Here is a 55,677-nt window from a genome sequence, read left to right as displayed (position 1 = left end):
TGGCGTTCCGCCGAGACCCGGGCGGTCGCCGAGGTGTGATAGCTCATGGCATCCGCCCCGAGACCGACTCTCAGCGCTTCGCGCGTGCCGAGAGTCCGGCAAGAAGTACCGGCACCGCGAGAATGAGCGCCCATGCAACTCGGCGCAAACGCTGCTCGCCGCAGACTGCGACCTCGAAGGTCGATTCCGCCTCGCTTCGCGTCAGTCGGGCCTTCTGCTCGGCACCGACAGCGACATCCGAGGGGTCGGTTCTGTGCTCCTCCCATATATTCACCGGGTAGCCGGTCGTCGGTCCGACGGCGGGGAAGCAGATGAAATGCTCACCTCCGTAACTGCTGCCGTCGGCGCCGAGACTGCCAAGAGTGGGCAGGACAAGCAGGAGCGGGTCATCCGACGGGTCCTCTTCGGATTCAGACATGGTCACAGTGTGTTCAGCACCTCACCACGATGTCCATGCACGAACGGCCATCACCGTCCGTGCCCGCGAAATCACAGCCGACCCTCCCGTTCGCGGGCATCCGGCTGAGGATCGTCCGGAGCTTGTCTCTGCGGCACCGAGCGCCAGACACTGGATCCACCAGGAGCGGGGACGAAGGGACAGAGCAGTCGATGACACCTCAGGCCATTTCCTCTGAGATCTCCACCGATCTCGACAGGCGCAGGCGCCAGATCACGGCGGGTTTCGCCGGCTTCTACTCCCCGCTGGCCGTACTGACCTTCGTACTCACCTTCTTCCCCTACTACAAGTCGGATCCAGAGGAGTCGACGCAGTACGGCAGCCTATGGCAGGAGGCAACCCGAACCGGGCACAGCTACGACATCATGGCCGTGATCATCTTCCTCGCCATCGTTGCGCTGCTCACCCTCGCCGCCGTCGAGATGCTCGGCGTCGTCGGGCTCATCGCGACAGCGGTCCTTACCCTGTCGATCGGCACTCTTCTCTGGACGGCTCCGGGTTTCTCCGATCCGCCGGAGCACTCCCATGCGGGCATCCTCGACATCACCATCTGCCTCATCGGCACGGTGATCCTGCTGAGCAATGCAGCCTGTCTGCTCGTCCTCGCCCGGGGTCAAAAGCGCCGGACCGCCTCGGCGACGGCAGCGGATTCCTCGACGCGGTGACCTGCGCGAACGATACCGGCGGCGGGGACCACGCCTCGCCCTGCGCTGCTCGGGCTCGCGCCACCGCTCTCATCGTCGACGCGACCGTCATGTCCTCGTGCGACCGTCATGTCCTCGTGCGATACAGGCGCATCGTGATCGGGGCCAGCACCGCTGTCAGGATCGCCGAGACGATGAGCACCCAGGTGATGTCACCGAGCGTGGCGGTGCCGTACATCAGCTCCCTCACCCCGGTGACCAGATACGAGACGGGGTTGATGCTCTGAGCCCAGGTCTGGAGGCCCGACGGCATGGTTTCGGGATCGACGAAGATGTTGGATGCGAAGGTCAAGGGCATCAAGAGCAGCATGGAGACTCCCATGACAGCGTTCGGGGTCCGCATCAGCAGACCGAGGATCGTGAAGATCCAGCTCAGGGAGAAGGCGAAGATGAGCAGGAGCACGATGGCCAGAACGACTCCGAGCACACCGCCTTCGGGCCGGAATCCGAGGAGCAGTCCGAGGCCGATGGTGATGATCGAGGCCACCGTATAACGCACGCTGTCGCCGAGCAGGGCTCCGACGATCGGGGCCGGTCGCCAGATCGGCAGGGACCGGAACCGGTCGAACACGCCCTTCGTGATGTCGGTGTTGATCGTGAACCCGGTGTAGACGGTGATCAGGAGCACTGACTGCACGAGGATGCCCGGCAGCAGGAACTGCACATAGGTCTGCGGGTCGCCGGCGATGGCGCCGCCGAAGAGATAGACGAACATCAGGGTGAAGATCACCGGTGTGAGGGTGACGTCCATCAGCTGCTCGGGCACATGTTTGATCTTCAGCAGCGCCCGATGGGTGAATGTCAGCGTCACCGCCGGCGCCGAGGGCCGTTTGGGCCGCCGATCGACTCGGATGACCTTGCGCAGTCGATCGTCGTCACCGATGTTCGGCGTCGTCATCGGCCACCTCCTCGGTCTGCTGCTCAACCGGCCGTTTACCGTCACTGCCGGCCATGGTGCCGGTGAGTGCGAGGAAGACCTCGTCGAGGCTGGGCTGTCCCAGTGAGAACTCCGGCACGGAGATTCCGGCCTCATTCATCTGCGGCAGCAGTCGCGCCGCCCGGTCCTCCATCCCCTGCGGGATGCGGGCCGAGAGCGCGTACGGGTCGGTGGGACGGGTGATCTCATCACCGACGATCCGGTCGATGACTCCTGCCGCCGCCTCCCGCTGCCCGGCGTCGGCGAGCCGGAGGTGAACGCTTCCGGCGCCGACGGAGGTCTTCAGCTGCGGGGCCGTGCCCTCGGCGATCAGCTTGCCCTGGTCGATCACCGCGATGCGGTCGGCCAGCTGATCGGCCTCCTCGAGGTATTGGGTCGTCAGCAGCACCGTGGCCCCCTCGGACACGAGCAGACGGACGATGTCCCAGACCTGGTTGCGACTGCGGGGGTCGAGCCCGGTGGTCGGCTCGTCGAGGAAGAGCACCTTCGGGCTCATCACGAGGCTTGCCGCCAGGTCGATGCGCCGACGCATCCCTCCGGAGTAGGACTTGACCGGCTTGTGCGCCGCCTCGCGCAGCTCAAAGGCCTCCAGCAGACCCGAGGCACGTTCGCGTGCCTCACCTCCGGTGAACCCGTACATGCGAGCCAGCAGTCTGATGTTCTCGGACCCGGTGAGGTCCTCGTCCACCGAGGCGAACTGTCCGGTCAGCCCGACGTTGAATCTGACATCATCGGCGTCGGCGACGATGTCATAACCGAGCACCCGCGCGGTGCCGGCGTCCGGTCTCAGCAGCGTTGCCAGCATCCGCACCACTGTGGTCTTGCCCGCACCGTTGGGCCCGAGGACACCGTAGACCGAGCCCGCGGGCACGCGCAGATCCACACCGTCGACGGCCCTGACGTCTTTGAAGTGCTTGACGAGACCGGTGGCCTCGACGGCCAACTCCGCGCTCACGGCCGTCTCCGGGGTCATGGCTACCTCCCGCTCGAGTGTTCGACAGCAGACGGACGCCACATCGGTGTCGGTGAGACACTCAGTGGCCCAGCTCACATTCTACCTGTGCCGCAGAACCCCGACCAAGCACATCGTGCGCCCCGACCTCGGCCCCACTCACACCGACCGGCCCACGAGTCCCCGCGCACACGGCCGGCGCACGAACCCCCGCGGACTGAGCGGATTCGGGAACTCATCACCATAGATCCCTAGTACATTAGTGGACTAATGGACTATGATGGCACCATGTTCAGCAGCGACGGTCCGATCTTCCAGCGGTTGGCGGCTCAGATCGCTGACGACATCGCCGCAGGCGTCTACCCGGAAGAGGCAGCAGTGCCATCAGCCACCGACCTCGCGCTCTTTTTGCAGGTGAATCCGGCGACGGCGAGCAAAGGCGTGAACCTCCTCGTCGATCTCGGAGTCCTCTACAAGAAGCGCGGACTCGGGATGTTCGTCGCCGCCGGTGCTCGACAGCTGCTTCGCGAACGTCGCCGCGAAGACTTCCGCACCCGGTATCTGCAACCGCTGCTGGCCGAGGCGCACATGCTCGACATCGATTCCCACGAGCTGCATCGGATGATCGACCAAGAGCTCACCGCGCAGCCACAGAAGGATCGGTCGCCGACGGACCGGCCACCGACAGAACAGTCACAGACGGAGGATCCGCCATGACCACTGCCATCGAATTTCAGGACATGAATCGCACATTCGGGCGCACGGCCGCACTCGACTCGGTCGACCTGTCCATCCCGGAGGACTCCATCTGCGGGCTCCTCGGCCGCAACGGCTCGGGCAAGACCACTCTGATGTCGATCATCGCCGGCCAGGACCACCCCAGCACCGGCACTGTCACGGTCTTCGGCCAGCGCCCCTTCGAAAACGAGACGACGCTGTCGAAGATCATGTTCGTCCGTGACAATCAGGCCTACCCGGACGGCTACCGGCTCCGTCATGTGCTGCGCATCGCCGGCGACTTCGCTCCGAACTGGAATCCTCAGATCGCGGCCGAGCTGGTCGACAGGCTGCGCATCCCGGAGAGGACGCCGATCAGGAAGTTCTCGCGCGGGCAGTTCTCCTCCGTCGCAATCGTCCTGGGGCTCGCATCCCGGGCACCCGTCACGCTGCTCGACGAGCCCTACCTCGGTCTCGACGTCACCGCACGCTCCGTGTTCCATGAGGTGCTGCTCCGCGACTACACCCACCACCCCCGAACCATCGTCCTCTCGACCCACCTCATCGAGGAATCGGAGGGGCTCTTCGATCGGGTCGTCATCGTCGATCGCGGACGCGTGAGAGTCGACCGGGAACGCGATGGCATCGCGGACCTCGCATTCACCATGAGCGGACCCGTCGATGTCGTCGATCGATTCTCGACCGAGCGCACGATCCTGCACACCCACAGCGTCTCCGGGCTCAAGTCCGTGACCGTCGAAGGCGCCAGTGACGAGGGCACGGCTGCCGCGGCCGAGGCAGCCGGCGTCCGCATCGCACCCGTGACCCTGCCCCAACTCGTCGCCGCCTACGGTGCCGAGCGCTGATCCGCAGCAGACCAGCCGACATCGATCACGAAGGGACGATGATCATGAATGCGATCACCTCGACCGTCAAGCTCCACCTGAATCAGCGATTCAACACCTTCATCACACCACTGCTCATCGCCGGGACCGTCGCCCTCATCTCGGTCGGCATCTCACTCGTGTTCTGGCGTGCCGGCAGTCTTCCCGGAACGCCGGGATGGATCCAGGGATCGCAGGCCAATCCCGGCATCGTGTATGCGCTCGTCGGGTTCCTCGTGTACTTCGGAGTCGCTTCCGTGGCCACGACGTTCCCGTTCGCCCTGACGTTGGGCACGACCAGGCGAGCCTTCGTCACCGGCACCCTCGCCTGGTATGCCCTGACGGCGGCCTATATCGCGGTGATCTTCGCCGTGCTCAATGCCCTCGAGCAGGTCACCGACCACTGGTTCGTCGGCTTCTACATCTTCGATGTCCACGTGCTCGGGGCCGGCGACACGACCCGGCTGCTCCTCACCGTCTTCCTCGGCGTCCTCACCGCACTCACGATCGGCGGGGTCTTCGGCGCCTCTTGGGTGCGGTTCGGCGCGCGGGGCCCGCAGTTCATCGCCGTCGGACTCCTGCTCGTCGTCGGCATCGCACTGCTCGTCGTCATCGCCGATCTCGCTGAGCTCATCGCGGCCTTCGAACTCTGGTGGCTCGTCGTCGCCGCCGGTGCCGTGATCGTCGCCTCCGCTGTCGGCAGCTGGCTGCTGCTGCGACCCGCAATCGTCCGATGAGCTCCCGGCCCGCCCTCAGAATCTCCCCGGGCAGACCCCGTCGACGACCGACGCCCTGCCGACTGATCAGCCCTGGGTATGATGCGCGTCGGTTCGCCTTCGCACTAGCATGAGCCCCATGAACGACCGACTCTCCGCCGCCCGCGGCCAGCAGGCCGCACCCCCGTCGGACCCTGACAGTCGTCTCCACCGCGCACGCAGGCTGCTCGCCGCGCACCCCTGGGTGGCCGATGCGCTGATCTGGGTGCTCCCGCTGGCCTACATCGCCGTCACGACGATTCTGGCAGGTGCCGAGACGCCCACGTTCACGGCACTGCCGACCTTCTTCCAAGTCGCCATCGTCCTGCTCCAGACGCTCCCATTGGCCCTGCGGCGCACAGCACCGCTGTTCAGTTCGATGCTCATCGCCCTCGCCTGTCTGCTCAGCATACTCACGATGCTCGGTCCCACGATCGGCATCATCGCCGTGCCGTTGACGATCTACTCGACGACCGCCTGGGGCACGCGCCGCCACGGCCAGATCGTGCTCGGTCTCGGACTGGTGGGGGCGTGCCTGCTCGGCCTGTGGTTCTACCTCGTCTCTCTGCAGTCGACGGTCGGACCGGATGCGCGGCCTGTGGACTTCGGTGAGTATTTGGTCATGTTCACCGTCGTCGCCCTCTGCGCTTCGATCGTGCTCACCGCCTGGCTGCTCGGCGGAGTCGGCTACCGACGGCGCCGTGAGATCGAAGGGATCCGGGAACGCAACCGCCTACTCGAACATGAACGCGAATCCGAGACGCGTCTGGCCACCGATGCCGAACGGATGCGCATCGCTCGGGAGATGCACGACGTCATCGCCCACTCTCTCTCCGTCGTCATCGCTCAGGCCGACGGCGGACGCTACGCGGCGTCAGCGAACCCGCAGGCGGCGGTCGGGGCGCTCGAGACGATCTCCCGCACGGGCAGGGAAGCACTCGAGCAGACCCGATCGCTGCTGGGCTTCCTCCGCGCCGACGACGAGGACAACCGCCGTGCCGCGCCGCTGCCCGGCGTCGCCGACATCAGACGCCTCATCAACGACATCCGTTCCGCCGGTCTGCCCGTGTCCATCGGCGGCATCGACGAGGTCGACGACACCTCGCTGCCCGACGGTGCCGGCCTGGCGGTGTACCGCATCGTCCAAGAGGCGTTGACCAATGTGCTCAAACACGCCGGCAGCATCGCTCGTGCCCATGTGTCGCTGCACCTCGAAACGCGGGAATTCGTCGCCAGGATCAGCGATGACGGAGCCGGGCAGACCCCCGACGCCGAAACCTCTGACTCCGCGCAGCTGCGCTCCCGCGGCAACGGCATCACCGGAATGAAGGAGCGGGCCGCTCTCTACGGCGGCACCCTCACTGCGCGGCCCATCCGCTCCACGGGACTGCCCGATGCGAATCGGCCGCGTGCCGGACGTGACGCCGGCCTGTCCTCGGAAAGCGTCACCGGAAGCACGTTCGGCACTGCCACCGGCTTCGTCGTCGAGGCTCGCTTCCCCCTGCGTGAGGGCTCCCAGGCGGACGATTCGAACCACACAACAACGGGGACGAACGACATCACAGCCGATAGCCGTGCCCCGACAGCCGACACCGCAGACACCGACTCACAGACAGCCCGATGACCCCGCCCGAGACCCAGACGCAGACGAATCCGGGCGCCGCTCTGCGGATCGTGCTCATCGACGACCAGGCCCTCGTGCGCACGGGATTCGCCATGGTCATCGACTCCCAACCCGACATGAGCGTCGCCGGACAGGCCGCCGACGGCGACGACGGAGTGACCACAGTTCGAACCGTGGAACCCGACGTCGTGCTCATGGATGTGCGCATGCCGCGCGTGGACGGCATCGCCGCCACCGAGCAGATCCTCGCCCTGGCCGATGCCGGGCAGATCCGAACTCCCAAGATCGTCGTGCTGACGACATTCGATGAGGACGAATACGCCTTGCGGGCGCTGCGCCGCGGCGCTTCCGGGTTCCTCCTCAAGGACACCATGCCTGAGATCCTCCTCGAATCGATCCGCACCGTCATCGACGGCGGAGCGGTCATCGCTCCGAGCACGACCCGCAGACTGCTCGACAGACAGCTGCTCGCCCACCTCGGCGATGGCGATCTTTGCGACCGGGCCACACAGTCGGCACCACAGCCGGCAGAGAGCCCGTCCGCGGCCGGTCTGCTCGACGAGGCCGCAGCACAGCGCCTGGAGTCACTGACGCCGCGGGAGCGCGAGGTTCTCACCCTCATCGCCTCCGGGCTGAGCAACACCGAGATCGGCGATGAGCTCTGTCTGGCCAAACCGACCGTGAAGACCCATGTCGGACGCATCCTCATGAAACTCGAGGCCCGCGACCGGGTCCAGGCCGTCATCCTCGCCTACGAAGCCGGCCTCGTCCATGCACACGGCTGACTCCCTGCGCCGATGTCATCCCCTGGTATGACCTGCCCGTCCCGCGGTCGGTCCGCGGCAGGGCAAAGACCATCCTCCGGTCCGATGTGCCAGGTCTCGACAGCGACGAAGCTGGAGGCATGAACTCATCACCGACTCCGGCAGAGCCCACCATCCCGCCGACCGCCGATTCCGGCGATCATCGCGATCCGCCGCACCGGCACCCCTCACCGAGGCCGGCCATCCGAGCGATCGACCTGCGCAAGAGCTATGGCGCAGGCGACGCGCAGGTGCTGCCTCTGGACGGCCTCAGCCTCGACATCGAGGCCGGACGCTTCACCGCGATCATGGGCCCCTCGGGATCGGGGAAGTCGACACTGCTCAACATGCTCGCCGGACTCGACACCCCCGATTCCGGGGAGGTCGTCATCGGCGACACCGCGATCTCCGGCCTCAGCGACCGCAAGCTCACGGCTCTGCGCCGCGACCGGATCGGATTCGTCTTCCAGGCCTTCAACCTCGTTCCGGCGATGAACGCCGAGGAGAACATCCTGCTGCCCTCGCATCTGTCGGGCCGGCGGACCGACAAGCGCTTATTCCGCCGCATCGTCGATCTCCTCGGCCTCAGCGATCGACTGCGCCACCGCCCTCATGAACTCTCCGGCGGCCAGCAGCAGCGCGTGGCCGTCGCCCGAGCCCTCGTCGCCCAACCCGACGTCATCGTCGCCGACGAACCCACCGGCAACCTCGACTCGACGTCAGGGGCCGAAGTTCTGGGGATCCTGCGCTCCTCGGTCGATGAGCTGGGTCAGACCGTTGTCATGGTCACCCACGATCCGGTGGCCGCTTCGCGCGCCGATCGGGTGGTGCTGCTGGCCGACGGACGCCTCGCCGGCGAACTCTCCGACCCCGAACCGGAGACCGTGGCCTCGGCCCTCATGCAGGTCGCCTCCGCCGAGGGTGGAGGTGCTCGATGATCCGCCTCGCCGTCTCCAATCTCCGCAGCGCTTCCGGCAGACTCATCGCCGCCGGCATCGCCATCGCCGTATCGGTGGCCTTCATCGTCGCCGCGCTCCTGTTCTCGCAGGCCTTCGGCGACACGCTGCGCAACCAGGTCCGCGCCCAGTGGTCGGGTGCCGATGTCGCCATCACCGCGGACGCGGCGGATGACCCCACAGCACCCGCGGAGGGCTCTGCGCTCAGCGAATCCCTCCGCGAGGCCGTCGCCGATGTCGACGGTGCCGAGTCCGCCCAGCTCACCGAATCCGGCTACGTCTCGGTCACCTCGGCGTCCTCCACCGTGACCGCGAACGTGACGAACGTTCCGCAGGGTGGGCAGTTACAGCCGGAGGAGGGATCGGCCCCGAGCGGGGCGGGCGAGATCATGCTCCGCGCTGCCGATGCCGAAACGCTCGGGGTCGATGTCGGGGAGTCGCTGACCCTGTCGACCTTCGACGCATCCGGAAGCGGCGATGGCGAAGGCCCCTCCTTCACCGTCTCCGGCATCATTCCCGGCTCCTCGAGCACCGGGCTCGCCCTCTACCTCACCGAAGCCGGGCTGCAGAAGGCGCCGACAGAGCTCATGCCCGAGGCCGTGCGCATCGTCGCCGCCGACGGCACCGAGCGCGCCGATCTCGCCGCGACGGTCACGTCGTCACTCGAGTCTGCCGGACTCGACGAGGGCGTGTCGGTCCAGACCGTCGACCAAGTCGTCGCGGATCAGGTCGACGAACTCTCCGGAGCCTCGGACTTCCTCTCGACTGTCGGCATCGCCTTCGGGCTCCTCTCGGCCGGAGTCGCAGCTCTGGTCATCTCGAACACGTTCCAGGTGCTCGTGGCCTCACGCATCCGTGTGCTTGCGCTCTTTCGCGCCGTCGGCGCCTCGCGGCAGCAGGTCCGTGGCGCTGCCCTCGTCGAGGGCCTCACCCTCGGCGTCGTCGGTTCGGCCGTCGGCGTCGGCCTCGGATTCCTCATCGGCTGGGGTCTCACGGCCGCAGCACGAGCGTTCTGGATCCCCGAGTTCGCTCATGTCTCCTTCTCTTGGACGGCGTTGCTTCTCGGCCCGGCCGTCGGCATCGCCGTGACTGTGGCCGCCGGTCTCATCCCCGCTGTCCGTGCCTCGCGGGTCTCCCCCATCGAAGCGCTGCGGCCGGTCGACGTTCCCGCCGCCAACCGCCGCGTTCCCTGGGCCCGGGCGGTCCTGGGTCTGGTGCTCGCCTGCATCGGCGTCACACTGAGTCTCTACGGAGCCCTCGAGCAGTCGGTCGTCTTCGGCATTCTCGGCTGCTTCGCCCTCTTCGTCGCGATGCTCGTGTCAGCACGGGTGTTCGTGCCGCCGTTCGTCGGGTGGCTCGCCCGCCTCATCGGGGCGGTGACCGGGCGGTCCCCGGCGGTGCTGTTGGCCGGGCGCTCAGCGAGTTCCGCAGGTTCACGCACGGCGTCGACGACGGGCGCCCTGCTCATCGGCATCACTCTGGTGACCGCTGTCGTCGTCGGCTCGGCCAGTCTGCAGCGTACCCTCGAGCTCGCCACTGCCGGTGACACCCCGGTCGACCTCGTGGTCGCAGAATCGGGCGGCGACGTGGAGTCCGTCCTCGACGGCTCCGACATCGCCGAAGACCGGACCACGGTCCCTGCCCCTGCCGCCTCGGTAAGTGTCGACGGCTTCTCCGGCTCGGGAGAGCTGGCGGTCACGAGCGCCGACGAAGCCGCGGACACTCCGGTGGTCCGCAGCGAGGGCTTCGATGTCGACGAGGGCACAGTCCTTCTCGCACCGTCGGCTCTGGGCATCGATGCCGCCGCGGAGGACATCAACGGCAAGAGTGCAACCGTGAGCATCGGGGGCGAGAACATCGTTCTCACCGTCGTCGGTTCCCGCAGCGTGCCGACGGGCACTGCCCTCGTCAGCGGCGCGGATTCCGCCGCGATCGCCGAGGCGGCCGGCAGCTCGGCAGAGAAGCAGACCTGGGTGCGAATCGCCGATGACGCTTCGACGTCCCAGATCGAGGCGCTGACGTCCGAACTCGACGCCGTCGGGACCTCGAGCGATGCTGGTGCCGCACTGACCCGGGCCCAATATGCCTCGGTCTTCCAAGTCGCGCTCACGGTGGTCCTCGGTCTGTTGGCCGCGGCAGTCGTCATCGCCGTCATCGGGGTGAGCAACACGCTCACGCTCTCGGTCATCGACCGTCGTCGGGAGGGTGCACTGCTGCGTGCCCTCGGCTTCACGCGGCGGGCGATGTCGCGGATGATCACGACCGAATCCCTGCTCATGGCCGTCATCGCGCTCGTCTTCGGGACCGTGCTGGGCACATTCTTCGGCTGGGTGGGCACCTCCTCGCTCACGGCAGGCACGACCGATCCGGTGCTCTCCGTTCCCCCGATCCAGCTGGGCCTCATCGCCCTGGCAACGATCATCGCGGCGGTGCTCGCCTCGGCGATCCCCGCCCGCTCGATGTCCCGGATCGCTCCGGCGAAGGGAATGAGCATGGAGTGAGCCGGCCCGGGGTCGGGCCGCCTGAGGTCGGCCCGGGGTCGGCCAAGGATGTTCCCGGGCGGGGGCGGATGTTCAGCTCCCTGACATAAACTCAGAATACGGTGTAGTTGCACTTTCAATCAATTATGGAGATCGCTGTGTACGCCACGACTGGATTCCCGACCATCGCCCGCGACATCATCACCGTCCTCGCCCGGATCGCCCTCGGCGTCATCTTCATCGCCCATGGCTGGCAGAAGTTCAATGAGTGGACTGTTTCGGGAACCACCCAGTCCTTCGCCCAGATGGGTGTGCCGCTGCCGGACATCGCGGCACCGTTCGCCACCTTCGTCGAGCTCATCGGCGGTGCGCTGCTCATCCTCGGCGCCCTGACCCCGCTCGTCGGGATCCTGCTGGCTGCCAACCTCATCGGCGCACTGGTCATCGTGCACCTGGTGCCCGTTCCGTTCGTCGATCAGGGCGGCTGGGAACTCGTGGCAGCCCTGGCCGCCGGTGCCCTGCTGCTGGCAGCCATGGGACCGGGACGCTTCAGCGTCGACCGGTTCCTGTTCAAGGGGAAGAAAGGGGCGAAGTCGCAGGCTCAGAAGGTCGATGCGCCGAAGGCGTCGGGCGGCGAGTTCACTCCGGCCAACTAGTTGTGCCGCCTTTGTCGACGCCTTCACGGTTGAAGCACCGGCCGGGTGGCAGCAGAGCAATGAGTCCAAGTATTTGCTGAGGAACAGTGGAAACGAATCGAGCCACTTCTACCGTCCAACACCGGCAAGAGCCTGCGCGGCCTCGCGCAGGCAGAGCCCACGAGCGCACCCGGAAGTCAATCGTTCGTCGGGTGGCCGGAGTTCGGGTCGGCAGAGCGGGCCACATCCCGGCGTCGCGCCCACAGCCACACCCCCGCGGCGGTCAGCAGCATCAGGAGTGTTCCCGGCCACATCACTTCGCCGTGCCCGGAGCTGCGGTCGATGGTGATCTCGCTGGAGAAGAAAGAGGCGACCATGAGCAGGATGGCGTTGTTGACCGCGTGCAGCACAACGGCCCCCTCGATCCCCCCGGTGCGCCAGGTGATCACCGCACAGGCCAGCCCGACCGAGAAGGTGTAGACGACCATCAACGGGTCTGCCAGTCCGTGCACGACGGTGAACATCAGGTTTGGCGCGAGCAGGGCCACCAGCAGCGAGACCGTGCGCTGCGTGGTGAATGAGCCGAAGCTGCGTGCCAATAGGCCGCGCGCGGCGTACTCCTCGCCGGCCCCCTGCAGCGGGCTGGTCAGAAGCCCGATCACGAACAGGACAATCGTGCTGGCCAGCGTGGCCGACGGCCCGCTCACCCCGGCCGCCTCGGGGTTCATCAGCGTCCAGACGATGCCGTACACGATCCACACCGGCACCAGCACGCCGGCTAGGTTCAGTGCCAGCTTCCACCGGAAGCGGCCGTGCACCGAGTGCATCCAGCGTCCGGGTTGACCGAACAGCAGCCGTTGCAGGCCGAGAGAGATCGGGATCAGCAATCCGATGGCAAGGTTACTGGCGAGCAGCCGGGCCGGGCTCATCGCCACCACTCCGTCACCCGGCGTCTCCGGTGGCACCAGGCCCAGGCCCAACGACCCCGAGACGGCGGTCAGTCCCCACGTGAGCGTGAAGGTGCTGACGACATAGGCAACGGGGATCAGCACGATCGCCAGAACAGCCTTCCACCACCGGTAACCAGGGGTGCGCAGGAACTGGTGGTATTCGGTCGGTCCCGATGGCAGGGCAGGATCTCTAGAGAGGTTCGCGTGACGGTCGTGGATTCGCATACATTCCTTTTCGACGCGGACAGCATCCGCCGTCCGAGATGGTGGGTGTTTTCTCCTGGAGATCACGGAAGCTTTTGAAAGAGCTCACCCGTGACCGGCTGCGGCGGGACGGGGTCAGGCCTCGATTCCGTCGGCCTCAACGTCCAGCAGCCGGTGATGGCGGAAGGTGAGTGCTCGTTCGATCCCCGCGAGTCCGGCGGTGAGGGTGAGCGCTATGTTCACCCCTGCCGGCAAATCAATGGGAGAGGCGAACGGGGCGAAGCGATCAGCCCAGAGCGACAGATGGGTGACCAGCTCGAGCAGCTGTGGGGCGAGCAGGATCAGGTTGATCGTCAGCACGATGACTGCACCGACGGCCAGGCCACGCCCGACCCCGGGGTGGCGGCGGGAGAGCTGGGCGCGCCAGTGCTCGGGCGTCCCTGGCGCGGGATCGAGACGTCTCTGGCTGCCGTCGGCGCGGATCAGATGGATCCGCTGCATGCCGTACCTGCTCGCGGCGACCTCGATCCGGTCCGGTCCGAGGGGGAATCGGACCGGCATGTCGGAGCTCTGCACGTGCCGGTCGTCCCTGTAGAGAGAGGCCCGGCCCGACAGGTGATCGACATCGACCGTCGCGGTCGACGCGTCGTGAAGGTCGATCGTGAAACGCGTGCGCTGCAACGAGAGGGACGGGCGGAATGCCGGTAAAGGCGAACCACGCACTGGAACGGGTGTCAACCAGTCCCCTTCATTGCCATCGAGCCCCTCGAAACCGTCGATCCGACCGCTGCCATACGGATCCTTCCGCGCCGCGCCTTCCCAGGGGTCGTGCTCGTCGCTCACGTCTCGCACCGTCCAATGTCGTGAAAAGAGAGATCATCGACGCAGAATTTCTTTAGCATGCTCATGCTACACAACAATAGCATGAAGATGCTAGATGCGCTAGAGTGGGCGCATGGTCCAAAGAGTCGACCCGGATATCCGCCGGGAGCAGATCGCCGACGCCGTGATCGAGGAGATCAACGCGCACGGGCTTCGCTCGGTCACCCTCGCGCGCATCGCCGCTCGCACCGGCCTGGCCATCGGGAGCATCCGGCACTATTTCAGCGACAACCTCCGCGAGGTCATGCGCTTCACCTTGGGAATCCTGATCCAGCGCGTCGTGCGCCGCGACGTGGGACTCTCCGACGATCCGGAAGCGCGGATCACGGACGCCATCGTCTTCGCCGCACCCACCAGCGAGCAGGAGCGCAAGGAGAACACCGCGCTTGTCGAATACCGGGTCATGGCGCGCACCGATCCGGAGCTCGCAGCCGACATCGCCGCAGCCTCACTCGCGGGCACCGAAGCGATCCACGCTCTGCTGCGTCAAGCATTGGCCGGCCGCACGATCGACGAGGAGGCACTGCGTCGTGAAGCGCTCCTGCTGTTCACCTTGATCGAGGGGTTCTCGTTCAATTCGGCGCTGTCATCCGCCCCACTGCGGGAGGAAGAGGTCCGCGCCGCAGTGTCGGCGACCATGCACCGTCTGCGCGATGCCTACCCGTCTTCCGATGAAGCCGTGGAGTGAGCGGTCAAAGGAGACAGACCTAGGTCACGGTCGGCGAGACGTCTCGGTCACCAGTTGCTTCACTCGCTTCGAATCGGCGGCGATAGGCCGAAGGCGTGGTCTGGAATGCGGCAGCGAAGTTCTGCCGCAGGGTCACCACACTGCCGAAGCCGCAGTCGGCAGCAATCTGATCGATGGATCTGCTCGTGGTTTCCAGCGCCCTCCTGGCCTCGTCGAGGCGACGCGTTCGCACCCATGATGCGGGCGTGGCCCCCGTCGAATCACGAAACGAGCGGATGAAGGTGCGCACGCTCGTATGCGCGACCGCAGCCAGCCGCTCCACCGACAGGTCTTCGCTCAAATGGTTCAACGCCCAGTCGAGTACCTCCGAAATCGGATCGCCACCGGCCCGTTCCGGCAGCGGACGTTGAATGTACTGGGCCTGTCCCCCATCACGGTGGGGCGCAATCACCAAGGAACGCGCCACCTGATTGGCGGCTTCGGCCCCCAACCTCGTGCGCACCATGTGGAGACAGGCATCCAACGCCGAGGCTGTGCCCGCCGAGGTGATGACATCGCCGTCATCGATGTAGAGAACAGAATCGTCGATCTCCAGATCCGGATGTCGGCGACTGAGCTGGTCAAACCCCTGCCAATGCGTGACTGCTCGCCGGCCGACGAGCAGTCCCGCGTCTGCGATGGGGAACGTGCCCAGGCACAGTCCCGCGATCGTCGCACCTCGTTCATGAGAGCCGACGAGCAGCTGTCGCAGGGGCTGCCCAGCCGGGCGACCATCGGCGTACCAGGACGGGACCACTACCACCTCGGCGTCGGATGCTGCCTCTGGCCCACTCAGTCCGGCAATCTGATAACCCTCCGCCGTCGTGATCGGTTCACCGCCATCGGAGAACAGGACCGTCTCCCACGGTGACAGTCCCTGTCGAGCGACCTCGTCGAAGACCATCTGCGGCACGGACAGATGGAACATGGTGATTCCGGTGAAAGCGTAGATGGCGATGCGCACGAGCGTCTCTTCCTGATGGCCTCAAACAGATTGGCGTAATTCCATCGTAGATGAGCATTTGTGCTACTGGTAGTGCCTGACCGTCTCTCGCACACTGGAGCTGTGCCGCACACCCGCGCCACATCCTGACTTACGACATCTTGGAGATTCGATATGTCTACCGCTCGCCGCGCCCTTGTCCTCGTCGATGTTCAGCAGCAGTACTTCGACGGTCCGCTGGAGATCCAGTACCCGAGCCATGATCAGTCGCTGCCGAACATCACAGCGGCCATCGACGCCGCGGTTGCCGCCGACATGCCGGTCGCCGTCATCCAGCACACGATGGGCACCGAAGCCCCAGTCTTCAATCCGAACGAGCCCGGGTTCGCACTCCACCCCGAGGTCGCGCAGCGCCAGGCCGATTCTTGGAAGTCAGTGGTCAAAGAGTACGGCTCCGTCTACGCGGACACCGACCTGGAAGCATGGCTGCGCGAGAAGGGCGTCGACACCGTCACGCTCGTGGGCTACATGACCAATAACTGCATCCTCTCCTCAGCAGCAGGGGCCGAGGTTCTCGGCTTCACCACCGAGGTGCTCTCGGATGCGACAGGCGCCATCAACATCGCCAACGATGCCGGCTTCGCCGATGCGAAGACCGTACACACGACGCTGATGGCGCTTCTGCATTCGAACTGGGCCGCAGTCGCGACCACGGATGCCTGGACCCAGGCGCTGACATCGCAGGAGGCTCTGCCCAAGGGAGACCTGGGCAGCTCAGCAGTCACGGGTGCGCAGAAGGCTGGGCAGAGCTGAGCCGTTTCTGAGCTGACGTTGAGGCGTCCTTGAGGCGTTCTGGGACTAAGGACGCAGGCGGTTCAGCAGCTCTTTGGTGCGTGCGCTGATGTCGTCGCGGACTAGGCGCATGCGCTCGATCCCTTCGATGCCGCGCTCGGAGGGTTCATCGGTGTCCCAGTTCTCGACCTCGGTGCCCTCCGGCGCGCCCACCTTCGCCTCGCGGCCCAAGGTGACGACGACATCAGCGGCGGCCAGATCCGCCTCGGTGATCGGTTTCGGGCTTCCCTCGCTGATGTCGATGCCCCATTCGGCAAGGGAGTCCACCGAGAGCTGGTTGAGCGAGGTGCCGGGCTTAGTTCCGCCGGAGACGACCTCGACCGAGGCGCCGGCGATATCGCTCATGAGACCGGCGGCCATCTGTGATTTTCCGCCGTTCTTCACGCAGACGAAGAGGACGCGGGGTGGCGTTTCCATCGTGTCTCCTGGTGATTTCATCGTGCTTCCTGGTATGCGCTGCGGCCGTGTTCCATCCCGGTGGGAATGCCCAGTGTGAGCGGCTGTGGGGTCGAGCCGCAGCATGACTCGGGCTCGGGAGCTGGCGCGGCTTCGGCAGTTTCGGCAGCAGGAGCGTCGGATTCGCAGCACCCGGAGGATTCAGCCGCAGGCGCTGCCTCTTCCGCTGGCGCTGGTCCGCAGCACCCACCGTTGTCGTCAGCCACGGTGGCGACCGAGGGAACGTCACACGACGAACCGATGTCGGCCGAGCACACTCCCGTTTCGGGCAGAACGAGCTCGACCTTGTCGGCGGCGGCCTGGTCACCGGCGATGGCGGCGACGATCGAGCGGACCTGCTCGTAGCCGGTGGCCATGAGGAACGTGGGTGCGCGTCCGTAGGACTTCATTCCTGCAATGTAGAAGTCCTTCTCCGGGTGGGCCAGGAGGCGGGCGCCGTGTGGCGCGACGGTTCCGCAGCTGTGGTATTCCGGGTCGATGAGTGGCCCCAGCCCTGTGGGTGCCTCGACGACGGGGTCGAGCTCGAGTCGGATTTCGCGTAGGAAGTCAAGATTCGGACGGAAACCGGTGGTCGGGACCACCCGGTCAACGTCGAGTGAGACTGGCCCGTCTGGCGTGGTCCCGGTGACTGTGAGGTCACTCGAAGCACTTGTCGCCGAGGTGGCGGCTGCATCAGTGATGCCCAGTTCCGTGATGGTCACCGAGGTGTGAACCTCGATGTGTCCGGCCTCGACGAGGTTGCGCAGCCGAGTGCCCAAGGCACCGCGTGCGGGGAGTCCGTCCTGGTCACCACCGCCGTAGACGGTGGCAGGATCGGAGCCGCGGATGGCCCAGCTGATGCGGGTGCTTGGTTCGGCCTCGCGCAGATCTCCCAGCGCCAGCAGAGTGTTGGCTGCCGAGTGACCGGCTCCAACGACGAGCGTGTGCCGGCCGGCGAACTGCGCCCGGTCCCGGCCGAGGACGTCGGGCAGCGGTGAGGTGACGATCCCTGCTTCACGGGCAGCTGGTTCGCCGATGGCGGGCAGTCCTGCCTGGCCCAGTGGATTCGGTGACTCCCAGGTGCCCGAAGTGTCGATGACGGCGCGAACGAAGTGATCTTCAATCTTGCCCTCTGCATCCTGGGTGCGAACAAGGAAGGGAGTTTCGCCGCGGCCCGGGGTGCGCGTACGGTCTTTGCCAACACGACTGACGGCGATGACGCGCCTGTGGGTGCGAATCGCATTGTCCAGTGCTGGGGTTGCGGCCAAGGGAGCGAGGTACTCGGAGACGAGTTCCGCCCCAGTGGGCAGATATTCACCATCAGGCTCCACCCACCCTGTGGGTTCGAGCAGATCTCGTGCGGCTTGGTCAATGTTGTACTGCCATGGCGAGAAGAGTCCGACGTGGCTCCATTTGCTGACAGCCGCAGCCGCTGTTGCTCCGGCTTCGAAGACGAGCGGCTCAAGCTTGCGGGCGACGACGTGTGCGGCGGCGGCTAGGCCAACGGGACCAGCACCGATGATGGCAATGGGGAGGTCGGAAACAGTTGAGTTCTCAGGCAAGGCGAGTCTCCTTCTCAGCGGTGACGATCCGGTGGGCAAGGCATAAGCACCTTCACCACCTAACATCGATGCATGTCGATATATAGTCAAGCACTACGTATCGACAACTGTCAATATATGGGCATAATAGAGATGTGATCACTGAACAGACCCTCCCGTCAGCGGAAGCTCCCTCCTGCTGCACCACACTGACAGTGCAGCCACTGGCACTCGACGAGGCCAGGGAATGGGCTCGCATCCTCAAAGCAGTTGCAGATCCGACCAGGTTGCGGCTGGTGTCGCTGGTGGCCGCAAATGAAGGCAGTGAGGCGTGTGCGTGTGATCTCACTGCACCAGTCGGATTGGGGCAGCCGACGGTGTCTCATCACCTGAAGATCCTTGTCGACGCAGGGGTGCTTCATCGCGATAAGCGCGGTATCTGGTCGTACTACTCCGTCACAGCGAGCACTTTGGAGAAATTGGCCGCTTTCCTCTCCCCCGCGTAGGCGATTCTGCGACACAGTCGTCAATCCTGCTGAGGGCCTCCGAAGCATTTGCCCACTGACTCGACAGCGGACCTCGCTGACCGGGCGGCACCAATGATGGTCGCGGAGGCGAACCCCGTCCAATCGCCATACCCCAACAGGTGCAGCCCAGGTATATCGACGCTCTGGGTGCCGTCCGTGACAGGATGACCGTCTTCCCATGTCAGTCCCAGGCTCCGCAAATGGTGCAGCTGTGGTTTGAAGCCGGTGCACCAGATGATGGCGTCACAGCTGTAAACGCTGCCATCGGACCACGAGACACCGGTGGGAGCTATCTGCTCGAAGATCGGTGAGGCGTGCAGGTCACCGCGGTCGCGTGCGGCTCGCACCGGTGGCACCATGACGATATCCCCCAGTCCCGACACCCCGTCATGTTCAAACCCGGCCTTCTGTGCCGCCTCTCGGGCGGTAGCAACGTCGAAGAGCACTCGCCCATCGACGTCGTCGGGCATGAACCGTGGCGGTCGTTGGGCCACCCACAACGTCTGCGCGACCTCGGATACTTCTGCAACGATCTGCGCTGCAGAGTTGCCGCCACCGACGATGACGACTCGCTGGCCAGCGAAGTCCTCGGGCGAATCGTAGTCAACGGTGTGCAACTGCCGACCAGTGAAGTCCTCACGGCCGGGATAGTGCGGGACGTAGGGGGCGCTGCCATGTTCCGGTGGCGCTGATGACTGCCGTTGCCCCTATCTGGCCATCATCAGTTTCGACGACGAGGCGCCCCTGATCGTGGGCGACATCGAAGACGTGGACCTGACGGCGAATCGGCAGGTCATAGCGTTGTTCGTACTGGGTCAGGCAGTCCACCACGTGTCCCGCGGTGGGAAAGGTCTCACCCTTCTGCGCAGGCATCGGCCAACCGGGCAACGGACTGTAGCCGGCCGGTGAGAACAGGCGCAACGACTGCCACCCGTGCTGCCATGCTCCGCCCGGCTCCTCCTGATCGTCGAGGATGACGAAGTCCAGACCGGCCCTGCGCAGGAAATAACCGGCGGCCAGTCCGGCCTGCCCACCGCCGATGACCACGACATCAGTCATCCGTTGCGCTCAATCCTGCTCGAGCAATTCGTTGACCAGAGTTTGAATCCGGGTTTTGATGTCATCACGGATCGGGCGAACCGCCTCGATCCCCTGTCCAGCGGGGTCAGCAAGCTCCCAATCTTCGTAGCGTTTACCGGGGAAGAACGGGCAAGAGTCGCCACAGCCCATGGTGATGACCACGTCCGAGTCCTGCACCGCCTCGTCGGTCAGCACCTTCGGCTGCTCGGCAGTGATATCGATGCCTTCTTCTGCCATCGCTTCGACAGCGACCGGATTGATCTGGTCGGCCGGAACCGACCCGGCGGAACGAACTTCGATGCCCTCGCCTGCCAGGTGGCGCAGGTAGCCGGCAGCCATCTGCGAACGGCCGGCATTGTGGACACAGACGAATAGGACTGCTGGTTTCTGGTCGGTCATCGGGGTGTCTCTCTTTCAGTCAGGTGATCAGCCGACAGGTCGGCCGACGGGTTATTCGGTGAGGGAATCAAGCAGAGCCTGAACCCGGGTAGCAATGTCGTCACGAATGAGCGCAACACCTTCGGGTGTAGCCAGTGCCGGGTCAGCGACCGCCCAGTCTTCGTACCGGCGACCGGGAACGATGGGACAGACGTCCCCGCAACCCATCGTGACCACGACATCGGCGGCACGGATTGCCTCATCGGTCAGCGGCTTCGGGAATGCTTCGTCGACATCCACCCCATCAATGCCTCTGATCAGCTCGGCAACGTTTGAGTTCAGCCCTTTGGCTGGAGTGGAACCAGCGGATCGAGCCACGACCTCACCTCCGGACAGATGGTGTGTCAGCGCTGCGGCAAGCTGGGACCTGCCGGCATTCGCGACACAGATGAACAGCACCTGAGGAGGCGCCGCAACACGGTCGCGGGTGATGTCAGCCAGACGCTGCTTCGCGAAGCGTTCGGTCAATGGGACGAGGAACTGATTGACCGTCGCTGATCGTGCCAGCGCCGTGTACGAATCACGCACGACGCCTGCGACGGTCTCCGGCGGCAGACCAGGCGTCTTCGTCGTCAGGTCTGCGGCCAAGTGGTTGATGCGAGCATCGATATCCGCGGCGCTGACGACAGCTGTCGCTTCATCCGGTGTGCTGGGCGCGATGATTGCGGGTGCGAATCCTTCGAGGAGAGCACCGACTGCACCCTTGCGTCCAGCAGCGATGCGGTACCAAACCCACGTGCCGCGACGTTGGGACTCGAGCAGCCCCACAGTCTTGAGCACCTTCAAGTGATGAGAGACCGTTGGCTGTGAGACCTCGGCGAGCTCAGCGAGGTCACAGACACATGATTCTCCGCGAGGATCGGTTCCGATCGCTGAGAGCATGCGCAGACGCAAGGGGTCGGCGAGCGCTTTGAGAGTACCGGCAAGAGTCGTGGCGACTTCGGCAGCAATGGCGTGGGATGGCTCAGGGGCACAGGCTTCGTCTGCCGGCGAACTCAGAGTGGCCTCGGTCATGATGATCGTGCCTCCACAGCGTAGGGATCAGTACGGAACCATTTCTTCGCGGCCCAGAGCGACACATAGACGAGACCGACCAGGACGGGCACCTCAATGAGTGGGCCGACGACCCCGGCCAGTGCCTGCCCGCTGGCGGCGCCGAAGGTGCCGATGGCGACGGCAATTGCGAGTTCGAAGTTGTTGCCTGCTGCAGTGAACGCCAGCGTCGTGGACCGTGCATATCCGAGGCCGATGCTCTTGCCGAGCAGGAGGCCTGCGAACCACATAAAGGCGAAGTAGACCAGCAATGGCAATGCGATCCGAACGACATCCATCGGCTGACTGGTGATCTGCTCACCCTGCAGCGCGAAGAGCAGCACGATGGTGAACAGCAGTCCGTAGAGCGCCCACGGTCCCACACGGGGAATGAACTTCTCTTCGTACCACTCGCGACCACGGCGCTTCTCCCCGATCCACCTGGAAGCGAATCCTGCGAGCAGTGGAACTCCGAGGAAGACAAGGACGTTGAGCGCAATCTGCCCCATCGAGACTTCCAGCCCCTGGGTGTCGAGACCCAGCCAGCCAGGGAGGACGGTGAGATAGAACCAGCCGAGGACGGAGAACATGACGACCTGGAAAACCGAGTTGATCGCGATCAGAACGGCAGTTGCCTCTCGGTCACCGCAGGCCAGGTCGCTCCAGATCACGACCATGGCAATACAGCGGGCCAGGCCGACGATGATCAACCCGGTGCGATATTCGGGCAGGTCCGGCAGGAAGGTCCAGGCCAGCGCGAACATGACTGCAGGTCCGGCGAGCCAGTTGAGCACCAGCGACGAGATCAGCAGTTTCTTATCGCCGGTGACGGCGGCGACCTTGTCATAGCGAACCTTGGCGAGTACGGGGTACATCATCACCAGCAGCCCCAAGGCGATGGGTACCGAGATGCCGCCGACTTCCATACTCGCAAGCAGGTCGGACACGCCTGGAATGAGACGCCCGAGGAGAAGGCCGGCGATCATGGCCAGCCCGATCCAGGCCGGTAGCCATTTGTCCAAAGTCGACATTTTGGCAGGTGCCGTCTGCTGGGTTGCTGTGTTGCTTGTCACGCCAACAGCTCCTCAATCTTGGTCTCGATGACCTCCGGAGACAATCCCGCCCACGCGGCATAGACTGCGGCGGTATAACCTGCCGGGCCGGACCCGACAATCACTAACTCTTGATTCGACATGCTTCTATATTGACGGACATCTAACTAGCACGCAAGCCGTGGCCATCCTCACCAGAACTCAACCAGACAGCGCTGCGGTAGGTCAGGCAATGCAGACTCGGGCATCAGCGACGCCCACTACCCCGAACCCTCAACCCAGGCGGCCTCGAAGGATCCCGAGGAACTCATCGGCGCGCTCAACCTGTCTGGCGAGCTTCTCTCGCTTAGCGACGGCGTCATCGAGCAACGCCAGCAGTTGCCTCCGAGACTCGTCGCGCTGACCTTCAGAAGCGCCACCTTCAACTACATCCAGGTGCGCCAACAACTCAGCCATTTCACCAGTGGAATAGCTCAGAGCCTTCATACGGCGAATCGTCATCAGGCGACGAAAATCCTCATCCGTGTAGACACGAAATCCACCCTCGGTACGCCCCGTTGCAGGAAGCAGGCCGATCTCCTCATAATGCCGAAGCGTGCGCGATGACATTCCTGACTTCTCGGCGACTTCTCCAATATGCACAAGGACCCTCTCAGTTGCCATCGCTGAACGATCAGCGGCAGACATGGTTTGCCTCAACCCTAACGCAACGTTAATGTTGAGATTGAACCCTGACATTCCGTGAAGGTTCACGGACCCACTGAAACTTACGCGAGGAAATCCCTGTGCCCTTATCCCCTAGCCCCGTCACCGAACGGGACTATCCAACTCCCGAGGAACGCCAGAGCGTCCGTCTTACGCTGAAACGACCAAGCTGGCTGAAAACCGAAATCCTCGGCGGCCTCGTCGTTGCTCTTGCTTTGATACCCGAGGCTATCGCCTTCTCCGTCATCGCCGGCGTAGATCCGCGGGTCGGCTTATTCGCCTCATTCACTATGGCAGTCACGACCGCGATTCTGGGCGGACGGCCAGCGATGATCTCCGCGGCAACCGGTGCAGTTGCCCTCGTCATCGCACCCCTTGTCGCCTCGCACGGGATGGACTACTTCATCGCGACTGTCATCCTCGCCGGAATCTTCCAAGTGATTCTGGCGGTCGTGGGTGCCGCACGCCTCATGCGCTTCGTCCCTCGTTCGGTGATGGTCGGCTTCGTCAACGCCCTGGCCATTCTGATCTTCATGTCCCAGGTGCCTGAGCTCATCGGCGTCCCGTGGCTGGTCTACCCACTGTGCCTGCTGGGATTGATCGTCGTCTTCGTCTTGCCCAAGTTCACCTCTGCAGTACCGGCACCACTGATCGCGATTGTCGTCCTCACGGCCCTCGTCGTCCTCTTTGCCCTCGACGTACCCAATGTCGGAGACAAGGGAGACCTCCCCAAGTCACTTCCGACCCTGTTCTTCCCAGATATCCCACTGAACCTCGAGACCCTGCGGATCATCGCCCCCTACGCACTCGCCATGGCTGTCGTCGGTCTCCTCGAATCACTCATGACAGCCAAGCTCGTCGACGATGTCACCGACACTCATTCAAATAAAACCCGTGAATCGTGGGCACAGGGTGTGGCAAACATTGTCACCGGGTTCTTCGGCGGCATGGGTGGCTGCGCGATGATCGGTCAGACCATGATCAACATCAAAGCTTCAGGGGCTCGGACCCGCATCTCGACCTTCTGCGCGGGGGTCTTCCTCCTCATCCTCGTCGTGACTCTCGGTGATATCGTCGCTTTGATTCCCATGGCAGCGCTGGTCGCGATCATGATCTTCGTCTCCTGGGCAACCTTCGACTGGCACTCCATTCGACCCGGCACACTGGCACGGATGCCTAAGTCAGAGACCACCGTCATGCTTGTGACTGTGATCGCCACCGTATGGACTCACAACCTCGCCATCGGTGTCATCCTCGGCGTCATCGTTGCCATGGTGGCCTTCGCCAACCGCGTGGCTCACTTCGTGAAGGTCGACAGGAAGATGATCGACCACAAGGGATCACCAACCGCGCGCTATACCGTAGAAGGCGAGCTGTTCTTCGCCTCATCAAACGATCTCTACACAATGTTTGACTACGCCGAAGACCCCGAACACATCATCATCGACATGACTCAGTCGCACCTGTGGGACGCATCGACAATCGCCGCACTGGATTCCGTGACAGACAAATATGACAACTACGGAAAACGCGTGGATATCATCGGTCTCAACACGGCCAGCCGGAGAATGCGCGTTCGCCTCGGGGGAATGGCGAAGAGCGGAGAATAACTCCCTCTCACGCTGGTTCAAGGTACGCTCCGAATTGGACCGCTCCCCCTGACGAAGCAGATTGGTCAATGACTGAGACTGGCAAAACTGTCCTTCAGGCAAGCCTTGATGTCTTCCGCAGCCACGGAATGACGACGATCTTCGGCAATCCGGGATCGAACGAGCTGCCGTTCCTGGCCGGACTCGGCGATGACTTCCGGTTCATTCTGGGACTGCACGAGCAGGTCGTCGTCGGCATGGCCGAAGGATTCTCCCGCGCCACCGGACGTCCTGTCTTAGTGAATCTGCATGCCGCGTCCGGTTCCGGCAATGGGATGGGTGCGCTGACCAATGCTCATTACGGTCATGTTCCGCTGGTGGTCCTCGCCGGGCAGCAGGTCCGCCGGACTGTCGGCCAGGAGACCATGCTGGCCAGCGCGGAAGCCGCCGCACTGCCGATGCCGCTGGTGAAGTACTCGCATGAACCGCTGTCTGCCGCTGATGTTCCGCGGACTCTGTCCCAGGCTGCCTTCGAGGCGACTACCCAGCCCAGTGGGCCCGTCTATGTGTCGGTTCCCTTGGATGATTGGGACCAGCCGGCACTCGACGATGACGAGTTGCTGCCGCAGCGATCGGTGACGACCGCACGTGGTCTTGGTCCCGAACTCGAGGCAGAGCTGATCGCCTCCCTAAATGGCGCGAAGCGACCTGTTCTCGTCGTCGGCCCCCAGGTGGATGCCGCTGCCCTCACGGATCCCAAGGTGGCGGAAGACGTGACTTCGCTGGCGGAGAAGCTCGATGCTTCGGTCTACATTGCGCCTTCCCCCACCCGCTGCCCGTTCCCCACGACCCACCCGAACTTCGAGGGTGTCCTCGTCCCCGGGATCAAATCGGTGCGAGACCAGCTGGCCGACCATGACGTTGTCCTGGTGCTCGGCGCCGCCGTGTTCAGGTACCACCGGTGGGAGCCGTCAAACTATCTGACGCCGGGCACTGAGGTCATTCAGATCACCCAGGACCCGCGCGAAGCCACACGTGCACCGTTCGGCAAGGCCGTCATCACCGACGTCGCCAGCGCCGCAGCAAATCTCGCCGCGGGGGTCGCCGATCGTGACATCCGACGCGGTGAGCCAGGCTCACGGGTCATGAGCCCGGCGGCCACCTCGGCGGAGGGAATGACAGGTGCAGAGATCCTCGAAGTGCTCAACGAACACGTCAATGACTCGGTGTCCTACGTCAACGAGACCACCACTTTGGACCTCGACTACCTCGAGCGAATCGCCATCGACAAACCTGGAATGTACAGCTTCCCCGCCTCCGGAGGACTAGGATTCGGACTTCCCGTTGCCGTGGGAATGTCGATCGGTGCACCCGAGAAGACCGTCGTTGCGACCATCGGCGACGGCTCGGCCAACTATGGCATCACCGCGCTGTACACGGCGGCCCAACTGCACACGCGCACTGTATTCATCATCGTCAACAACTCCGGATATGGCGCCCTGTCCGGCTTTGCCCAGCGCATGGGCGTGCCCAAGGTTCCCGGTCTGGCCCTGGGCGGCATCGACTTCGTGTCCTTGGCTCGCGGCTACGGGGTTCCGGCCAAGCAGACGAACAACCGCGCCGAGTTCGATGCTGCCTACCGGGAGGCACTCGAAACCTCCGGTCCTGTGCTCATCGACGCCTTGGTCGTTTCGTGACAGCGGTGTGAGAAGAACAGCCTTCTGACTCACAGTCGACGGTGAGATCTCCGGAGAAGACTGAAGACAGCAGCCCGCTGGAACTCAGTGCTGCCAACACGAGTCATCAAGGCCGATGTCATCAAGGCCGATGTCATCAAGGCCGATGTCATCATGAAGACCCCAGCATCTGCGATGCTCATGTCGTTTGGGAAGCTGTCCAGATGACTGCCTCTTTCCAACAGATTGCTGTCGTTGTTCCATTCCCAGCTGCAGTGCAAACTCAGACGTCAAAGCCAGTTGAGCACTCTGAAACAAGGAGTGCGCAGCCCCGGGTTCGGCATCCATCCTTGAACAGTACGATGCGCTGTGACCTAGCGCTCATCAGCTTGGACTCTGGCGAGACAACCCATAGAGTGGTCGTATGCCCCCTTTCGGTCCCTCGCGCCAGCAGGCTGCAAGTGACGCCGAATTTCCCAAGGTGAAGCTCCTGACCAAACGGGCCAGTGGCACCAATGGGTGGATGAGCTCATGGGGTACCAACGCACACGGCGAGATCGCCGGTTGCCCGCCACCGCGCTTTTCATAGCGCGGGTCCAGGTCTCTTCAGAGGTGGACTATCGCGTCAATGCGATCCGACTCCACTCTTCAGAAAGAGACCCCTACCATGCCACACCCTTCTCCCGTCGCGACCCGACAGGCACCACACGCTATCTGGCGGGGCCTGAATCAGACGCTCAAGCAAGACTCAGTTGGTGGACTGCTGCTGCTGTGCGCGACCGTGGCCGCACTCGTACTGGCCAATTCGCCAGCCTTGGGCTGGTACGAACAGCTGCGAGACACTACCTTCGGCCCCGAAGCCCTGCACCTGAACTTGTCTGTGGGCACATGGGCTGCTGATGGTCTGCTCGCCATCTTCTTCTTCGTTGTGGGCCTTGAACTCAAGGAAGAATTTGTCGCCGGCAAGCTGCGCAACCCACGTACTGCAGTGGTGCCCGTCGTTGCAGCCGTAGGAGGCGTCGCTGCACCGGCACTGTTCTACGTGCTGGTGAACCTGGGCGCGGAAGGAAACGCTGTTGATGGGTGGGCGATCCCGGCCGCCACGGATATTGCCTTCGCCGTCGCCGTCATCGCCGTCGTAGGGAAGTTCCTCCCCACTGCTCTTCGCACGTTCCTGCTGACCCTGGCCGTAGTCGATGACTTGCTGGCAATCTCGATCATCGCCATCTTCTACACGGATAACCTGGCCTGGCTGCCCCTAGGCCTGGCTCTGATTCCTCTTGCCGTGTTCGCCTTCGCGGTGCGGCGCGGAATCCGCTCCTGGTGGATCCTGATGCCACTGGGCATCACCGTCTGGGCGCTAGTCCATGCATCGGGAATTCACGCCACCGTCGCCGGCGTCATCCTCGGCTTCACAGTGCCAGTCATTGCGACCCGACGGGCGCGCGTGCCGGCTGGAACCAACGAAAAAGGTGAGACAGTCTATGACGGCCTGGCTGCCCATTTCGCCGACCGTTGGAGCATACCTTCATCGATCATCGCCGTCCCGATCTTCGCCTTCTTCGCCGCTGGAGTCTCGGTTGGTGGAGTCTCCGGACTTCTCGAGTCACTGACTCACTCCGTTACTCTCGGAATCATCGTCGGTCTGGTCTTCGGCAAATCAATCGGAATCTCCCTGTCCACACTCCTGATCACTCGGCTACCCGGCATTTCGCTGGACCGATCCATTCGCTGGATGGACGTCATCGGAATGTCATTCATCGCCGGCATCGGCTTCACCGTCTCCCTGCTCGTCGGCGAACTCGCGTTCGGAGCCGACAGCGACAATTCGCAATATATGAAGGTCGGAGTCTTGTGCGGCTCACTGTTGGCAGCCTTGACGGGGGCAATCATGTTGAGCCTTCGGAACAAGCACTATCGCCACCATATGCAGACACGGTCATGACGGGCTTCGCATCCGGTCTGCTGACGGAAGCTCCCGCAGCAGGCGAAGGCCCCCCTGCCAGGTCACCGATGGCAGTCGCCTAAGCTGATTCGCATGGGATTCAGGGCTTTGGAACATTACGCGCAAGCCAAGGGTCTGACCCTGACAGAGGTGGTCGCTGAGGACCAGAACAGCGACTATGAATCCGGTCGGGCCAAGCTGCAGGGAACCTGGTGGCGGGTCCGGACTGCGCGCATCACACCCAGCAAGCCAGGTGCGTTTGTGGCCGTCTGGGGTCGCACCTCAGAGGGAGTCACCGCACCATTCTCCGGCGACGAGGACGGCTTCGATGACTGCACGGGCCTTCTAGTGCTCGTGTCCGAGGACGAAAAGTTCGGAGTTTTCACATTCACCGCGACCAGTCTGGTCGAGCTGGGCATCTACTCTTCCCAACGCTCAGCGGGGAAACGAGGCTTCCGCCTCTACCCACCGTGGTCCACGTCGCTGAATCCCCAAGCGACTCGAACTCAACGCAGACAGGCCCCATTCTTCGAACGGATCTGTTGAGTCGTTCGGATGACTCGGCTGACATCGCCGGTCACCTCAGCCGGGTCATTGGGACAACGACCTCGCAGTTTGTCGCCCATGGACTGGACTCGATACCCTGGACATCAGCACCACAGGCAAGAAACGGTCGGGACGGCCCGAACGCAATCAGTCACGATGAGGACGGCCTCGAAGAATAGGAAAGTCCGTCATGACTGCCGCTATTCACAGCATCCTCACGCCCACTGCAATTGCTCGCCTCATACTTGGCTGGGGTGCCTTCGCCGCACTGCTCTTCGCCGACCCTCTCCTTGCCTCACCCGTTCCGGGCCCGCTCCTCGTCACCGCTTTGGTCATCATCGTCGGAGTCATTCTCATCTGCGCCTTCGGGGTCGTCCACGAAGCCGAACACTTAGCCCGCCGCCTCGGCGATCCCTATGGTTCGCTCGTGCTCACACTCTCGATCGTGCTCATCGAAGTGGTGCTCATCGCCGCCGTCCTCTTAGGCCCCGGGGAGCATGCCACCATCGCACGCGACTCGGTCATGGCCGTGTCGATGATCATTCTGAACGCCGTCATCGGTCTGTGTCTGTTGGTGGCAGGCCTCAGGCACGGGAGTCTCGCCCCTAATCGCACGGGCGTCTCGACGTATCTGTCGCTCATCATCGTCCTTGCGGCCCTCGCCTTCGCTTTGCCTGCCCTCATCGGGACGAACGGCAGTTACGAGGAGTGGCAGGAGACGCCGATCATCGTGGTCACGATCGGCATCTACGCCTTCTTCCTGTTTCGTCAGATGGGCGCTCAGGCCGCCGATTTCCACGAAGTCGATCCACGACTGACCACACCCGCCGAGATAGCTGGCGGAACAGTGGTGGAGACACCGAAGCAGAGCATCGTCGAGATCATCTCCACCCACCGCACCGAGATCATCGTGCGTCTGGCCCTGCTCATCGCCACGGTCACACCGATCGTTCTGCTCTCCCACGATATGGCGTCGCTGCTCGATGACGGTCTGAGCCGCCTCGGCGCTCCGGTGGCTCTGTCGGGGGTCGTCATCGCACTCATCGTCTTCTTACCGGAGACGATCACTTCGGTGCGGGCAGCGTGGCAGGGAGAAATTCAACGGGTGAGCAATCTGTGTCACGGAGCGCAGGTCTCGACCGTCGGGCTCACGATTCCGACGGTGCTGTCCATCGGAATGCTCACCGATCAGCCGATCGTGTTGGCGGAGTCGCCGGCCAATCTACTCCTCTTCGCCGTCACCCTGCTGCTATCGGTGACGACGTTCGCCGCGAAGAGAGTCACGGCGGTTCATGGTGCCGCCCACCTCGTCGTCTTTGCGGTCTTCGGGATCACGCTGTTCTCCTGAGCAGACACAGAGCCCCTCCTCGAGACAACGGTGGAGCTTCCTGGCTCCGGTGTCCGCAGGCACGTCTCGGACCTCCGCCGGTGTCTCGGCGACGAGCTGCAGCGACGAGTTGCAGCGACAACCGCGACGGCCGCATTGCGAGCAGAATTTACGCGCGCAACTTGGCGGAGGCAGTCGCCCTGGTCACGCTCTGCCGAGGTGAGGAGATGGCGTGCCCGGCGGCGCATTCGACGGCAGCCCGGACCGGTTCGCCACAGTCACGGTGCAATACCTCTAGCGGTGGCTCTTCCGTGCCAGCACAGTGCGCGTCACCCCATCGCAGCAGTGAGATCATCACCGGATAGAGGTCGCGGCCTTTGTCGCTCAGCAGGTATTCCTTGCGTGCCCGCTGTCCCTCTTCCCGATAGGGCCTGGTTTCGAGGACTCCTGCCGCGACGAGTTTGCGCAGTCGGTCCGTAAGCATCGGATCGGAGACGCCGACATGGTCTCTCATCTGATCGAATCGGCGCACTCCGTTGAACGCTTCGCGGAGGATGAGGACAGTCCACTTCTCTCCAATGACGTCGAGTGTCTTCTGGATCGAGCATTCTGCGGTATCGAAATCCAGCCAGTCCATGAGATCTCCCTCGGTTGACCTGTTGATTCATTGTAGGCTAACTTCAAAATACTTAGCCAGCCTGTTTAGCCAGCTCAGAGGAGAACTCGTGAAACCATCAGCAGACTCACTCCCCGGTGCCGATCTCGAGACGGCCAGCGCCTTCGTCGCGGCCTCAGGGCTCATCGTCGACGAGGTGACGAATACGACTGTCAGCGGCCACGCCGACTTAGGCACCGACCACCACACCCCGTGGGGCGTCGTCCACGGCGGCGTCTACACCACTCTGGTTGAAAGCGCAGGCAGCATCGGTGCCAGCTACGCCGTATCCGAGCGCGGTGAGTTCGCCGTCGGCATTCACAACGCCACCGATTTCCTGCGTCCGACCACCGGCGCCCACGTCGCAGTCGAAGGCGCGGCCCTGCACCAAGGCCGCACCCAACAGCTGTGGGAAGTCATCATCACCGACACCGCGTCGGGCAAGGTCCTGTCTCGCGGCCAGCTGCGCCTGCAGAACGTTCCGATGCCGAAAGAGGCCAATTGATATGAGCACCGACTCGAATACCCGTGAGACAACCGTGACCTGGACCGATCCCTCGCAGGGTCTGTCTCTGCTGCCGACGATGGACGGCATCGACTTCCTGAGCAAGATGGCCGCCGGCGAAATCCCCGGTCCGCCGATCGGGGCGCATATGGGAATGGAGATCGCCGAGGTGGGCGAAGGGACGGTCACCTTCGGCTGCCAGCCCGACGAGTCACATTACAACCCGATCGGCATGGTCCACGGCGGCCTGGTCTGCACCCTGCTCGACTCCGTCCTCGGGTGCGCTGTTCACACGACTCTACCCAAAGGCACCGGCTACACCTCGATCGAGATCAAGGTGAACTATCTGCGTCCGGTCTCCGAGAACAGTGGTCCACTGATCGCCACGGGCCGCGTCACCAAGAGCGGGCGCCGCGTCGCATTCGCCGAGGGAGAGGTCGTCGACAACAAAGGCAAGACCGTCGCGACCGCATCAGGAAGCCTGCTCATCTTCCCGCTCGAAACCTAGAAGCGCTCGGCCGAAGCCAAGTAGCGCTCACCGCGGAAACGGACGTCAGGTCAGGATTCACCTGCGTGATTGTCTGCCCCTGGCCCCGTTGCCGGTTCCGTTTCTGGCTCGTTCGAGGAGTCCCCGGGAGCGGATTTGCCCGAAGGATCGGTCGAGGCTTCTTCAGTCGGTTCACTCGAGGCCTCGCCTGATGGGTCTTCCGATGCCTCCTCTGAGGGTTCGCCCGAAGACTCGCTCTGGGACGGTTCCGCGTCCGATTCGGTCGTGACGTCGTCACCCTCTCCTGGCTGTGGCCAGTTCACGTCCTCGTTGAAAGTGGACTGGTCTGCACAAGTCTCGAGCACAGTTTCCATTGCGTCCTTCTCCGCAGCCGCAACCCAGAGTCCGTACTTCTGTTTGACCGCGATCTGCCGGGAGACATATTCGCACTGGTAGTCCTCGTTCGGTGGTAACCAGGCAGCAGCGTCCCCTTCGGCCTTCTGCCGTTTGAGTCTCGAGCTCACAGCCAGCAGGTTGAGCGGGTCGTTGCCGAATTCCCGCAACTGCGCAACAGATAGATCTGAGGCGCCGGTCTGCCACGCATTGGAAAGAGAGACAACATTGTCGATTTCAATTTTCGTGGATCCGCGTTCGAAGTCATAGGACTCGCCCAGGTATTCATCGTCGAAGTGACCGGCCGCCACCGTGCATCCCTGGGTTCCGGCCTGGACCACGAGGTCCTTGAGGTCGCGCCGGAGCACATCGTTGCGTGTATCGCAGCCGTTATCATCAGCATCGGAGCTTGAGTCGAAGAGCTGTGGATCGTAACCGGTTCGACGTTCCTTGCTCCTGACGGCAAGCCCTGCCAGCGCCGATTGAGCTTCACCGGTCATCTGGGGGTCGGCGGTGCTGGGTGAAGAATCACTGCCATCGGCGCCATCGCCTGCCGGTTTCTCGTCGTCCTGGACCGATGCTTCTGGCGATACCCTCGCATGATTCTCCGACTCGTGGACATCTTGAGCCCTTTGCGGCGTCTCCGAAGAGGGTGCAGGAGCAGAGGGAACCGGATCAGCGTGCGCGGGGCTGTTGCCGCCGGTCGACCACGCCGCATTGCCGCCAGAGGTCGGATTTGCATTGCTGCTGGCACATCCCGAAAGCAGTGCGAGAAGGAGAATTGCAAAGAGGGCCACTACTCTGACTCGGGTGCTGCGAATGGCAGCTGCGGAGATCAAGAAATTCGGCACGGTTGACATACTAGGGCAATCTTCCCTGCCAAAGGGTTGAACTCTCAATCATTATCCGTTTCGTTATCTGCATCGTAAAATGAGCCGGAAAATGTCAGAAATGTCATAAGGTCGGCGGCTATTCGCAACCAACTCCGTCACCGTCACGATCAAGGTGAGACGCGTACCCGGCGTCGCCTCGGCGAACGGGAGCGGCACCGGCATCACGGGCCGCGGTGCAGTTCTTGAAGTGGACCGAGCCTGATCCAGATGAGCCCGATTTCGACTTCTCGGTCGTCCCCGATGCTCCGGCCGGGCCACTCTCCGAGCCGCCACCTGAGCTGCTTTCCGAGCTAGTGCCTGATCCTGGCTTCGTTTGTTCCTCTTCGGTAGTCGTTACGCCTCTTCCCTGCCCAGGTTCCAGCCAAGAGACTTCCTGGGCAAACGCAGGCTCGTCGGCACATGCGTCTAGGACCCTCTGCATAGCGGACTTCTCTGCGTTGACTACCCAGAGTTCGTATTTGTGCTTGATCGCGATCTGTCGGGAGACGTATTCACAGCGGAAGCTTTTGGCCGGTGGCAGCCAGGTCGCTGCGTCGCCATCGCCCTTCTGCCGGTTGAGACTCGAGCTCACGGCCAGCAGGTTGAGCGGGTCATTGCCGAATTCTTTGAGTGTGTCTGCATCGAACGAGGCGGCACCGGTCTGCCAGGCGTTGGAACGAGCCACAATGTGGTCGATGTCGATGTTGTTGGGGCTGCGGTCAAAGGCGTAGGTCTCGCCCTTGTACTGATCAGTCAGGTCACCCGCGATGACGACGCAGCCTTTCGTTCCTGCCTTGAGGGTGAGGTCTCGCAGGTCTCGGCGCAGCACATCGTTGCGGGTATCGCAGCCGTTATGGTCGGCATCCGAGCGCCATTTGAACAGATCCGAATCGTATCCGGTCTTGGGCGCACGGCCCTTGACCTTCAGCTCATCGAGCATCGCCAGTGCCGTGCCCGGAGCCGAGCCGCCCGCTCTGCCCTCTTCGGTCCCTGCAGGCTTGTCCTCATCTGCCGGCCCCGCGCGTGTGCTGCGTGTGCTCTCACGGGCTGGGTTCGTGGTTTCGAGCGCTGCTCCGGGTTGTTCACTCCCTTCCGCGGTCGGGGTCGAGCCCGAGTTCCACGAGGAGTCGTCGGCAGCCTCGGCGTCTCCTCCCTCAGCGCATCCGGACAGGAGCGCGAGGCTGAGAATGGCGATGACGGCGAAGACCACACCCGTGTGCAGGCGTTTCGCGACAAGGCTGAGGAAGGCAGAGGAAGACATGGGTGTCCAGTCGGGCAAAGGGGTGAGAACGTGGTCATGGACCGTGACCGGCAAAGATGCCGCGTCGCGATCCACCACAGCGATGATATGACCGATCGGCTCCGATAGGACGATGGTTGGCGACAATGAGACAGATTCGTTACTGGCCTTCAGTCGCTGAGATGGATGGCCAAATCGGTGCGACCGGGATTGACAGTATTGACCAGAGCGCGAGTCGCCCGGTCATAGTCTCCGCCCAACATTTTTCGGTAACGACGAGTCGGTTCACTGGACACGCCTCGGAGTCGTTCGGCCAGGCGCCGGCCCTCGTGCTCACGCCCCGCACCTCCGATGCCGTCCGCGTTATAGACCACGTGGAGGTCCAGAGCTTCGATTCCCACGTACCAGAGGGCGCCATGGGTCAACGGAAAAAGCAGCGATTCGAGGTCTCCGCTGACTCCGCGTGGGCCCAGGGTGCGCTGATCGTCGCCAGTGGTGACGATCAGCAGGGCCTTCCTGCCCAGCAGCCGACCGTCGCCATACCGCCGCGGAAGACCGGAGTCTTCGTCGGTCTCCCCTTGCGCGAATCCCGTCTGCAGCACCCGGTCAAACCACCCCTTGAGCATCGCCGGAGGCCCGTACCACCAGAGTGGGAACTGCAGGATCAACAGCTCGGAGGCCGCCAGGCTCTCCTGTTCTCGTCTCACCTCGGGTTCGACTTCACCTCGTGCATACGCTTCACCGGCTAGGCCTGCGACGTTTCCGGCAACGGTGGACAGACTGCCCAGGTCACGGTCGCTGAGTGCTGGGTCGAATCCCTGGGTGTAGAGGTCAGACACCGTCACGTCGTAGCGTTCGGCCAGTGCCGAGCTCCCGGCCCGAAGCAGGTGCCGATTGAGGGAGTCTTGCCGTGGGTGGGTATAGACCCAGTGGGCACGGCCTGGTATGGGTTCATGAAATGTGTTCATATGCCAATCTCACCTCATTGACGTGAGACGCAGAATCGCTCACAGTCTCATAAAGATCACTGATCGTCTAAACTGAGGCCGTGGACACGCTCACCGATGTACTCACGCACATCCGCTCCTCTGGCGCACTGCTGGGCCGGACACTAGCGAGCCCGCCCTGGTGCGCCACCTTCGCGGAGCAGGCTTCTCTATCCCTGGTCACGATGCTTCGCGGAGAGGCTTGGATCGTCGACGGAGAACACGACAGTGATAGCGCCAGCGCTAGTCAACGTGACGCCAGCGACGTCGACGGTCAGTGTGAGGGCGCCTCCCACCAGCTCTTCCCACACGACATCGCCATCGTCGTGGGACCGGCGCCCTTCGACGTGTCCAGTGACCCCAGGGCCAACCCAACACCCCTGTACGTTCAGACTCAGAGCGGGGTCTGCTTCGCCGATGATGTCGACGCGTCTGAGAACATCGCACTGGGCGCTCGAACATGCGGAGTGGAGTTGGTTGCCGATGACGCCATGCTGACCGGATCCTTCACTCTCACGGGGCGCATTGCCGATCGTCTGCTGACCGCACTGCCCCGTGTCCTCGTCGTACCGCGGGCCGTGCAGCGCACCGCTGCGCTGCAACTTCTGGAGGCAGAGATCCTGCGTGAGGAGCCGGGCCAGCAGGCCATCCTCGACCGGCTGCTCGACCTGGTGCTCGCGGGAGCGCTGCGGGACTGGTTCGCCCTCCCTGAGGCGAAGGCTCCAGGCTGGTATCGGGCAAGCTCGGATCCGATCGTGGGTGCAGCGCTGGCAGCCATACACGACGCACCACACCGCGCGTGGACCGTCGAGGCCTTGGCTCGTCAAGCACTTGTCTCTCGCGCCACCTTGGCGCGCCGCTTCACCGACCTGTTGGGGGAGCCTCCGATGTCATATCTGAGCGGGTGGCGACTGTGTTTGGCCGCCGACCTCCTTGAGCGCACTGATGCCACCGTCGAATCCGTTGCCCACGAGGTCGGCTATTCCAGCGGCTATTCTCTGAGCACCGCCTTCCACCGCGAATACGGGGTACGCCCCAGCCGCCACCGCCAGATGACAGGGAAACAGGTGCGGGGCTGAGCTGGGCCATCGGTTCGTGCCATGGTTGAGGTGAACGCATTCGTCGGCGCCGAAGGAAGGGCAGATCATCATGCGACATGATGCGGAGCGACCGCAGACCTCGCGCCTGATCACCGATGCACCGGTGCCCGGGCACTGGATCCCGGTGCTCGCGACGATGCGGGCCAACACATTCACCCGCCTGAGTCTTGAGGAAGTCCGAGCCGAGGCTGCCCACCTCCTCATCATCTCCCCCACCACCGAGGTGGCTCGCACCTGCTTCGCTGATCTCCTCGACGCAGCATCCCCCGCCACAGACATCCCCACCCACGACACTCGTGCCCCGGATGAGTTCATCGAGATCATGAGCGCCGAGGAGGTGGTGCCCGAAGATGTCCCCGCGCGGACGTGGATCTTCCTCCCCCACAGGCAGGACGGGTGGACGCAACTTGAGACCACCTCGGCGAGGGTGCGGGCTGACTTGGTCAAGGAGATCACTGGGCGCGATCGGGATGAGAAGCTGACTCTCATCGAATACGGGATCAACCTGTGGCTCTGGGCGGAACCGCCCTACGGCGGCGGTGACCCCGTGTGTCACGCGGGCGAGCTCATCAGTTGGGAGAGCGCATGGGCGCTGGGCGGCGCGTCCGACACACTGAGCGGGACCGCCGACACACTGGGCGGGACCGACGTCCCACGCGATTCGGGCAGTGCCGCAATCAGGCCGCCAATCTACTTCGGACTGCCGGAAGTGCTGCGCCGTCGGCGCATGGGCGAGTGAGGCCCGCCTTTCGGCCAACTTGCCGTCGAGGGATCACCTTATAACGTAGCCCGTCGATGATAAAGGGTTCTCTCGGCGCTGTGGTTCAGAGCTCTCACGCCGCGCAACTCGACTCACGCTATGGCGACGACGGCCCCGGCGGTGATGAGCAGGATGACGTAGCCCCAGGCGTGGATGATCTCCGGGATTTTGGGCACTCGGCGGCGCAGCGCCACGATCAGCGGGACCGCCCCGATGAGCAGGGCGAGCGCCGAGCGCAGATCCACCGAGCCGACCATTCCCGGAACCTCGGTGGTCACGTGGGTGGTGATCGTGACGAGGACAGCGGGGAGCATGATGACCAAGGTCAGCGGGTTGGCCAGCGTAGTGGCCACGGTCATCGTCGCCCCGGATCGGCGCATCATCGGCACCGTCATCACACTGCCGCCGACGCCGAGGAATGAGGCCAGACCGCCGATCGGGAATCCGAACAGGGCCGCGATGCCGCGGCCCCCGTCCCCGAGGTCTTCATTGCCGCTGCCCGAGCGACCGCTACCTTTCCCTGCTTTCGTACGAGTCTTCGGCTCACCTCGGCGGAAGAAGCCGGGGCGGGCGAGCAGGTCGATTGCGGTCACGGCAATGTAGATGACGAACCCCCATTTCAGGAGCGTCTCCGGGGCGAACTTTGCGCAGAAGGCTCCGAACGCTCCGCCCGCTGCCAGGAGGATGAACAGCCACCACTCCCCTTTGAGGTGGGCCAGGGTCTCACGTTTGGTCGAGATCGTGGAGACGACTGCGTTGACGAGCATCACCAGTGCCGAGGTGGCCGCGGCCACCCGTGCCGTGTCACTGCCGAGGTCCGCCTGGACCAGGGTGATGATAGGAACGGTGACGAAACCGCCGCCGAATCCGAACAGCACGGTCGTCAGCCCAACCAGGCACCCGACGGCCACCAATCCCACAAAGTCCATTCGCCTATCTCACCCCATAGTCACCTCCGCGGGCAAGGCGCGCAACCACCTCAGCTCAGCCGTTCTTCCGTGCGAAGGCGAGCGCGAACTCCTTCTTACTGTCGGCCAGTACCTGAGTCGAGCATGCCCGCCCGCAGTGCGTTCGCTCCCGTATCGTCGCCCGCCGAGGTGGCGCGAAGGATATCGAGGAATGCCAGTGCCGCCGGGCTCGGGTTGAATTCGCTCCAGGCAAGGTATTCGATTCGCGTCGGTCCATCAGCAATGGGCACGACCGACAGCTCACGAGAGTCCGCGACAACGCCCGGGGCCAGCAGGGCCACGGCCAGGTTCTGGGCCACAAGGTCAAGCATCACATCGGTCGACATTACGTCAAAGGCCACAGAGCGGCTGAGCCCAGCAGCGGCGAAGGCCCGATCCGATTGGGTCCGACCCGGACTGCTCGCAGGGAAGTCGACGAAGGTTTCGGCGGCCAGGTCCTCTAAGCGAAGTCGGCGGCGCGAGCTCAGCCGGTGCTCGGATGACATCACTGCACAGAGTCGTTCGTGTGCGAGCACCTCGGTGGACACCCCTGTTGGAAGTGTGGCGTCGGGGAGTCCGAGCACTGCCACATCCATGGCCGACTCCCGGATCGCGGTGACGAAGTCGAGGCTGCCACCGGCCCGCAGCCCGATCTCCACCTTCGGGTGGGCACGGTGGAAGACACCGAGTGCGGCGGTGACATCCACGGTTGTCACCGTCGGGATCGCCCCGATGAGCAGTCGACCGTGGAGTTCTCCTGTGGTCGACACCGCCTCGGCGATGGCACGCTGGGCCGCGTCAAGGGTGGCTCTGGCTGCGGGCAGGAAGGCTGCGCCGGCCTCGGTGAGTTCGACTCGTCTGCTGGTCCGGGCGAAGAGCTGGACCCCCAGCTCGTGTTCGAGCGCCTTGATCTGATGGCTGAGCGCGGACTGCACGACATGGGACTTCACGGCCGCACGGGTGAAGTTCCGCTCCTCGGCGACGGCCAGGACATATCGCAGCTGCTGCAATTCCATCCATCTATCGTGGCACACGATTGCTGGGATGAGAACTATGTGTTGGACTCATTGCCCAGGCGCCCTCGATGCTGGGGATATGACACCGACACAGACATCACTTCCTGCAGCCCCGGGCACCGGTTCGCCTGTCATGATGACGGCGGCCACGGCGCTGGCCCCGATGGCCTGGGGCACCACCTACCTCGTCACGACCGCATTCCTACCGGCCGATCATCCGCTGTTCGCAGCGCTCATGCGTGCACTTCCAGCCGGACTCCTGGGGCTCCTCATCGCCCGCCGACTGCCCCACGGTGACTGGTGGTGGAAGACGCTCGTGTTGGGCACCTTGAATATCGGGATGTTCTTCCCCCTGCTCTTCGTCGCCGCCGAGCGCCTGCCCGGCGGGGTCGCGGCCACTCTGGGAGCGACACAGCCGATCCTCATCACCGTCCTCGCAGTCATCGTCCTCGGCGAGCGCCTCTCCCGCTGGCGTCTGGCCTGGGGCGTCATCGGTGTCACGGGAGTCGGCATGGTGGTCCTGGGGCCGGGAGCCGGCTTCGACCTGGTCGGGGTTCTGGCCGGAATTGCCGGGGCGGGCGCCATGGGCACCGGGGTGATCCTCATCAAACGCTGGGGGCGCCCGCCGGGAATCAGCGCGGTGGGGTTCGCCGGCTGGCAGCTCACCGCAGGCGGTCTCGTCCTGCTGGTCCCGACTCTGCTGTTCGAAGGCATCCCCGAAGCCATCGATGGTGCCGGGATCCTCGGGTACCTGTGGCTGGGCATCATCGGAGGCCTCCTGGCCTACACACTGTGGTTTCGCGGCCTGGGCCACCTCCCGGTGACTGCGATGGCCCTGCTCGGGCTGCTCTCCCCACTGGTCGCGGCCGCACTCGGCGTCACCTTCGCCGGGGAATCGCTCAATCTCATTCAGCTCGCCGGCTTCGCCCTTGCCCTGGCCGCACTGTTCTGCGGCCAGCTGCCACCACACGTCTTCACGCGCCCTCGGCTGCTGACCACACCATCTCAGCGGTCCTTGACCACGAACGGAGAACGATCATGAGAATCACTGTCATCGGAGCCACCGGAATGGTCGGCTCCCGCATTGTCGCCGAGGCGGCCGACCGCCGCCATCAGGTCATGGCCGCCTCGCGCACTGGCACTCACCAGCACCGGAGCGAGGTGACATCGAAGCAGGCAGATGCGAGCAGTGCCACCGACCTCGACACCGTCTTGGACGGTGTCGATGCCATTGTGCTCACCGTCCGCGTCGTTCCCGGCGAGGAGGATGCGTTCATCACCATCACCGAGGCGGTCCTTGCCGCCAGTGCCCGCGCCGGCATTCCCCTCTTCGTCGTGGGAGGAGCCGGAGCGCTGCGCTCACCCAAGGATCCTGATCGGCTGGTGGTCGACAACCCCGCTTTCGTTCCGACAAGGTGGCGGTCCACCGCCGCCGCCAGCGTCGCCCAACTCGCGGCCTGTGCCGAACACGCCAACCAGAACTGGACCTATCTCAGCCCTCCTGCCGTCCTCGAACCCGGAGTTCGCACCGGCTCCTACCAGCGCGGTACGACGACCCTCCTGACCGATCACGATGGGTGCTCACACATCAGCGCCGAGGACCTCGCTGTGGCAGTCATCGACGCCCTCGAAGCGCCGGGCACTGACCAGCAGATCACGATCGCCCACTGATCAACGGGACGAACAACCACCTCGGCGACCATGAGATCATCTTGTATCCAAGATGGATCCAAGATACGTTGTGTGGGTATATTCCACAGACCACGGAAGGCGTCGATGAAGACCCGCACGCGTGCACAGGCCACACTGATCACCGCGCAGCTGCTCTCCGGAGCCGGAATCGCATCCGGTTACGCGGTCGGCGGGCTGCTGGCCGAGGAGATCACCGGCCAGACCTCGATGGCGGGCATCGCCCAGATGAGCGTCATCCTCGGCGCCGGTCTCATCGCCTATCCCCTGGCGGTGCTGGCAGGCAGGACCGGTCGACGCACCGCATTGACACTGGGATTCGGCATCGGCACCCTGGGGGCGACGGTCGTTCTGTTCGGTGTCGCGTTGCAGTTCCTGCCGCTGTTCATGCTGGGCATGATGATGTGCGGCTCCGCGACGGCCTCTGGCCTGCAGGCCCGCTATGCCGCGGTCGACATTGTCGATCCCGCGAATGCCGGTCGGGCCATGTCACTGGTCGTGTGGGCGACGACGGTCGGTTCCGTGCTCGGGCCCAGCTTCACCGCCCCCGGCGCGCACCTCGGTGCGGCACTGGGCATGAACGAGCTGGCCGGGCCCTACCTGATCTCGATGACCGCCTTCGGTCTGGCGACCCTGGTCGCGTCAACGCTGACGAAGAAGATCAAACCGGGAGCCGCCGAGGCGGTGACTGAGTCCACCTCTTCCACACCCGAGCCAGCGACGATGAAGCTGGGGCCGGCGCTGCGCTTCGCCATCGCCCGCCCGGTGCCGTTGTTCGCGATGATCACGATCATCGCCGGTCAGATGATGATGACCAACGTCATGGTCATGACCCCGGTGCACATGGACCACCAGGAATTCTCCCTCGGCGCGATCGGCATCGTCGTCAGCGTGCACATCGCCGGAATGTACGCCCTCTCCCCCGTATTCGGGTGGATGGCCGATCGCTTCGGGCCGGGAACGGTGATCGCCGGCGGCATCCTCGTCTTCGCCACAGCCATCACCCTCGGCGTCGTCGATGCCGCGGCCGAGGTCTCATCCATGGTCCTGCTGAGCACGGCACTCATCTTCCTCGGCATCGGCTGGTCGATGTTCCTCATCGGCGGATCGGCCCTGCTGACGGCCTCGGTGCCACGCCATGCGAAGGTCACCCTGCAGGGCGCATCGGATGCGGCGATGAACCTCGGCGGCGCGCTCATGGCTGGCATGGCCGGCACAGTGCTGCAGGCCGGAGGGTTCCTGTGGATCAATATGATGGCCACCATCGTGCTCCTCATTGCCCTGGCATTCTCGATTCGGGCCGTTCCACTGATGCGCTGGCCGGGACGGACCCAGAGATCCGACGCGGTGGAGGACATCGAAGAGACCTCGCATGTAGGTTGAGGGAGAAGACGGACACGAAACGTGGAGGGAATCTGATCCGGCCAATGAGAAGATTGCGGTCATGACCAGCAGCGGCGAGACCCCGAGCGCAGCCGAGCGCGCTTATCAGCTCATTCGCGCTCAGATCCTCAACGGGACCCATCAGCCGGGGACCATGCTGGGCGAGACCGGTCTGGCTTCCGACCTCGAGGTCAGCCGCACACCGGTGCGGGTGGCTCTTGCTCGCCTCCAGGACGAGGGATGGATCATCATCTACCCCAAGCGCGGAGCCATCGTCCAGGGAGTCGATGAGCGCACCGTCGCCGAACTCGCCGATGCCCGCTTCGTGCTCGAGACGACGGCCGTCGACCGGGCTCCGAATGCACTGCGACAGAAACTCGCCGAGGCCCTCGAAACCTCGATCCAGGCTCAACGTGATGCCTTCGATGCCGGCGACGTCACCGCCTTCATCGACCTGACGCTTGAGTTCCATCGTGGTTTCGTCGAGGCCGGTGACAATGCAGTGATGCTGGAACTGTATTCCCAGCTCTCCGACCGGCACCGCTTCATCCTCTTCGCCTCCGGTGACCGACTCCTCGACCGCTGCGAAGCGATCATCGCCGAGCACGTCTCCCTGGTCGAGCACCTGCGCACGGGTGACTCCACCGGATTCGCGAACATCCTGCGAGGCCACCTCGCGGAGAACGCTCCGCCCACGGCCACCTCGGCAAGGTCATCCTCCGCCTTCGATTCGACGATGCTTCGGCGGGGGTGAACTGCCTACAGTCGATTCAGGATCAGCTCTGAATTCGAGAGTGGATCTGTACTGTTGAGTCATGTATCTCGGATGGCGGCGGATCATGGCATGGCTGATCGACTGGGCCTGCATCCTCCCCTGGATTGCTGTCACCGCTGCTATCGGCATCCCTCTCTATCTCAATGGCACCATCCAGCCGAATGGCATGCTGATGGCGAATCTGATCGGCGCACTTGTGATGGTGGCGCCAGTCGTCGTCGTTGCCGCCTGGTGTGAGTCGCGTCGCGTTTCGGCCACTCCTGGCAAGCGGGCGCTGAGGCTCCGGGTGTCTGCCGGATCCCAGCAAAGCCGCTTCCGAATCACTCTGGTGAGGAATCTGCTCAAAATCGGATTGCCTTGGGTTCTCGGGCATGCAGGTGTCTACGCGATCGTGGCCAGCAGTCAAGACTCGACGGGCACGCCTATAGGAGTCTGGATTCTGATTGCCGTAGCCTATGTCATTCCGATCATCTATGTCGCCTCACTATTTGTCTCTGGCGGCCGTGCTCCATACGACCGGATCACTGGTTTGAGCGTCGAACTCGAGCCAAGGGACCTGTCGCTCGACACCGGTTCATGAAAGTCGAATGTTGCAGCGCAGCGAAGTTGGCACTGCCGCTCTCGTCCATACAGCAGTAGGCTGGGGCCATGGAGCACAGATACCTCGGAAACAGTGGACTGAAAATCTCGGAGATCACCTACGGAAACTGGCTCACGCACGGATCCCAGGTGGAGAACGACACCGCGACGAAGTGTGTGCATGCCGCCCTCGATGCAGGCATCTCGACCTTCGACACCGCCGACGTGTACGCGAACACCGTCGCCGAGCAGGTCCTCGGCGATGCGCTCAAGGGACAGCGTCGCGAGTCCCTGGAGATCTTCACCAAGGTGTACTTCCCGACCGGGCCCAAGGGCCACAACGACACCGGGCTCTCCCGCAAGCACATCATGGAGTCCATCAACGGCTCCCTGTCTCGCCTGGGCACCGACTACGTCGACCTCTACCAGGCCCACCGCTACGACTATGAGACGCCGCTGGAAGAGACCATGCAGGCGTTCGCGGATCTCGTCCGCGCGGGCAAAGCCCTCTACATCGGTGTGAGCGAATGGAACGCCGATCAGCTGCGCGCCGCGCACTATCTGGCCCGCGACCTCGGCATCCAGCTGGTATCGAACCAGCCGCAGTACAACATGCTCTGGCGCGTCATCGAGTCCGAGGTCGTCCCGACCTCCAAGGAACTCGGGATCTCCCAGGTCGTGTGGTCACCGATCGCCCAGGGTGTGCTCACCGGCAAGTACAAGCCGGGCCAGCCGGCACCTGCTGGCTCGCGTGCCACGGACGAGAAGGGCGGCAAGGACATGATCACCGGCCGCTACCTCGACGACGACACACTTAATGCAGTGGCCAAGCTCGAACCTATCGCCGCCGACCTGGGCTTGACGATGGCCCAGCTCGCCATCGCGTGGGTGCTTGCCAACGACAATGTTGCGACGGCGCTCGTCGGCGCATCCCGTCCCGAGCAGGTGGAGTCGAATGTTGCAGCTGCCGGTGTGAAGCTCGACGCCGAGGTGCTCACACGCATCGATGATGCCCTCGGTGATCTGCCTGTCACGGACCCATCGAAGACGAAGTCGCCGCCGACCCGGATTGTGTGAGCGAGAAGTCGCTTCAGCTTCTAATTACTGATGGCCCTTGCCGTTGCTGCTCAGCGGAGTCGCCTCTGCACTTTCCTCACGAGGTTCGACAACGAGGAATGACGCGGCAGCGGTGAGGACTCCCGCCGTCAAGGCTGGCCACCCGAGTGTCCGTACGACGTCTCCCTGCGACTCAAAGGTATATGTCGAGGGACCGCCGGTCAGAAGAAGAACCACTGCGAACCCGATCAGCGCCGAAATGACGCCGAGGACGAAGAAGAAGACGAGCACAGATTTCCGACCTGGCAACGCACGAAGGCAGAGACGAAGCGCACCGTAGGCCGGCACCCCGATAACCAGCCCCAGTGCGGCGCCTGGCACCAGGAAGAAGAATATATAGGCGAGCCCTTCTAACAGTTCGAAGAAGCTGGAAGGAGGCGCGTTGAACAGATAAAGCCCCAGAGCAGCTACAGCACCGATCCCCGTAGTCAGCAGCACGAAGCGGCCGAGTGTGCCCCAGCTCCCCAAGATCATTCCCCTCACCCTTTCGTCACCCTTAACCTACCCTGCTCTTTCGGTCGGTGCATTGCGGCCACCGTCGTGGCCAACCGGTGCGCCAGCTCCCGAATGCCATGTCACCTGCTGGTGACAGGATGAAGAAGTCACACAGTCCTGCTGCGCTGAAGGAGCCATCCCATGACGACCCCCAACCTGTTCCTCATCTACGTCACCGATGTCGAACGCGCGACGAAGTTCTACAGCGATCTCTTCGAGATGGAACCAGATATGCTCACCCCGCGCTATGTGCCATTCACTGTGGCTCCTGGAGTTCTCTTCGCTCTCTGGAGCGGTGGCGCGCAGTCGCTGGCTCACAACCCGCCCCGCACCTCGGAGGTGGGACTGATGATCCCCGGCACAGCATCGGCAGTGGACAGCCTCTTCGACGAGTGGATGGGCAAGGGCGTCACCGTCATCGACGAACCCTACGACGAGGTGTTCGGACGTACCTTCGTCATCGCCGATCCCGACGGCAACCTCGTCCGCGTCTCGCCTGTCGACTGAGGCAGCCGATCGCCTGCGAGACATCTCCATGACATCTCTGTATTGACCTCTGCCGATACTCTGTCCCTAGGGTCGGCTCCCACGGGGAGTAGACTCGCACGGCGCGGTGAAGCCCCGGCCCAGTGCGAACAGACGGATTCGCACTGCCGCCGACCATACCGGCGAGGTCAGATGTTGAAGAGAAAGAGGGAATTTCAGTGACAGATGCGGACAAGAGCCAGGGCGCGACGGCTGATGGTAAGCCGATCAATCGGAATGTGGTCCTTGCAGTCCTCGTCTCCGGTGCATTCGTCATCATCCTCAACCAGACTCTGCTCAATACTGCACTGCCCGCATTCATGCAGTCCTTCAACATCACTGCCAGCGCCGCGCAGTGGGTGACGACGAGCTTCATGCTGGTCAACGGCATCATGATTCCGATCACGGCCTTCCTGATCCAGAAATTCACCACCCGCGGACTCTTCCTCACCGCGATGCTGCTGTTCATCATCGGCACACTCGTCTGCGCGTTGGCGCCGACCTATCCCGTCCTCCTCCTCGGCCGTGTCATTCAGGCCTCAAGCGGCGGCATCATCATGCCACTGATGCAGACTATTCTCTTCGCGATCTTCCCGGTGGAGAAGCGGGGTACAGCGATGGGCACGTTCGGCCTCGTCATCGCCTTCGCCCCGGCGATCGGGCCCAGCCTCTCGGGCTGGATCGTTGATCACCTGCCCTGGGAAGTTCTCTTCTACATGATGCTGCCGATCGCGATCATCGACATCATCGTGGCCTACTTCATCCTCAAGAACGTCACCGAACGCACCTTCCCCCGGATCGATGTCACCTCGATCATCCTCTCGACATTCGGCTTCGGCGGCCTGCTCTTCGGCTTCGGAACCGCCGGCGATGCAGGCTGGCTGAGCCTCGAGGTCCTCATCCCTCTGGTCATCGGCGTGGTCTCGCTGGCCATCTTCGTTCCGCGCCAGCTCAAGCTGGATCAGCCGATGCTCGAGTTCCGGGTGCTCCGCTACCGCATGTTTACGCTCAACACCGCCCTGGGCATGTGCGTCTTCATCGTCATGATCGGCGGCATGATGGTTCTGCCGTTGTACATGCAGAATATGAACGACTTCACAGCCATGGAGTCCGGCCTGGTGCTTCTGCCCGGTGCAGCAGTCATGGGGCTGATGTCGCCTGTCACCGGACGCATCTTCGACGCCATCGGCGCCAAGTGGTTGGCCGTTGCCGGGTTCACCCTGCTCACGGTCACCACATTCCTGTTCGCCGGGCTGAAGTCCGACACCACGTTCCTCTACCTTGCGATCATCAATACGATCCGCATGTTCGGCGTGGCCATGGTGATGATGCCGGTGACGACGGCAGCGCTCAACCAGCTGCCGCAGCGCCTCATCCCCCACGGCACGGCGCTCAACAACACGTTCCGTCAGATCGCCGCCTCGGTGGGCACCGCGGTGCTGGTCACCATCATGGTCTCCACAACACGTGACCCCGAAGTCTACGGAGTCGCCGGCCTCGTCCACGGAGCCAATGTTGCCTTCTTCGTTGCCGCAGTCATCGGCATCTTCGGTGTCATCGGATCCTTCTTCATCAAGAACTCGCACGGCCAGAACACGCCCGGCTGACTCGGCCTGCGTCCGGTCGAAATCGCCTCTCATCTGGGGCCTCTGGCCGGACCGAGCAGTCGAAGACGATTCCTCCTATTTCTTCGCCAGCGAATCACGAGCTTCCGGCAATTGAAGCGAAGTGACTCGCAACGATCCGAGCGTGCGCAACCGGATCCGGCTCATTGATGGCTCCGCTGAGGACAAGCGTCGCGTATCCGTGGACGAGCGACCATGCGGCAAGCCGTGCATCCGTGTTCGACTCGCCTCCGGCATCTTCGACCGACTGAGCAACGCCCTCGGTGAGTGCGGTCCGCAACCTGACTTGCGCACGGTTGAGTTCGGCGTCGTCCGCGCGGAGCATGTGCGGTTGGAACATAACGGAGAAGTGCGCCGGATTATTGAGCGCAGAAGTCACGTAGGCGACTCCCATCTCAACGAGGCTCAGGCGCTGCCCTGCTTCCGACATCGCGTCGGCCATGAGGTCATATCCTTCGACGGCCAGAGCCGTGAGCAGCCCCGCCTTATCCCCAAAGTGATGCGTCGGCGCCGCATTGGAGACCCCTGCCCGCTTGGCCAGAGCACGCAGGCTCAGCTTCGCAACGCCTTCTTCATCGATCGCCGAGGCGGTTGCTGAGAGCATCGTTCGACGCAGGTCTCCATGGTGATAAGCCATAGCCCAATCCTAACCCAAGAATCTTTTCATTGACAAGATCAGATCACCATGAGAATCTTGTCAACGTAAAGTTCATCCAAACCGCCTCAAGGACACCACCCATGACACCCCTGGCATTCCTCCTGATGACCGCGATCGTCGTTCACCTCGCTGGCCGTACGCTCAAACCTTCGTGGCGGCCCCGGAAGATCGCTGTCCGCGCAGGCGTCGCCCTCATGTTCATCGTCACCGGATCTTCGCATTTCATCGGCATGCGTGCCGAGCTCATCTCCATGGTTCCCCCGGCCTTGCCTGCCCCAGAACTCCTTGTCACAATCACGGGAGTCCTCGAGCTCGCCGGAGCACTCGGACTGCTCTGGGCGCCGACTCGCGCATGGGCTGCGGCTGGGCTCTCGCTGATGCTCATCGCGATGTTTCCAGCCAACATCTACAAGGCATTGTCCGGATCTGGCGCCACTGGAACAGATCTGGCCTGGGATGACACCCTGCTTCCCAGGACCGTGCTGCAGTTGGTCTTCCTGGCATCCACCTCGGCGCTTCTCCTCTGGGATCTGCGGGCTCGACGTCGAGCAAGGCCAAGCAACACCAAGTCCCAGCTGTACAAGACCATAGGTCCCGAATAGCCTTGGGCAGACCAATTGCAGAAGCCCTCGCGCAGGTCGATGCCCTATTCTTCCCGGACCTTCATGGCCGCGAGCAATGCGGTCCAACCCATGCAGCTGCCGAAAGCGCCCTCGGCTCCGCCGACTGTTGTCTTCCGCGACTCTTCAGTCACCGTCACCACGATTCGCGCACTGTCATCGACGGGCTGCGCGAGGATCCTGAACGACATCGGCGTCTGGAAGGAGTGGCGCAGATACCTAGCACGAGCGACGTAGGGCTCGCACAATCGAGGACACGACGCCGGTAAGAAGCAACAACAGGGCGCAGACGAGGAACGTCGCAGAGTCGCCGAGATAAGTGAAACCAAGCCCGCCGAGAACTCCGGCGATAGCCAATCCGATATCGAAGTTCATGTTCCACGCAACGCTCGCCTTCGCCGGCGTGCTGACATTGGAGAATGCCATCACGAGACTCGCCGACTGCAGTGTGCCCAACCCCAAGCCGATGATCATCATGGCAAGGAAGAGCATCGCACCGGACACGAAGACTGTGACGACCAGTCCGATGACGGCAAGGCCGAGACCTAAGAGATTGAGGGCGAACGGGGAGAAACGGTCAGCGATGGCACCGGCTGCGAACCGGCCGATCACAGCCGACACCTGCATCGCGCCGATGTACAGTGCAGCTCCGGCGACGTCCTCACCCGGACCGAACCCGACAATCAGGCCGAAGACGACCATGCCGACGAGGAAGGGGGAGAGCATGATGACCAAGGACAGAGCCTCACCGAGGCTGCGCCCAGTCGAGCGTCGGGACGTGCCTCCCCGCGCTCCGCTGCGTACCGTGACCTCGGAGTCGCTCGTCGAAGCATTCGCGGTTGAACGTTCTCGGCCAGGAAGGAATTTCACGACGGTCGGCACCGCGAGGAGCAGCGAAAAGCACACGATCATCCTGAAGGTCCACACGGGAACCGTACCGACCAGCCACAGTCCGAGCGGTGCCCCGACGGCAGAGGCCAATGAGGTGATCCCGCCGAAGAGGCCAAGCGCCTTGCCGATACGGCCGGGGGACGTCGTCGACGGTACAGCGGCATTGGCCAGGACGACGAAGAGGCCGAACCCCACTCCCCCGCACAATCCGGCCAGCACCAACCCGAGCAGCGGTGCCGGCACGGTCAGACCCAGGATCTGTCCCAGCAGCTGCAGACCGAGAGCGAAGAACAGTGCACCCTTGAGTCCGAGCACTCTGCCCACCCAGGGCGCGAAGGGCTGCGCGACGATGACGCCGATCATCATCGTCGTCAGGACCGAACCACCGGTGACAGTCGAGAGTCCCTTGACGGCAGCGATCGAGACCATCGTCGAATAGCTGAAGAAGAACGCCGAAAACCCGAACATCGCGGTCCACACAAGGCCCAGCAGTGCTGGGGTGAAAGTCGAAGCGTCAGACCGGTCGGAACTCATGATGTGACCATACGATATAGGGTGGCCCAGGCCGAAGTCTTGGCGTCTCAGTCGGAAGCCTGATGACTCAGACCGAAGCGTTGGACCTTTCGATCTCAGCGTCGAGTTCCGCGCCGAAGATCAGAGCCAGGTTCACCATCCACAGCCAGGCGAACCCGACGATCACACCGCCGATGGCACCGTAGGTGACGTTGAAGTTGTTGAAGTTGTTGATATAGAGGACAAATCCCAGTGAGACGACAATCAGGGCCATCAGCGCGACGAATGCTCCGATGCTCGACCAGCGGAACTTCGATTTGTTCACGTTCGGAGTCGCGTAGTAGAGGAGCGCGATCAGCAGCATGACGAAGAAGATCACCACCGGCCACCTGGCGATGCTCCAGATCATCACGGCCGCCGGGCCCAACCCGACAAGCTTGCCGATAGATTCCGCGATGGGCCCCGAGACCACGAGCAGCAGTCCCAGTCCGGCCATGAGCAGCAACAGCACCACGGTGATGAGCAGCATCGTCGGTTTGAGCTTCCACAGCGGTCGAGTCTCCTCCACCGCATAGGCCTTGTTCGCCGCACGGCCGAAGGCACTCACGTATTTCGACGAGGACCAGATCGCAACGGCGACGCTGACGATGAGGGTGAGGCCGGCGGCAGGCGTCGACACCAGCTCGGTGACGATCGGGCGGATCGCCTCGGCGGCCTCGGCCGAAAGATCAGAGGCCAGACCCAGCACCGCCTCGGTGGTGGACTTCGCTTCCCCGACGACGCCGAGCATCGACACGAGAGCCAGAGTTGCCGGTGCCATCGACAGCAGCGCGTAGAACGCCAAACCTGCCGCCAGATCCAGTCCCTGATCACTGATCACGTGCCGAATCGTGTTGGTGAGGATTCCCTTCTTGCCCCGCTCCGGTGTCCTCGCCCGAAGTCTGACTCGGTCCCTCAACGCGTGTTCCTGGCCGGATGAGCCGTCCGCTTCAGTCAACGGTTCGGCGTGAGTGGGGAACTTTTCGGCCATGACATTCTCCTGGCCGCGGAGACGACCTGCTGGGGACTCTGCACTACGTTGAACATCGTAGTCGTTCACAGCCTTCACTCAGGCCCGCCATGCCGCCCCAGAGTACTCCCAATTCAAGGCCCCTCCACGGCGGTCGTGCGGAGGTACTGTTGGACTATGGTCACGAAAGTGGACGTCATCCTGACGAGCTGCATCTAGGTTCGATGACTGTGCACAATCCTCATCGCAACGCCATCGACCGTGTGGTCATCACCTACCTCGTGGCTCTGGTCATCGGCACCGGACTGCTGATGACACCGGCGGCCACCACGGCCCCCGGCGGCATTTCACTTCTGTCCTCACTCTTCACCTCCACCTCGGCGATCAGTGTGACCGGGCTGGAAGTGCTTTCAGCCGGCAGCGACTTCACCTTCTTCGGCCAAGCGGTGATCCTCGGACTCATCCAAGCCGGCGGGCTGGGAATCCTTCTGCTCACGACACTGCTGGCCATGCTCGTGGCCGGGAAGGTCGGACTTCGCCTCCGAGAGTCGGTCGCGGCAGAGGCGAAAAGCTCGCACATCGGCGGAATCCGACCGATGGTGCTGCGGATCATCGGCCTCACTGTGGCCACGGAACTCGCGATCACCTCGGCGCTGTTCCTGCGCTTCTGGCTCCACTACGACCAGCCCGCGGGCGCAGCACTGTGGGACGCGGCGTTCCACGCCGTCTCCGCATTCAACAATGCCGGCTTCGGCCTGAACTCGGACAGCCTCATCTCCTACGCCACCGATCCCTTCGTGTGGAGTCCGATCGCGGCGGGGATCATCCTCGGCGGCCTTGGCTATCCGGTGCTCATCGAACTCTTCCGGCACTACAGAACCCCGCTGCGATGGTCCATGACGACACGGGCCGTCATCGTCGTCACCCCTGTACTGCTGATCGGCGGCGCAGCGTTCATCGCCGCCGTCGAGTGGAACAATCCCGGTACTCTTGGTCACCTGGATTGGTGGGGCAAGCTGCAGACTGCGGCGTTCCAATCGACGACGGCGCGCACAGCAGGTTTCAGCTCCGTCGACATCTCACAGCTGCATTCGGCCACCTGGTTCAGCATGGACATTCTCATGTTCATCGGCGGTGGACCCGCGGGCACAGCCGGCGGTGTGAAGATCACGACAGTGATGGTGCTGTTGGCAATGACCTGGGCAGAAGTCACCGGCGGGACGAGAGCGAACCTCCTCGGAAGGCGCGTGGCAGGGTCGGCGCATCGGCAGGCGGTGACCGTGATCGTCCTGGCTCTGAGCTTGGTGGCTTTGTCCACGACACTGTTGATGCTTGAGGCCCCTGACCTCGGCCTGGACCGGATTCTCTTCGAAGTCATCTCCGCCTTCGCGAACGTTGGCCTGACGACCGGCATCACCTCTGGCCTTCCGGGACTGAGCCAAGTGGTGCTCATTGCAGCCATGATCCTCGGGCGGCTCGGCCCCGTCACAGTCGCCTCGGCGCTGGCACTGCGGGCCAGGACCATTCGCTACGAACTTCCCGTCGAACGGCCCCTGATCGGTTGAGGCATGCCATCGACGGTGACCCACCTGAATCCACGAATAAGAGGAAGGACACTGATATGAATACGAAATCCTGGCGGACGAGGCCGGCTGCGTTCTTCCTGGGTGATCCCACCCCGATGGCACACCATGACGCCGTCGCCGTCATCGGGCTAGGACGCTTCGGCGGATCGCTGGCCGCTGAACTCGCCGCTCACGATGTCGACGTCATCGGTGTCGATATCGACGAAGCCGTCGTGGCTCAGTACTCCGAGACTCTGGCCTTCGTATCGCGGGCCGACTCCACCGATGAGACTGTTCTGCGTCAGTTGGGAATCGTCGACGTGGTGATCTCGATCAGCCTTTTCTGCCATCTGCTGATGTCTGCCGCGAGCTTCGCCGGGTCGAGGCTGTTGCGGTATGTGATGAGTTCGGCTTCCTGAACGGGCGACATCACGCCGGCCTCACTCAGGCGGCGCAACGGCGTGGCCGGATCGTCGTAGATCCGTTTGCGATGACCGGTCGCGTCCCTGACCCAGGCGACCGGCTTCCTGATCGGGGTGAAGAAGTTCAGTCGATCATTGACCGCCCTCCACAGATGGTTGAGCACCCATCGCTCTTCCTCGGTGTCATAGTGATTGACAAACCCGTACTCGTGGACCAGGTGCTGATGTTCTGAGGCCCCTGGCAGTCGATCTCGCCGATGATCCTTGGGTACGGGACTGTAGTGGATATCGAGCGCTTGCGCCCATAAGGCAACCGCCTGATGGACTCCATCGCAAGCATTGCTCAACTCAACAGCATTGACCCAGAAGGGAATGCCTGTGATCTCGTCAAGAGACCACTGCAGAATGTCGGCGACGCGGTCCGGAGCATTGTCCGAAAGGCTCCGAGTGAACACCCACCCAGTGTGCAGGCAATTCGCGTTGAGAGTGAACACGCAGTCCCCGCGCGCGGTTGCCCCCGTGTGGGCGACCGTATCGACCATGAAGAAGCCCGGTTCAGCCTCGTTGTCTCCGCCGGCGAATTTGAGGAACTCCGCACTGGGCACATGCGAGCGCCTCGTCGACACATTGCGGGACGCGAAATCACACGACCGGGCGCATCGCAGATACCTGTCGATCGAAGCGGGGCTGACTGACAGCAGCTCTTCCCGCACTCCCCGACCATATCCGCCTTCCCCAGTGGGCAGGGAATCGTGACGCTCCAAAGCATCGAGCAGCACAGGCATGGCAGCAGCAAGGTACTTTCCACTCTGCCTGCCCGACCAGTCCCAGACCTGTTCCAACGCGACCTTGGCCTCGTCGGAGTATTTTCCCTCTCTGCGGCGCGGCCGGCCAGCTCGAGTCTGGGGCGACTCCTGCCCTCGTGCCGATTGGGCCAAGAGTCGACGGACGTGGTCGCGTGACCATCCTGTCTTCACGACGATCTCGTCGAGAATCCCGCTCTTGTCCTGCTTTCGGGCTGAAGTGTAACGATCACGATAATCGTTGACGATCATCCCGCGTTGTCTCCTCGAATCACGATGGGGAGCTAATTGCGTGTGCATGAATTCCTCAATTCCTCCATTTTCCTCACGGCCCCATTGCCGCATGCAGCGCATTACGAATTCAGAACACTGATGCTATTGTTTGATTAGGCAGGAGGTCTTCCTAAAGCAAGGAAGACAACAGAAAATGTCACAAACAGCAGCGCGGCTACTCGGTCTACTGTCATTGCTGACGGTCCCCCGAACATGGTCAGGCACGGAATTGGCCGACCGTCTCAACGTCAGCTCACGCACGGTGCGCAACGATATCGGCACTCTGCGTGACCTCGGCTATCCCGTTGAGGGGACCCGTGGAGGCGAGGGTGGATACCGGATGGGATCCGGTGGCTCGGCTGTGCCACCGTTGCTGCTCAACCCCGACGAAGCCGTTGCCGTGGCCGTAGGATTGCACTCCGGACTGAGCTGCATCATCGGTGGAATGGAAGAGACCTCTGCACAGGCGCTGGCGAAGCTCGAGCAGATATTGCCCGCTAGTGTGCGCAATCGGGTGAAGAACCTGGCCCATTTCACTGTCCCGCTTGCCAGCAACCATCCGATGCCGCTCGTCGACCCGAATCTGCTGACACTGATCATCGAATACTGTCACGGACACCAGCGGTTCAGATTCACCTACCGACCCGAGGCCGGGGCCTCTGCAGATCAAGGCGAGACCAGCACCTCGGCGGATCAAAGAGACACGCTCTCAAGTCAGGGACACCGCAGTGAGTTCGAGGTGGAACCCTACCGGCTGGTCAACCATCAGCATCGCTGGTTTCTCCTCACTTTTGACCCTACGGAAGAAGCCTGGGCCATCTTCCGGGTCGAGCACATCGTCCCTAAAATCCCTGGGGGTCGACGCTTCGAACCTCGTGATCTGCCGGCACAGGAGATCGCGCTTACGTCGAGCGCAATGTGACGGCCAGCAGGTGGAAACACGAAGCCACCGTCACCGTGCACGCCGCAGCAGCCGAGGTCATGAAGATGCTGATGCCTGCCGAGGGCACTGTCGAAGCTCTCGATGAGCAGCGCTCGACGGTGATGATCGGAGCAGAGACAGTCAGCACCATGGCTTTGACACTGGCCAGGTTGGACGCCGAGTTCGTCGTCGAAGACTCGCCGGAGCTCAACGCGGAACTCCGTGCACTGTCGAATCGGCTGCAGCGAGCGACCACGCAGGCAGAGTCGGCTGCGACTGGGTCTCCGGCCTCCAAGTAGCCCGCCGATTTGGTCGCGTCCGCCACCGGAGAGTCCTCACCAGACACGCCCTCTAAAACCATATTGTCGTGTGGTTCTTCGCGGGCATCACTCGTGAGTCTTGTCCTTTCTTTGTCTCCTGCAATCGTCGAACTGTAGTTTTCTGGCTCTTCGCAAACGAGAGTGTAGGCCGATGAATTTCAAACAAGGCGAGTCGCTA

Annotated in this window: 58 protein-coding genes and 2 pseudogenes; 34 read left to right on the top strand and 26 right to left on the bottom strand. The window is 63.3% G+C overall.

Annotated elements, in window-relative coordinates; genetic code table 11:
* Window positions 1–70: 70 nt before the first annotated feature.
* Complete coding sequence (locus INT40_RS20620; protein WP_226831228.1) at window positions 71–418, bottom strand: hypothetical protein; 348 nt, start codon at window positions 416–418, stop codon at window positions 71–73.
* 191 nt (window positions 419–609) lie between these two features.
* Here INT40_RS20620 and INT40_RS11535 point away from each other — a divergent pair, with 191 nt between their 5' ends.
* A complete protein-coding gene (locus INT40_RS11535) occupies window positions 610–1,122 on the top strand; it encodes a hypothetical protein (protein ID WP_096159611.1) in 513 nt (170 codons plus the stop codon).
* Window positions 1,123–1,228: 106 nt separating this feature from the next.
* On the opposite strand, the gene INT40_RS11530 is transcribed toward INT40_RS11535, so the two are convergent.
* Together INT40_RS11530 and INT40_RS11525 are read right to left on the bottom strand one after the other, a co-directional pair.
* Window positions 1,229–2,059: an ABC transporter permease gene (locus tag INT40_RS11530; protein WP_096159613.1), complete on the bottom strand. Its 831-nt coding sequence runs from the start codon at window positions 2,057–2,059 to the stop codon at window positions 1,229–1,231.
* Window positions 2,037–3,071: an ATP-binding cassette domain-containing protein gene (locus INT40_RS11525; protein WP_096159615.1), complete on the bottom strand. Its 1,035-nt coding sequence runs from the start codon at window positions 3,069–3,071 to the stop codon at window positions 2,037–2,039. Before INT40_RS11525 ends, INT40_RS11530 begins: the two co-directional genes overlap by 23 nt.
* 267 nt (window positions 3,072–3,338) lie before the next feature.
* Here INT40_RS11525 and INT40_RS11520 point away from each other — a divergent pair, with 267 nt between their 5' ends.
* From INT40_RS11520 to INT40_RS11485, 8 genes are all read left to right on the top strand, one after another.
* A complete protein-coding gene (locus tag INT40_RS11520) occupies window positions 3,339–3,767 on the top strand; it encodes a GntR family transcriptional regulator (protein WP_114384900.1) in 429 nt (142 codons plus the stop codon).
* Window positions 3,764–4,633, top strand: a complete 870-nt coding sequence (locus INT40_RS11515; protein ID WP_096159616.1) for an ATP-binding cassette domain-containing protein — start codon at window positions 3,764–3,766, stop codon at window positions 4,631–4,633. Before INT40_RS11520 ends, INT40_RS11515 begins: the two co-directional genes overlap by 4 nt.
* A gap of 44 nt (window positions 4,634–4,677) precedes the next feature.
* A complete protein-coding gene (locus tag INT40_RS11510; protein WP_096159998.1) occupies window positions 4,678–5,388 on the top strand; it encodes a hypothetical protein in 711 nt (236 codons plus the stop codon).
* Window positions 5,389–5,506: 118 nt separating this feature from the next.
* Entirely contained in the window at window positions 5,507–7,030 is a 1,524-nt protein-coding gene (locus INT40_RS11505) for a sensor histidine kinase (protein ID WP_165771026.1), read from the top strand.
* Window positions 7,027–7,815 (top strand): response regulator, encoded by a 789-nt coding sequence (locus INT40_RS11500; RefSeq protein ID WP_096159620.1) that lies wholly within the window; start codon window positions 7,027–7,029, stop codon window positions 7,813–7,815. The genes INT40_RS11505 and INT40_RS11500 overlap by 4 nt, the downstream gene beginning before the upstream one ends.
* Window positions 7,816–7,934: 119 nt before the next feature.
* Complete coding sequence (locus tag INT40_RS11495; RefSeq protein WP_096159999.1) at window positions 7,935–8,771, top strand: ABC transporter ATP-binding protein; 837 nt, start codon at window positions 7,935–7,937, stop codon at window positions 8,769–8,771.
* The gene (locus tag INT40_RS11490) at window positions 8,768–11,290 is read left to right on the top strand and encodes an ABC transporter permease (protein WP_096159622.1); all 2,523 of its coding nucleotides are present in this window, start codon (window positions 8,768–8,770) and stop codon (window positions 11,288–11,290) included. The genes INT40_RS11495 and INT40_RS11490 overlap by 4 nt, the downstream gene beginning before the upstream one ends.
* 137 nt (window positions 11,291–11,427) lie before the next feature.
* Window positions 11,428–11,925: a DoxX family protein gene (locus INT40_RS11485; protein ID WP_240517946.1), complete on the top strand. Its 498-nt coding sequence runs from the start codon at window positions 11,428–11,430 to the stop codon at window positions 11,923–11,925.
* Between the two features lie 176 nt (window positions 11,926–12,101).
* On the opposite strand, the gene INT40_RS11480 is transcribed toward INT40_RS11485, so the two are convergent.
* A complete protein-coding gene (locus INT40_RS11480; protein ID WP_096159625.1) occupies window positions 12,102–13,079 on the bottom strand; it encodes a CPBP family intramembrane glutamic endopeptidase in 978 nt (325 codons plus the stop codon).
* A gap of 114 nt (window positions 13,080–13,193) precedes the next feature.
* On the bottom strand, window positions 13,194–13,901 hold the full coding sequence (locus tag INT40_RS11475) for a hypothetical protein (protein ID WP_096159627.1): 708 nt from the start codon (window positions 13,899–13,901) through the stop codon (window positions 13,194–13,196).
* A gap of 112 nt (window positions 13,902–14,013) precedes the next feature.
* On the opposite strand from INT40_RS11475, the gene INT40_RS11470 reads away from it, so the two are divergent.
* Window positions 14,014–14,628, top strand: a complete 615-nt coding sequence (locus tag INT40_RS11470) for a TetR family transcriptional regulator C-terminal domain-containing protein (RefSeq protein WP_096159629.1) — start codon at window positions 14,014–14,016, stop codon at window positions 14,626–14,628.
* 19 nt (window positions 14,629–14,647) lie between these two features.
* Here the strand turns inward: INT40_RS11470 and INT40_RS21210 are convergent, their stop codons facing one another.
* Window positions 14,648–15,631: a GlxA family transcriptional regulator gene (locus tag INT40_RS21210; protein ID WP_101556454.1), complete on the bottom strand. Its 984-nt coding sequence runs from the start codon at window positions 15,629–15,631 to the stop codon at window positions 14,648–14,650.
* A gap of 153 nt (window positions 15,632–15,784) precedes the next feature.
* Here INT40_RS21210 and INT40_RS11460 point away from each other — a divergent pair, with 153 nt between their 5' ends.
* Window positions 15,785–16,423, top strand: coding sequence for an isochorismatase family protein (locus tag INT40_RS11460; RefSeq protein WP_101556455.1), 639 nt, complete (start codon window positions 15,785–15,787; stop codon window positions 16,421–16,423).
* A 45-nt stretch (window positions 16,424–16,468) separates the two neighbouring features.
* Here INT40_RS11460 and INT40_RS11455 read toward each other — a convergent pair whose 3' ends face one another.
* Together INT40_RS11455 and INT40_RS11450 are read right to left on the bottom strand one after the other, a co-directional pair.
* Entirely contained in the window at window positions 16,469–16,879 is a 411-nt protein-coding gene (locus INT40_RS11455; RefSeq protein ID WP_101556616.1) for a low molecular weight phosphatase family protein, read from the bottom strand.
* 17 nt (window positions 16,880–16,896) lie between these two features.
* The gene (locus INT40_RS11450) at window positions 16,897–18,459 is read right to left on the bottom strand and encodes a flavoprotein (protein WP_101556456.1); all 1,563 of its coding nucleotides are present in this window, start codon (window positions 18,457–18,459) and stop codon (window positions 16,897–16,899) included.
* Window positions 18,460–18,593: 134 nt separating this feature from the next.
* Here INT40_RS11450 and INT40_RS11445 point away from each other — a divergent pair, with 134 nt between their 5' ends.
* The gene (locus tag INT40_RS11445; RefSeq protein WP_101556457.1) at window positions 18,594–18,944 is read left to right on the top strand and encodes an ArsR/SmtB family transcription factor; all 351 of its coding nucleotides are present in this window, start codon (window positions 18,594–18,596) and stop codon (window positions 18,942–18,944) included.
* A gap of 20 nt (window positions 18,945–18,964) precedes the next feature.
* On the opposite strand, the pseudogene INT40_RS21365 reads toward INT40_RS11445, so the two are convergent.
* The 6 genes and pseudogenes from INT40_RS21365 to INT40_RS11415 form a co-directional block, all read right to left on the bottom strand.
* A pseudogene (locus tag INT40_RS21365) lies at window positions 18,965–20,024 on the bottom strand (ArsO family NAD(P)H-dependent flavin-containing monooxygenase).
* A gap of 9 nt (window positions 20,025–20,033) precedes the next feature.
* Complete coding sequence (locus tag INT40_RS11435) at window positions 20,034–20,444, bottom strand: arsenate reductase ArsC (RefSeq protein WP_101556458.1); 411 nt, start codon at window positions 20,442–20,444, stop codon at window positions 20,034–20,036.
* A gap of 51 nt (window positions 20,445–20,495) precedes the next feature.
* On the bottom strand, window positions 20,496–21,497 hold the full coding sequence (locus INT40_RS11430) for a metalloregulator ArsR/SmtB family transcription factor (protein WP_101556459.1): 1,002 nt from the start codon (window positions 21,495–21,497) through the stop codon (window positions 20,496–20,498).
* On the bottom strand, window positions 21,494–22,546 hold the full coding sequence (gene arsB / locus INT40_RS11425) for an ACR3 family arsenite efflux transporter (RefSeq protein ID WP_101556617.1): 1,053 nt from the start codon (window positions 22,544–22,546) through the stop codon (window positions 21,494–21,496). Before arsB ends, INT40_RS11430 begins: the two co-directional genes overlap by 4 nt.
* Before the next feature lie 68 nt (window positions 22,547–22,614).
* Window positions 22,615–22,710, bottom strand: a pseudogene (locus INT40_RS11420) (FAD-binding protein); the annotation flags it as partial.
* 130 nt (window positions 22,711–22,840) lie between these two features.
* A complete protein-coding gene (locus INT40_RS11415) occupies window positions 22,841–23,305 on the bottom strand; it encodes a MerR family transcriptional regulator (protein WP_226829621.1) in 465 nt (154 codons plus the stop codon).
* Window positions 23,306–23,352: 47 nt separating this feature from the next.
* Here INT40_RS11415 and INT40_RS11410 point away from each other — a divergent pair, with 47 nt between their 5' ends.
* The 5 genes from INT40_RS11410 to INT40_RS11390 all read left to right on the top strand — a co-directional run bounded on the left by INT40_RS11410 (window position 23,353) and on the right by INT40_RS11390 (window position 30,376).
* The gene (locus INT40_RS11410) at window positions 23,353–24,882 is read left to right on the top strand and encodes a SulP family inorganic anion transporter (RefSeq protein WP_101556460.1); all 1,530 of its coding nucleotides are present in this window, start codon (window positions 23,353–23,355) and stop codon (window positions 24,880–24,882) included.
* 68 nt (window positions 24,883–24,950) lie between these two features.
* Complete coding sequence (mdlC, locus tag INT40_RS11405; protein ID WP_193096093.1) at window positions 24,951–26,558, top strand: benzoylformate decarboxylase; 1,608 nt, start codon at window positions 24,951–24,953, stop codon at window positions 26,556–26,558.
* Between the two features lie 646 nt (window positions 26,559–27,204).
* Complete coding sequence (nhaA, locus tag INT40_RS11400; RefSeq protein WP_101556462.1) at window positions 27,205–28,482, top strand: Na+/H+ antiporter NhaA; 1,278 nt, start codon at window positions 27,205–27,207, stop codon at window positions 28,480–28,482.
* A 93-nt stretch (window positions 28,483–28,575) separates the two neighbouring features.
* Entirely contained in the window at window positions 28,576–29,028 is a 453-nt protein-coding gene (locus tag INT40_RS11395) for a MepB family protein (RefSeq protein WP_101556463.1), read from the top strand.
* A 190-nt stretch (window positions 29,029–29,218) separates the two neighbouring features.
* Window positions 29,219–30,376, top strand: a complete 1,158-nt coding sequence (locus INT40_RS11390; RefSeq protein WP_193084180.1) for a calcium:proton antiporter — start codon at window positions 29,219–29,221, stop codon at window positions 30,374–30,376.
* A 148-nt stretch (window positions 30,377–30,524) separates the two neighbouring features.
* Here the strand turns inward: INT40_RS11390 and INT40_RS11385 are convergent, their stop codons facing one another.
* Window positions 30,525–30,992, bottom strand: a complete 468-nt coding sequence (locus INT40_RS11385; protein WP_101556465.1) for a winged helix-turn-helix transcriptional regulator — start codon at window positions 30,990–30,992, stop codon at window positions 30,525–30,527.
* A gap of 88 nt (window positions 30,993–31,080) precedes the next feature.
* On the opposite strand from INT40_RS11385, the gene INT40_RS11380 reads away from it, so the two are divergent.
* Window positions 31,081–31,515: a PaaI family thioesterase gene (locus INT40_RS11380; protein ID WP_219618761.1), complete on the top strand. Its 435-nt coding sequence runs from the start codon at window positions 31,081–31,083 to the stop codon at window positions 31,513–31,515.
* A gap of 1 nt (window position 31,516) precedes the next feature.
* Window positions 31,517–32,023, top strand: coding sequence for a PaaI family thioesterase (locus INT40_RS11375; protein WP_101556467.1), 507 nt, complete (start codon window positions 31,517–31,519; stop codon window positions 32,021–32,023).
* Window positions 32,024–32,073: 50 nt separating this feature from the next.
* Here the strand turns inward: INT40_RS11375 and INT40_RS11370 are convergent, their stop codons facing one another.
* The 3 genes from INT40_RS11370 to INT40_RS11360 all read right to left on the bottom strand — a co-directional run bounded on the left by INT40_RS11370 (window position 32,074) and on the right by INT40_RS11360 (window position 35,475).
* On the bottom strand, window positions 32,074–33,246 hold the full coding sequence (locus tag INT40_RS11370; protein WP_180957344.1) for an HNH endonuclease family protein: 1,173 nt from the start codon (window positions 33,244–33,246) through the stop codon (window positions 32,074–32,076).
* Window positions 33,247–33,364: 118 nt separating this feature from the next.
* Window positions 33,365–34,528 carry a DUF1524 domain-containing protein gene (locus INT40_RS11365; protein ID WP_146001475.1) on the bottom strand — a complete coding sequence of 388 codons (1,164 nt, stop codon included), beginning with the start codon at window positions 34,526–34,528 and terminating at the stop codon, window positions 33,365–33,367.
* A 149-nt stretch (window positions 34,529–34,677) separates the two neighbouring features.
* The gene (locus INT40_RS11360; RefSeq protein WP_101556469.1) at window positions 34,678–35,475 is read right to left on the bottom strand and encodes an NAD(P)H-dependent oxidoreductase; all 798 of its coding nucleotides are present in this window, start codon (window positions 35,473–35,475) and stop codon (window positions 34,678–34,680) included.
* 80 nt (window positions 35,476–35,555) lie between these two features.
* Between INT40_RS11360 and INT40_RS21205 the strand changes: the two genes are divergently transcribed.
* A complete protein-coding gene (locus INT40_RS21205) occupies window positions 35,556–36,572 on the top strand; it encodes an AraC family transcriptional regulator (protein ID WP_101556470.1) in 1,017 nt (338 codons plus the stop codon).
* A gap of 70 nt (window positions 36,573–36,642) precedes the next feature.
* Window positions 36,643–37,332, top strand: coding sequence for a hypothetical protein (locus tag INT40_RS11350; protein WP_226829622.1), 690 nt, complete (start codon window positions 36,643–36,645; stop codon window positions 37,330–37,332).
* A gap of 113 nt (window positions 37,333–37,445) precedes the next feature.
* On the opposite strand, the gene INT40_RS11345 is transcribed toward INT40_RS11350, so the two are convergent.
* Window positions 37,446–38,282 (bottom strand): sulfite exporter TauE/SafE family protein, encoded by an 837-nt coding sequence (locus INT40_RS11345; RefSeq protein ID WP_101556472.1) that lies wholly within the window; start codon window positions 38,280–38,282, stop codon window positions 37,446–37,448.
* Window positions 38,283–38,377: 95 nt separating this feature from the next.
* On the bottom strand, window positions 38,378–39,316 hold the full coding sequence (locus INT40_RS11340; protein ID WP_226829623.1) for a LysR substrate-binding domain-containing protein: 939 nt from the start codon (window positions 39,314–39,316) through the stop codon (window positions 38,378–38,380).
* A gap of 79 nt (window positions 39,317–39,395) precedes the next feature.
* Between INT40_RS11340 and INT40_RS11335 the strand changes: the two genes are divergently transcribed.
* The 6 genes from INT40_RS11335 to INT40_RS11310 all read left to right on the top strand — a co-directional run bounded on the left by INT40_RS11335 (window position 39,396) and on the right by INT40_RS11310 (window position 44,819).
* On the top strand, window positions 39,396–40,358 hold the full coding sequence (locus INT40_RS11335; RefSeq protein ID WP_219618762.1) for an EamA family transporter: 963 nt from the start codon (window positions 39,396–39,398) through the stop codon (window positions 40,356–40,358).
* A complete protein-coding gene (locus INT40_RS11330; RefSeq protein WP_101556474.1) occupies window positions 40,355–40,987 on the top strand; it encodes an NAD(P)-dependent oxidoreductase in 633 nt (210 codons plus the stop codon). The genes INT40_RS11335 and INT40_RS11330 overlap by 4 nt, the downstream gene beginning before the upstream one ends.
* A 105-nt stretch (window positions 40,988–41,092) precedes the next feature.
* A complete protein-coding gene (locus INT40_RS11325; protein WP_193096092.1) occupies window positions 41,093–42,388 on the top strand; it encodes an MFS transporter in 1,296 nt (431 codons plus the stop codon).
* A gap of 61 nt (window positions 42,389–42,449) precedes the next feature.
* Window positions 42,450–43,142 (top strand): GntR family transcriptional regulator, encoded by a 693-nt coding sequence (locus INT40_RS11320; protein ID WP_101573632.1) that lies wholly within the window; start codon window positions 42,450–42,452, stop codon window positions 43,140–43,142.
* Window positions 43,143–43,227: 85 nt separating this feature from the next.
* Entirely contained in the window at window positions 43,228–43,743 is a 516-nt protein-coding gene (locus INT40_RS11315) for an RDD family protein (protein WP_193096091.1), read from the top strand.
* A 68-nt stretch (window positions 43,744–43,811) separates the two neighbouring features.
* On the top strand, window positions 43,812–44,819 hold the full coding sequence (locus INT40_RS11310) for an aldo/keto reductase family protein (protein ID WP_193096090.1): 1,008 nt from the start codon (window positions 43,812–43,814) through the stop codon (window positions 44,817–44,819).
* Between the two features lie 24 nt (window positions 44,820–44,843).
* Here INT40_RS11310 and INT40_RS11305 read toward each other — a convergent pair whose 3' ends face one another.
* Window positions 44,844–45,332 (bottom strand): hypothetical protein, encoded by a 489-nt coding sequence (locus INT40_RS11305; protein ID WP_193096089.1) that lies wholly within the window; start codon window positions 45,330–45,332, stop codon window positions 44,844–44,846.
* 162 nt (window positions 45,333–45,494) lie between these two features.
* Here INT40_RS11305 and INT40_RS11300 point away from each other — a divergent pair, with 162 nt between their 5' ends.
* Complete coding sequence (locus INT40_RS11300) at window positions 45,495–45,860, top strand: VOC family protein (protein ID WP_193096088.1); 366 nt, start codon at window positions 45,495–45,497, stop codon at window positions 45,858–45,860.
* A 197-nt stretch (window positions 45,861–46,057) separates the two neighbouring features.
* Entirely contained in the window at window positions 46,058–47,485 is a 1,428-nt protein-coding gene (locus INT40_RS11295) for an MDR family MFS transporter (RefSeq protein ID WP_180959026.1), read from the top strand.
* A 94-nt stretch (window positions 47,486–47,579) separates the two neighbouring features.
* Here the strand turns inward: INT40_RS11295 and INT40_RS11290 are convergent, their stop codons facing one another.
* Window positions 47,580–48,140 carry a TetR/AcrR family transcriptional regulator gene (locus tag INT40_RS11290; protein ID WP_101573620.1) on the bottom strand — a complete coding sequence of 187 codons (561 nt, stop codon included), beginning with the start codon at window positions 48,138–48,140 and terminating at the stop codon, window positions 47,580–47,582.
* A 101-nt stretch (window positions 48,141–48,241) separates the two neighbouring features.
* Between INT40_RS11290 and INT40_RS11285 the strand changes: the two genes are divergently transcribed.
* Entirely contained in the window at window positions 48,242–48,763 is a 522-nt protein-coding gene (locus INT40_RS11285) for a DoxX family protein (RefSeq protein WP_101573618.1), read from the top strand.
* Between the two features lie 44 nt (window positions 48,764–48,807).
* Here the strand turns inward: INT40_RS11285 and INT40_RS11280 are convergent, their stop codons facing one another.
* The 3 genes from INT40_RS11280 to INT40_RS11270 all read right to left on the bottom strand — a co-directional run bounded on the left by INT40_RS11280 (window position 48,808) and on the right by INT40_RS11270 (window position 51,215).
* Window positions 48,808–48,972: a hypothetical protein gene (locus INT40_RS11280; RefSeq protein WP_193096087.1), complete on the bottom strand. Its 165-nt coding sequence runs from the start codon at window positions 48,970–48,972 to the stop codon at window positions 48,808–48,810.
* Window positions 48,973–49,000: 28 nt separating this feature from the next.
* A complete protein-coding gene (locus INT40_RS11275; protein WP_193096086.1) occupies window positions 49,001–50,206 on the bottom strand; it encodes an MFS transporter in 1,206 nt (401 codons plus the stop codon).
* 67 nt (window positions 50,207–50,273) lie between these two features.
* Window positions 50,274–51,215, bottom strand: coding sequence for a YihY/virulence factor BrkB family protein (locus INT40_RS11270; RefSeq protein WP_101573614.1), 942 nt, complete (start codon window positions 51,213–51,215; stop codon window positions 50,274–50,276).
* A 203-nt stretch (window positions 51,216–51,418) separates the two neighbouring features.
* Here INT40_RS11270 and INT40_RS11265 point away from each other — a divergent pair, with 203 nt between their 5' ends.
* A complete protein-coding gene (locus tag INT40_RS11265) occupies window positions 51,419–52,759 on the top strand; it encodes a TrkH family potassium uptake protein (RefSeq protein ID WP_180959025.1) in 1,341 nt (446 codons plus the stop codon).
* 56 nt (window positions 52,760–52,815) lie between these two features.
* Entirely contained in the window at window positions 52,816–53,178 is a 363-nt protein-coding gene (locus INT40_RS11260; RefSeq protein WP_193071816.1) for an NAD-binding protein, read from the top strand.
* On the opposite strand, the gene INT40_RS11255 is transcribed toward INT40_RS11260, so the two are convergent.
* Window positions 53,061–54,236: an integrase gene (locus INT40_RS11255; protein ID WP_193071815.1), complete on the bottom strand. Its 1,176-nt coding sequence runs from the start codon at window positions 54,234–54,236 to the stop codon at window positions 53,061–53,063. The two genes, INT40_RS11260 and INT40_RS11255, sit on opposite strands and share 118 nt — an antisense overlap.
* A 175-nt stretch (window positions 54,237–54,411) precedes the next feature.
* Between INT40_RS11255 and INT40_RS11250 the strand changes: the two genes are divergently transcribed.
* Complete coding sequence (locus INT40_RS11250) at window positions 54,412–55,179, top strand: helix-turn-helix transcriptional regulator (RefSeq protein ID WP_193096085.1); 768 nt, start codon at window positions 54,412–54,414, stop codon at window positions 55,177–55,179.
* Complete coding sequence (locus INT40_RS11245; protein WP_193071813.1) at window positions 55,176–55,478, top strand: hypothetical protein; 303 nt, start codon at window positions 55,176–55,178, stop codon at window positions 55,476–55,478. The genes INT40_RS11250 and INT40_RS11245 overlap by 4 nt, the downstream gene beginning before the upstream one ends.
* Window positions 55,479–55,677 lie beyond the last annotated feature (199 nt).

Source organism: Brevibacterium sp. FME17 (assembly GCF_014897515.1).
Taxonomy (GTDB): Bacteria; Actinomycetota; Actinomycetes; order Actinomycetales; family Brevibacteriaceae; genus Brevibacterium.
This window is presented reverse-complemented; position numbering and strand designations above follow the sequence as displayed.

Bases quoted from the DNA above. Each gene is read 5' to 3' on its own strand.
- INT40_RS11395 (WP_101556463.1), top strand. From the start codon at position 28,576: ATGGGATTCAGGGCTTTGGAACATTACGCGCAAGCCAAGGGTCTGACC.
- INT40_RS11275 (WP_193096086.1), bottom strand. From the start codon at position 50,206: ATGAGTTCCGACCGGTCTGACGCTTCGACTTTCACCCCAGCACTGCTG.
- INT40_RS11525 (WP_096159615.1), bottom strand. From the start codon at position 3,071: ATGACCCCGGAGACGGCCGTGAGCGCGGAGTTGGCCGTCGAGGCCACC.
- INT40_RS11375 (WP_101556467.1), top strand. From the start codon at position 31,517: ATGAGCACCGACTCGAATACCCGTGAGACAACCGTGACCTGGACCGAT.
- INT40_RS11495 (WP_096159999.1), top strand. From the start codon at position 7,935: ATGAACTCATCACCGACTCCGGCAGAGCCCACCATCCCGCCGACCGCC.
- INT40_RS11520 (WP_114384900.1), top strand. From the start codon at position 3,339: ATGTTCAGCAGCGACGGTCCGATCTTCCAGCGGTTGGCGGCTCAGATC.
- INT40_RS11460 (WP_101556455.1), top strand. From the start codon at position 15,785: ATGTCTACCGCTCGCCGCGCCCTTGTCCTCGTCGATGTTCAGCAGCAG.
- nhaA (WP_101556462.1), top strand. From the start codon at position 27,205: ATGCCACACCCTTCTCCCGTCGCGACCCGACAGGCACCACACGCTATC.
- INT40_RS11325 (WP_193096092.1), top strand. From the start codon at position 41,093: ATGAAGACCCGCACGCGTGCACAGGCCACACTGATCACCGCGCAGCTG.
- INT40_RS11390 (WP_193084180.1), top strand. From the start codon at position 29,219: ATGACTGCCGCTATTCACAGCATCCTCACGCCCACTGCAATTGCTCGC.
- INT40_RS11255 (WP_193071815.1), bottom strand. From the start codon at position 54,236: ATGATCGTCAACGATTATCGTGATCGTTACACTTCAGCCCGAAAGCAG.
- mdlC (WP_193096093.1), top strand. From the start codon at position 24,951: ATGACTGAGACTGGCAAAACTGTCCTTCAGGCAAGCCTTGATGTCTTC.
- INT40_RS11310 (WP_193096090.1), top strand. From the start codon at position 43,812: ATGGAGCACAGATACCTCGGAAACAGTGGACTGAAAATCTCGGAGATC.
- INT40_RS11490 (WP_096159622.1), top strand. From the start codon at position 8,768: ATGATCCGCCTCGCCGTCTCCAATCTCCGCAGCGCTTCCGGCAGACTC.
- INT40_RS11290 (WP_101573620.1), bottom strand. From the start codon at position 48,140: ATGGCTTATCACCATGGAGACCTGCGTCGAACGATGCTCTCAGCAACC.
- INT40_RS11260 (WP_193071816.1), top strand. From the start codon at position 52,816: ATGAATACGAAATCCTGGCGGACGAGGCCGGCTGCGTTCTTCCTGGGT.
- INT40_RS11365 (WP_146001475.1), bottom strand. From the start codon at position 34,528: ATGTCTTCCTCTGCCTTCCTCAGCCTTGTCGCGAAACGCCTGCACACG.
- arsB (WP_101556617.1), bottom strand. From the start codon at position 22,546: ATGTCGACTTTGGACAAATGGCTACCGGCCTGGATCGGGCTGGCCATG.
- INT40_RS11250 (WP_193096085.1), top strand. From the start codon at position 54,412: ATGTCACAAACAGCAGCGCGGCTACTCGGTCTACTGTCATTGCTGACG.
- INT40_RS11320 (WP_101573632.1), top strand. From the start codon at position 42,450: ATGACCAGCAGCGGCGAGACCCCGAGCGCAGCCGAGCGCGCTTATCAG.
- INT40_RS11530 (WP_096159613.1), bottom strand. From the start codon at position 2,059: ATGACGACGCCGAACATCGGTGACGACGATCGACTGCGCAAGGTCATC.
- INT40_RS11385 (WP_101556465.1), bottom strand. From the start codon at position 30,992: ATGGACTGGCTGGATTTCGATACCGCAGAATGCTCGATCCAGAAGACA.
- INT40_RS11435 (WP_101556458.1), bottom strand. From the start codon at position 20,444: ATGACCGACCAGAAACCAGCAGTCCTATTCGTCTGTGTCCACAATGCC.
- INT40_RS11315 (WP_193096091.1), top strand. From the start codon at position 43,228: ATGGCATGGCTGATCGACTGGGCCTGCATCCTCCCCTGGATTGCTGTC.
- INT40_RS11510 (WP_096159998.1), top strand. From the start codon at position 4,678: ATGAATGCGATCACCTCGACCGTCAAGCTCCACCTGAATCAGCGATTC.
- INT40_RS11350 (WP_226829622.1), top strand. From the start codon at position 36,643: ATGCGACATGATGCGGAGCGACCGCAGACCTCGCGCCTGATCACCGAT.
- INT40_RS11270 (WP_101573614.1), bottom strand. From the start codon at position 51,215: ATGGCCGAAAAGTTCCCCACTCACGCCGAACCGTTGACTGAAGCGGAC.
- INT40_RS11280 (WP_193096087.1), bottom strand. From the start codon at position 48,972: ATGTCGTTCAGGATCCTCGCGCAGCCCGTCGATGACAGTGCGCGAATC.
- INT40_RS11330 (WP_101556474.1), top strand. From the start codon at position 40,355: ATGAGAATCACTGTCATCGGAGCCACCGGAATGGTCGGCTCCCGCATT.
- INT40_RS20620 (WP_226831228.1), bottom strand. From the start codon at position 418: ATGTCTGAATCCGAAGAGGACCCGTCGGATGACCCGCTCCTGCTTGTC.
- INT40_RS11345 (WP_101556472.1), bottom strand. From the start codon at position 38,282: ATGGACTTTGTGGGATTGGTGGCCGTCGGGTGCCTGGTTGGGCTGACG.
- INT40_RS11480 (WP_096159625.1), bottom strand. From the start codon at position 13,079: ATGCGAATCCACGACCGTCACGCGAACCTCTCTAGAGATCCTGCCCTG.
- INT40_RS11430 (WP_101556459.1), bottom strand. From the start codon at position 21,497: ATGACCGAGGCCACTCTGAGTTCGCCGGCAGACGAAGCCTGTGCCCCT.
- INT40_RS11265 (WP_180959025.1), top strand. From the start codon at position 51,419: ATGACTGTGCACAATCCTCATCGCAACGCCATCGACCGTGTGGTCATC.
- INT40_RS11340 (WP_226829623.1), bottom strand. From the start codon at position 39,316: ATGGAATTGCAGCAGCTGCGATATGTCCTGGCCGTCGCCGAGGAGCGG.
- INT40_RS11455 (WP_101556616.1), bottom strand. From the start codon at position 16,879: ATGGAAACGCCACCCCGCGTCCTCTTCGTCTGCGTGAAGAACGGCGGA.
- INT40_RS11505 (WP_165771026.1), top strand. From the start codon at position 5,507: ATGAACGACCGACTCTCCGCCGCCCGCGGCCAGCAGGCCGCACCCCCG.
- INT40_RS11335 (WP_219618762.1), top strand. From the start codon at position 39,396: ATGACACCGACACAGACATCACTTCCTGCAGCCCCGGGCACCGGTTCG.
- INT40_RS11470 (WP_096159629.1), top strand. From the start codon at position 14,014: ATGGTCCAAAGAGTCGACCCGGATATCCGCCGGGAGCAGATCGCCGAC.
- INT40_RS11500 (WP_096159620.1), top strand. From the start codon at position 7,027: ATGACCCCGCCCGAGACCCAGACGCAGACGAATCCGGGCGCCGCTCTG.
- INT40_RS11300 (WP_193096088.1), top strand. From the start codon at position 45,495: ATGACGACCCCCAACCTGTTCCTCATCTACGTCACCGATGTCGAACGC.
- INT40_RS11415 (WP_226829621.1), bottom strand. From the start codon at position 23,305: ATGTCAGGGTTCAATCTCAACATTAACGTTGCGTTAGGGTTGAGGCAA.
- INT40_RS11535 (WP_096159611.1), top strand. From the start codon at position 610: ATGACACCTCAGGCCATTTCCTCTGAGATCTCCACCGATCTCGACAGG.
- INT40_RS11515 (WP_096159616.1), top strand. From the start codon at position 3,764: ATGACCACTGCCATCGAATTTCAGGACATGAATCGCACATTCGGGCGC.
- INT40_RS11305 (WP_193096089.1), bottom strand. From the start codon at position 45,332: ATGATCTTGGGGAGCTGGGGCACACTCGGCCGCTTCGTGCTGCTGACT.
- INT40_RS11360 (WP_101556469.1), bottom strand. From the start codon at position 35,475: ATGAACACATTTCATGAACCCATACCAGGCCGTGCCCACTGGGTCTAT.
- INT40_RS11285 (WP_101573618.1), top strand. From the start codon at position 48,242: ATGACACCCCTGGCATTCCTCCTGATGACCGCGATCGTCGTTCACCTC.